Consider the following 57,481-nt stretch of genomic DNA (forward strand, 5'->3'; position numbering starts at 1 on the left):
CGAAGTGGGCGTGGCCTGCTCGATGGCGGCCGGGGGCCTGGTTGCGGCGCTGGGTGGCAACCCGAGCCAGATCGAGAACGCCGCGGAAATCGGCATGGAACACAACCTTGGCCTGACCTGCGACCCGATCGGTGGCCTGGTGCAGATCCCCTGCATCGAGCGCAACGCGATGGGCGCGGTGAAGGCGATCAATGCCTCCCGCATGGCGATGCGTGGCGACGGCAAGCACAAGGTGTCGCTGGACAAGGTCATCAAGACCATGCGCGATACCGGCCGCGACATGCAGGACAAGTACAAGGAAACCAGCCGCGGTGGCCTGGCGGTGAACGTCATCGAGTGCTGAGTTGTAGAGCCGAGCCCATGCTCGGCTGATCGGGTAGGAGCAGCCGAGCGTGGGCTCGGCTCTACATCGGACGACACCGTCACCATGTTCCGGTTAGGCTCGGGGCTCCCCTGCCCCGGATTGGCCCCATGCGCGTGATCGCTGCTGCCCTGCTTGCCTGCCTGCCGCTGTCCGCGCTTGCCGCGCCGACCTATGGTCCGCGGCTGGAAGGTTTCGACTACGGCTATCCGGTGAAGATCTTCGCGCTGGAGTCGCAGCGGCAGCCACTGGAAATGGCCTATCTGGATGTCCTGCCCAAACGCCGCGCCATCGGCGTGGTGGTGCTGCTGCACGGCAAGAATTTCTGCGCAGCCACCTGGCAGCAGACCATCGCGCCGCTGCTGAATGCCGGCTACCGGGTGGTCGCCCCGGACCAGGTGGGCTTCTGCAAATCCAGCAAGCCCGAGCGTTACCAGTACACGTTCGCGCAGCTGGCGGCCAATACCCACGCCCTGCTGCAGCAGCTGCAGCTGGAGGACATGCCGGTGCACCTGGTCGGCCACTCGATGGGCGGCATGCTGGCGGTGCGCTACGCGTTGATGTACCCGCAGGACCTGCACAGCCTGTCACTGGTCAATCCGATCGGGCTGGAGGACTGGAAGGCGCTGGGCGTGCCATGGCGCAGCGTCGATGCATGGTATGCCGGCGAACTGAAAACCAGCTATGACAGCATCCGCCGCTACCAGCTGGACGTGTACTACGACGGCACGTGGAAGCCGGCGTACGAACCATGGGCACGCATGCAATCAGGCATGTATGAAGGCCCGGGCAAGCAGGCCGTTGCGTGGAGCCAGGCACTGGCCTCGGACATGGTGTTCAACCAGCCGGTGGTCTACGAACTGAAGAACCTGCAGGTACCGACCACGCTGTTCATCGGCCAGAAGGACCGCACCGCGATCGGCCGTGACCTGGCGCCGCCGGAGGTGAAGGCGGCGCTGGGCAATTATCCGGCGCTGGGCAGAGCAGCGGCCGAGGCGATTCCCGGCGCGACGCTGGTCGAGTTCCCCGAACTGGGCCATTCACCACAGGTGCAGAACCCCAAGCAGTTCAACAGCGCATTGTTGAAGGCCTTGAAGTCCCGCTGACCGACGGCTGCTTGTGTAGAGCCGAGCCCATGCTCGGCTCATCCAGCAGGAGGCGATTCCGCCAGGAGCAGCCGAGCATGGGCTCGGCTCTACACAAGCGATGCGGTCAACCTACGATCCGCAGTACATCATCCAGCAGCGCGGCTGCGGTGACTTCCGCGCCCGCGCCCGGTCCCTGGATCAACAACGGTTGGCGGCGGTAGCGATCACTGTGGATGGCCACGCGGTTGTCGGTGCCCGCGCCCTGTGCCAGCGGATGATCGGCCGGCAGCTCGCGCAGGCCCACCTGCGCCCCTTCGCCATCAACGCGGCCGACGAAACGCAGCACACGACCGTTGTCACGCGCCTGCTGCCAACGCGCCTGCAACGGCGCATCCAGTTGCTCCAGTGCGGCCACCGCATCTTCCAGCGGCAATGCCGCCAGCGCGTCAGGCACCAGCGAATCCACCTGTACCTGCGACGCATCCAATGCCAGGCCGCTGCTGCGCGCCAGGATCAGCAGCTTGCGGCGTACATCTTCGCCGGACAGGTCCAGGCGTGGATCCGGCTCGGTGTAGCCCGCCGCCAGTGCTTCCCGCACCGCCACCGAAAACGGCGACTGGCCGTCATAGCGATGGAACAGCCATGCCAGCGAACCGGACAGCACGCCTTCGATGGCATGGATGTGATCGCCACCGGCCACCAGCGCACGCAGGCTGCTCAACAGCGGCAGGCCCGCGCCCACCGTCGCGCTGTCGCCATAGCGTGCGCCACTGTCGGCACAGCTTTCAGCAATGGCCTGCGCGCGGGCCAGCTGCGCACCACGGCCCAGCTTGTTGGCGGTCACCACGTGCACGCCGCGCGCCAGCCACTGCACGTGGCGGGCGGCCACGTCTTCGCTGGCGGTGGCGTCGACCACCACGTCACCCCGTTCCAGCCCTTCGGCGCTCGCCCACGGCGGCGAACTCTGGCCATCGCGGGGTGCACGACGTGCCAGTTCCAAGGGCAGCGCCAGGTCGCGATCAATCTCCAGCGCGGTGCGTGAATTGGCCAGCCACTGCACGCTGGGCAGTTCCAGGCCACGTGCCTGCAACGCCTGGTAGCGCTGCACGAAGGCTGAGCCGACCGTGCCAGTGCCGAGCAGCGCCAGGCGCCCCGCGCCCAGCGCAGGAATGTCAGCGGCGAGCGCGCTCATGCATCCACCACCTGTTTGCGGCGCGCAGCCGCATCGATCACGGCTTCGGCGCGCTGCAGCGCTGCGCCGAGATCAGCCAGCAGGTCACGCTCGGCCTCGATGCCGACCGACAGGCGCAGCAGGCCCTCGCTGATGCCGGCGGCCGCGCGCGCTTCGGCGGTCATCGCTGCATGGGTCATGGTGGCCGGGTGCGCGATCAGGCTTTCGACGCCACCCAGCGATTCGGCCAGGGTGAAACAGCGCAGGCCATCGACGAACGCACGCACCGCCGCATGCGGATCATCGCCGGCGCAGTGCGCCAGTTCGAATGACAGCATCGCGCCGAAGCCATTCTGCTGGCGCGCGGCGATGGCGTGGCCCGGGTGATCGGCCAGGCCCGGGTAGTACACCGCGCCGACCGCCGGATGCTGGTCCAGCAGGGCGACGATCGACGCGGTGTTTTCCTGGTGCACGCGCAGGCGCGCATCCAGCGTGCGCAGGCCGCGCAGGGTCAGGAACGCATCGAACGGCGAACCGGTCAGGCCCAGTGCGTTGCCCCACCACACCACCTGCTCGTGCAGTGCCGGATCGCGCGCGACCACCGCACCACCCACCACATCGCTGTGGCCATTGATGTACTTGGTGGTGGAATGCAGCACCAGGTCCGCACCGAACGACAGCGGCTGCTGCAGCGCCGGCGACAGGAAGGTGTTGTCGACCACCACGAGCGCACCGGCCTTGTGCGCGGCCTCGATGACGAAGCGCAGGTCGGTGATGCGCAGCAGCGGGTTGGACGGGGTTTCCACCAGCACCAGCTTCGGCTGCGTGGCCAGCGCCTGTGCCAGCGCGCGCGGATCGGTCAGGTCGGCGGTGACCAGCTCGAAGTGGCCCTTCTTCGCCAACGCGTTGAACAGGCGCCAGCTGCCGCCGTACGCATCGTGCGGAACCACCAGGGTGTCGCCCGGCTGCAGCAGCGCGTTCAACACCAGGTTGATCGCGCCCATGCCGGTGGCGGTGATGACGCCGCCGGCGCCACCTTCCAGTTCGGCCAGCGCTTCACCCAGCAGGTCGCGGGTCGGGTTGCCACTGCGCGTGTAGTCGTATTGGCGCTTGTTGCCGAAACCTTCAAAGCTGAAGTTCGACGACAGCACGATCGGCGGCGTGACCGCGCCATGTGCGGTGTCCCGATCGATGCCGGCACGGACGGCGGCAGTGGTGCGACTACAGGACGGCTCGTTGGCGTGCAGGCTCATGCGGACTCTCCAGAGGTGCGGAAGGCGGTGACGAGGATCGCGTCGATGCGATCGGTTTCTTTGAGGAAGGCATCGTGGCCATAGGGCGAGCGCAGCACGCGCAGGCTGCCGCGCGGGCCCAGCCCTTCGACCAGGCCGACCAGGTCGGCCAGCGGCACCAGGCGGTCGCCCTCCACGGCCACCACCACGGTCGGCGGCAGGATCGCGGTGGGGTCGACGCGGTGCAGGTCGATCGATTCAGACAGGCGCAGGTAAGCGGTCACCGGCGTGCGCGCGACGTACTGCGCACCGGCCGCATCGAGATAATCTTCGGCGGCCACGCGCACGCGGCCATTGATCACTTCCGGCGCGGCATCGAAGCGCTCGCCGAACTCTTCCGGGGTGCGGTAGCTGAGCATGGCGAACTGCCGGGCCAGGGCCAGGCCGTGGTCTTCGCCGCACTGCAGCTGGCCCAGCGCGACCGCGCGGCGCTGCAATGCGCGCCAGGCGGCGGCATACGGATGCGGGCGATGCGCGCCACTGGCCAGCACCAGCTGGTGCACGCGTGCACGGTGGCGGATCGCGAACTGCTGGCCGACCAGCGCCCCGTAGGAGTAGCCCACGAACGCCTTCAGCGTGCGGATGCCGAGATGGTCCAGCAGCAGCGCCAGTGCATCGGCCTGGTCGGCGGTATCGATCGGCACATCCAGTGCACCGTCGGCGCCGATGAAGTCGAAGGCCAGTACACGCAGCTGCTGCGGATCCAGCGCGCGCCCGCTGCCGACCAAGTCTTCGGCCCAGCCCTTCTCGCTGAACTGTGCATTGGACGCCACATGGCGATGGGCGGAAATGCCGCCGGCCAGCACCACCACCGGCGCATTGGCCGGGCCGACCCACTCATAGCGCAGGCGCACCGGGCTGGGGCCGGCGTGACGCATCGACAGCACCGCGGCGAACTCACCGCGCTCGGCATGCACGCGGTCTTCGACCGGCACGCTGACGGGGACAAAGGGTTCGGGGCGAAGCGCGGTACTGGCGGCGAAGCTCATGGCGGGATCCGGTTGGGGAATCGGCCATCGAGCCTTCGCGGGGCCCGCGTTCGAGATGCACGTGGGGTGCATGGTTCGAACCATCTTTCGGTGGACGCCACGGTCCCCGCAGGATTTGGCACCTACGCGGACGCTTGCGCGCCTGCGGGCTGCCCCGGCTTCAAAGGGCCTGTCCCTCTGCCGGTCTCGATGGTGGAGCCACGATGCCAGCCCTTTCCGGCACTGTCAATCCCTTCATACGGATAAAGCGATGAATATTTTCAACGCAACTATGCGAAGGCGGTCGCGGCCGTCCTGTTCAGGATCGGCTACAGTCCCGGCGGTCCCTACCCACTGGAACCACTGATGCTGCGCCTGCCCCTGACCTGCCTGCTGTTGTCCCTGCTGGCGAGCACGACGGCCAGCGCCGGTGACTGGCGCCAGGGCTGGGGACTGGTGCCCAAGGCCGCCCCGGCCGCTCCGCCCCCCCGTGGCGAGACCGCGCAGAGCGCTGCGCCGATGGCCCAGCTGCGCCTGCAGCCGCTCGGCGAGCACTGGCAGGCCCGGGTCGACAACGCACTGGCCGGTCCGCTGCAGGTCGAACTGCGCGCCGCGCCCGGACGCCCGGTCGAAGGCCTGCCGGTGCAGTCGCTGATCCAGGGCGACAGCAGCCTGGTGGTCGGCCACCTGCCCGCCCCGTCCAACGGCCGCCCCCTGGACCTGCGCCTGCAGTCGGTGCCCGGCAATCCGGCCGCACAGGCCGAGGATGTCGCCTACCGCCTGCCGTTCGATACGACCCGCCCACGCGTGGACCAGGCGCCACAGGGCCGGTTCAGCCACGATGACGAGGAAAACCGCGATGCGGTCGACTTCGCGCTGCCGGAGGGCACCCTGGTGCTGGCCGCGCGCGAGGGCACGGTGATGCAGATCCAGGATGGCTTCCGTGGCAACGGCCAGGACCGCGAACGCGATGGTGCCCGCGCCAATTTCATCCGCGTGCTGCACAGCGACGGCAGCATGGCCCTGTACGGCCACCTGCAGGCCGGCGGCATGCGCGTGCGCCGTGGCCAGGCAGTGGGCGCCGGGCAGCCGATCGGCCTGTCCGGCAACAGCGGCTACAGCAGCGCGCCGCACCTGCACTTCGTGGTGCAGGTCAACCGCGGCATGGGCCTGCGCTCGGTGCCTGCTCGCATCTTTGCCGAGCAGGGCCAGCTGCAGTTCGCCCGCGAGGGCGAGGCCGACGGCGGTACCGGGCGCTGACCGGCCCTGGCCGGTATAATCGGGCGCTTATCTCTTTGAAAAGCGCCCCGGGCGGGCGCCACTGCCATGTCCGAAGTCGCCAACGAAGCGTCGCGTCGCCGCACCTTCGCCATCATCTCCCACCCTGACGCCGGCAAGACCACGCTGACCGAAAAGCTGCTGCTGTTCGGAGGCGCGATCCAGATGGCCGGTTCGGTCAAGGGCCGCAAGGCCGCCCGCCACGCCACCTCCGACTGGATGGCGCTGGAAAAGGAACGCGGCATCTCCGTCACCTCCTCGGTGATGCAGTTCCCGTACGAAGGCAAGATCGTCAACCTGCTCGACACCCCCGGCCACGCCGACTTCGGCGAGGACACCTACCGCGTGCTGACCGCGGTGGACTCCGCGCTGATGGTGATCGACGTGGCCAAGGGCGTGGAAGAGCGCACCATCAAGCTGATGGAAGTCTGCCGCCTGCGCGACACCCCGATCATGACCTTCATCAACAAGCTCGACCGCGAGGGCAAGGACCCGATCGAGCTGCTGGATGAAGTGGAAACCGTGCTGGGCATCCAGTGCGCGCCGGTGACCTGGCCGATCGGCATGGGCCAGCGCCTGAAGGGCGTGGTCCACCTGCTGACCGGCGAAGTGCACCTGTACGAACCGGGCCGCAACTTCACCCGCCAGGACTCGACCATCTTCCCGTCCATCGATGCGCCCGGCCTGGCCGAGAAGATCGGTGCGCAGATGCTGGCCGACCTGCGCGACGAGCTGGAGCTGGTGCAGGGCGCCAGCCACCCGTTCGACCTGCAGGCCTACCGCGCCGGCAAGCAGACCCCGGTGTTCTTCGGCTCGGGCGTGAACAACTTCGGCGTGCAGCCGTTGCTGGACTTCTTCGTCGAGCATGCGCCGTCGCCGCAGGCACGCTCCACCACCGGCCGAGAGATCGCCCCGGAAGAGAACAAGCTGACCGGCTTCGTGTTCAAGATCCAGGCCAACATGGACCCGCAGCACCGTGACCGCGTGGCGTTCATGCGCGTCTGCTCGGGCCGCTTCAGCGCCGGCATGAAGACCTTCCACGTGCGCACCGGCAAGGAAATGAAGCTGGCCAACGCGCTGACCTTCATGGCCAGCGACCGCGAGATCGCCGCCGAGGCGTGGCCGGGCGATGTGATCGGCATCCACAACCACGGCACCATTTCCATCGGCGATACCTTCACCGAAGGCGAAGCGGTCACCTTCACCGGCATCCCCAACTTCGCCCCGGAACTGTTCCGCCGCGCACGCCTGCGTGATCCGCTCAAGCTCAAGCAGCTGCAGAAGGGCCTGGCCCAGCTGTCCGAGGAAGGTGCGACCCAGTTCTTCCGCCCGCTGACCAGCAACGACCTGATCCTGGGTGCGGTCGGCGTGCTGCAGTTCGACGTGGCCGCCTACCGCCTGAAGGACGAGTACGGCGTGGAAGCCACCTTCGAGCCGGTCAGCGTGACCACTGCGCGTTGGGTCCACTGCAGCAACGAGAAGAAGCTGGAAGAGTTCCGCGAGAAGAATGCGCTGAACCTGGCGCTGGATGCGGCCGGCCACCTGGTCTACCTGGCACCGACCCGGGTCAACCTGCAGCTGGCCCAGGAACGCTCGCCGGACGTGCGCTTCTCGGCTACCCGCGAAGCGGCGCATACCGTTTCGGTGGGCTGATGCCACGGGGTCGGATCCCTTTCCGGCAGGAAAGGGCTCTGACCCCGGCCGTCGCAGGCGGTTCATCCCCGCAACACAGGAATTCACCGACCATACGGTGACGGGCGTGCACACACCGCCCATCGCGGCGATGATAGGGGGGTGCGGGTCCCCCTCCCCGCGAACGATGCCTACGCCATGTCCACGACTTCCGTTGCTTCGATCCGCGAAGAAATCGCCAGCGCCCTGACCCACGGCCTCGGTGCCGTGTTTGCCCTCGGCGCCGGTGCGGTGCTGATCACCCTGGCCGCCATCTACAGCGATGGCTGGCAGCTGGCCGGCGCCATCGTGTTCGGCATCGCGCTGCTGCTGCTGTACACCGCCTCCACCCTCTACCACGCCATCCAGCACCCGGTCGCCAAGGGACGCCTCAAGGTGTTCGACCACTGCGCGATCTACGTGCTGATCGCCGGCACCTACACCCCATTCACCCTGATCGGCCTGCGCGGCCCGTGGGGCTGGGGCCTGTTCGCCGCAATCTGGACCCTGGCCCTGGCCGGCGTGGTGTTCAAGCTGTTCTACACCGGCCGCTTCAAGCGCCTCTCGACTGCCATCTACGTGGCCATGGGCTGGCTGGTAATCGTCGCGATCAAGCCAATGCTGGCCTCGATCGACGGCTGGACGCTGGGCTGGCTGCTGGCCGGTGGCCTGTCGTACACGCTGGGCACCTACTTCTATCACCGCGAATCGATCCCTTACTCGCACGCGATCTGGCACCTGTTCGTGATCGGCGGCAGCGTCTGCCACTTCGTCGCGGTCACCATGCAGGTGCTGTAGATCCCAGTCCGTGCGCGGTGCGTGCACACCGCGCACATGGACGCTTCGCGCCCCGTCCACGATGAGGGAGCAACCATGGCCGCGTGAATGCCGCCGCCTCCCCCGCCGCGCCGCGCACCTCGCGCTGGCGCCTCCGTCGACCCGGCCCACGTGGCCGACGCTGGCTGACCGCCCTGGTCTTCCTGCTGGCGGCGATCCTGGTGCTGATCGCCCTGTGGGACTGGAACTGGTTCAAGGGACCGGTCGAGCGTGCCGTGCAGGAGCGTACCGGCCGTGCGCTGCACATCGGGAACCTTGATGTCGACCTCGGCCGCACCAGTACGATCCGCGCCGATACGATCACCTTCGCCAATGCCAGCTGGGCGAAACAACCCGATATGGCCAGCGCCGACCGCGTCGAGATCGATGTGCGGGTCTGGCCCCTGCTGCGCGGCAGCGTACAGCTGCCTGAAGTACGCCTGACCCGGCCGGACGTGCTGCTGGAAACCGCGCCGCGCAAGGGTGAACCCGGCAACTGGGATTTCCTCGGTGACAGTTCCGGCGGTACAACTCTCCAGCTCAAGCGCCTGCGCATCGACGACGGCCGCCTGCAGTTCCTCGATGCGCTGGGCCGTACCGACATCCGCGTGGACGTGCGCAGCGGCCAGCCCAAGCAGGCCGACGCCGCACCACCCCTGCTGGTGCAGGGTAAAGGGCACTGGCAGGGCAATCCGTTCACCCTTCGCGGCGGCACCGAATCTCCACTGCAGCTGACCGACAGCGATCACCCGTTCCGCATCCACCTCGACGGCCGGGCCGGCGCCACCCACGCCATAGCCAGCGGTACGTTGACCAACCCCTTCCAGCTTCGCGTGTTCGACCTGCAGTTCGGGCTCAGCGGGCAGGACCTGGCCGACCTCTACCCGCTGCTTGGCATTGCCATTCCGCCCTCCCCGCCCTATGCGTTGAATGGCCGCCTCAAGCGCGACCACAACATCTGGCGCTACGACACTTTCACCGGCAAGGTCGGTGACAGCGACCTCGGCGGCAATCTGCAGTTCGAAGTGGGTGGCGCACGCCCGCAGTTGACCGCTACCCTGGAATCCAAGCGCTTGGACTTCGATGATCTGGCCGGTTTCGTCGGCGCCCCACCGAAGACCGGCGGTGGCGAAACCGCGAACGCGGAACAGAAGATCGAGGCCGCGCGCATCGCCGCGCGCACGCGGGTGCTGCCCGATACGCCCTACAACCTCGGCAAGCTGCGTGCGATGGATGCCGACGTGCACTGGAAGGCCCACCGCATCAACGCGCCATCGCTGCCGCTGGATGACATGGACGCGCACCTGTTACTGGATGACGGCGTTCTGCGGCTGGACCCGCTGAACTTCGGCGTCGCTGGCGGCGATATCCGCAGCACGATCCGCATGGACGCGCGCCAGCCGCAGATCAGTACCGCGCTGAAGGCCAGTGTGCGCGGCGTGCAGCTGGGCCAGTTGTTCCCCGACGCCAAACTGGCCGAACAGGCCAAGGGCGGCATCGGCGGCGAAGTGGACCTGAGCGGTCGCGGCAACTCGATCGCCGCAATGCTCGGCAGCAGCAGCGGCAAGGTCGGCCTGGCGATGGGTCGTGGTCACGTCGGCAACCTGGTGATGGAACTGGCAGGGCTGGATATCACCGAATCACTGAAATTCCTGGTGACCGGCGACAAGCAGATTCCCCTGCGTTGCGCCTTCGCCGACTTCGGCGTGCGCGACGGCCTGATGACCAGCCAGGCACTGGCGGTGGACACCACCGACACGATCATCATCGGCGAGGGCACGGTCAGCCTGCGCGACGAGACCCTGGACCTGCTGCTGAAGCCACGACCAAAGGACAAGAGCATCCTGGTACTGCGCTCGCCGTTGCACATCGCCGGCACCTTCAAGGACCCGTCATTCCGCCCGGACTTCAAGGCGCTGGGCATCCGCGGCGCGGTGGCCCTGGCACTGGGCAGCATTGCCCCGCCGGCGGCTTTGCTGGCGACCATCGAACTGGGGCCGGGCAAGGACGCCGACTGCGGTGGGCAGTATGCGAAGTAGGAGCGGATGTTCGCGGCGCCCCGTTTTTCCGCGCGTAGAGCCGGAGCAAGGCGACAGGCAGGACACGCCGTAAATACGTCCTTGTAGGCTCGGTCGGCGCATCCATGCGCCTCACGGTCCTGCCTGCCGCCTTGCTCCGGCTCCGGACAGTTTCCAGCGCGCGGAACGAGAGCGGAAATTCAAAGTCAAAAGAAGAAAGCAAAGTCAAAAGCTGTTGCCAACCAAGGTTGGCAGCTACCAAAGGCGAGGCACCGCGCATGTGCGCACCGCGCTCGCAGGAACGTGTCCAGAGGCGGAGGGCATGGGCGTGCAGGACCGTTGGCGCCATGGATGGCGCCATCGAGCCTACAGGGACGTACTTGCGGCGTGTCCTGCACGCCCATGCCCTCCGCCTCCCGACGTATCAGATAGGCGCTGCCTTGGCTTTGGCTTTGGCTTTGAGCTTCGAAAAGCGGGCCGGCGGGCCGCAGGCCCGCCAGCGAACAACTCACCCCGCCACGATGTACTGCTGCAGCTGATCCAGCTCGCGCCGCTGCGCATCGATCACCGACTTCACCAGGTCACCGATGGAAATCACCCCCAGCACCTGCGCGCCCTCAACCACCGGCAGGTGGCGGATGCGGTAGTCGGTCACCAGCTGCAGGCAATGCTCCACCTGCTCGCCCGGCGAGACCGTCACCACCTGCGCCGTCATGATCTCCGCCACTGCCGTATCCCGCGACGAACGATCACGCAGCACGATCTTGCGCGCGTAATCGCGCTCGGACAGGATCCCGACCAACCGCGGCCCGTCCATCACCAGCACCGCGCCAATGCCCTTTTCCGCCATCAACCGGATCGCATCGATCACCGCCGCGTCCGGCGCGACCGCGTGAACTTCAGGAGACTTGCCGTCCAACAGTTGCCGTACCGTGGTCATCTGCCTTCCCTCCGAGGGTGGGTTGCAGGGCCGAGTCTGCCACGGCGGATGCTAGCCACGCGTCAACCAGGTACAACGGCCGCTGCTTGGACTCTTCGTACAGCCGCCCCAGGTACTCGCCGATCAGGCCCAGCGCGATCAGCTGCACCCCGCCCAGGAACAGGATCACCGCCATCATCGTCGGCCAACCCGCCACCCGGTCACCGTACAGGGCCGCCTTGGCGATCACCCACACGCCGAATACGAAAGCCACCGCCGCCGTTGCCAGCCCCATGTAGGTCGCCGCCCGCAGGGGAACGGTCGAGAACCCGGTAATGCCCTCCAGCGCGAAGTTCCACAGTCGCCACAGGCTGAACTTGCTGGTGCCGGCCACGCGTGCATGGCGGTGATAGGGCACCGCAATCCGCTTGAAACCGACCCAGCTGAAGAGGCCCTTCATGAAGCGGTGGCGCTCGCGCATCTCGCGCAGCGCACTCAGTGCGCGTGCCGAAAGCAGGCGGAAATCGCCGGTATCGGCAGGGATCGGCGTGCGCGACAGGCGACCGATCACCCGGTAGAACATCGCGGCCGTGGCCCGCTTGATCCAGTTCTCGCCATCACGCACCAAGCGCGTGCCATAGACGTTGTCGTAGCCTTCGCGCCATCGCTCGACGAACTGCGGCACGAGTTCCGGTGGATCCTGCCCGTCAGCATCGAGGATCATCGCCGCTCCGTCACGCACCAGGTCCAGGCCCGCGGTCAGCGCGGCTTCCTTGCCGAAGTTGCGCGACAGCTTCAACGCCGACACGCGCGTGTCGGCTTGAGCCAATCCTGCGATCACGTCCCAGGTGCCGTCGTGGCTGCCGTCGTCCACATAGAGGATGTGGCCCTCGATATCGGGCATGCCGTCCAGCACCGCGCACAGGCGTGGATGCAGGCAGGGCAGCGCCTGGGCTTCGTTGTAGGCGGCAATGACTAAAGTGAGTCGTTCGCGGGTCATGCACGGATTGTACGTTGCCTGCCGACCCGACAACCCGCGCGCTCAATCCTCCGACAGGTACGCCGCACCGCCCAGCTGCCGGGCCTGGCGCTGGATCCATGCCGCACGCCGCTGCACATACGGCCCCGGTGCCGCCGCGTTGTAGCGCCGCGGTGCCGGCAGCACCGCCGCCAACCGCGCGCTCTCGGCCGGGCTCAACCTGGTCGCGTCCTTGCCCCAGAATTTCTGCGCCGCCGCCTGCGCGCCATAGACGCCGTCGCCGAACTCGGCGATGTTGGCGTACATCTCCAGGATGCGCTCCTTCGGCCACAGTGCTTCGATCAGCACCGTGTACCAGACCTCCAGGCCCTTGCGGATCCAGCTGCGGCCCTGCCAGAGGAACAGGTTCTTGGCCACCTGCTGGCTGATCGTGCTGGCGCCACGCAGGCGCCCACCCTTGGCGTTGTGGTCGCGGGCCTTTTCGATCGCCTGCAGATCGAAGCCGTTGTGGTCGGGGAAGCGCTGGTCCTCGGCGGCCACCAGCGAAATCGGCAGGCTCGGTGCCATCTGGTCCAGGTCGCGCCACTGGTAATGCAGACGATACGACCAGTCAGCCTCGCCCAGCGCCTCGCCATAGCGCCACAGCATGACCGTGGACAGCGGCGGGTCGATGAACCGCAGTACCAGCACCTGCAGGCAACTGAAGGCGGCCAGCAGCACCGGCAGCCACAGCAGCCGTTTCCAGCGCCAGCGCCTGCGGCGCGGGACATCCGCCCCGGCCTCTACCTTGTGCTGCTCTCCCCCTGCCCCCATTACTGGTGCATCCTTCTTCTGTCTGGTTGTCGGCGCATTATCCGGCAACCGTCCCCGTTTACGCGCGATGTGAGCCGATGACCGCCAACCCCGATTCCCTGATCCGCTTCCTGCTCCCCGACGCCGGCGTCCGAGGCGTCCATGTGCGCCTGCAGGCCACCTGGCAGGAAATCCTGTCCCACGCCGAATACCCGGATACCGCCGCCGAACTGCTCGGCGAGGCCTGCGTGGCCTCGGCGCTGTTCACCGGCCACACCAAGATCGATGGCCGCTTGTCGATCCAGCTGCGCAGCAGCACCGCCCTGCGCACCCTGTTCGCCGAGTGCACCGCCGCCGGCACCCTGCGCGGCATTGCCCAGCTCAGCGAGGGCGCCGATGCGCCGCGCGACCTGTCCAGCCTGGGTGATGACGCCCTGCTCGCGATCACCATCGAGAACCCGGGCCTGGACCCGCGCGAGCCGCAGCGCTACCAGAGCCTGGTCGGTCTGACCGCGCCGGAGCTCGACGAAGCCTTCGAGGATTATTTCCGCCAGTCCGAACAGCTGCCGACCCGTCTGCTGCTGGCCGCCGACCGCAACGGCGCCGCCGGCCTCCTGCTGCAGAAGCTGCCGGGCGACGAAGGTGACGAGGACGGCTGGGCGCGCGCCAGCGCCCTGTTCGAGACCCTGGGCAAGGCCGAGCTGCTGGCGACCCCGGCCGAGCAGCTGCTGCACCGCCTGTTCCACGAAGAGAAGCCGGAGCTGATGGGCGACAAGCCACTGTCCTTCGCCTGCTCCTGCTCCCGCGAACGGGTCGCGTCGATGCTGCAGTCGCTGGGCGAGGACGAGGCCCGCGCCGCGGCCGCAGATACCGGCGCCGTCGAGGTCCGTTGCGAATTCTGCGGGCGGGAGTATCACTTTGCTTTGACGGAGTTCGGCATACTGTTCCACGGTGCCGAGGGGACTGTACCGGCACCTGAACGGCTTCAGTAAACAGCTTGTCTTGCATCTGGGGGGATCAAGGCTTGTTAAGAATTCATAAACACCCTAGGATCAAGTTCCCGTCTCCACGGGAACTTCCGTTGTCCGTCCCTGTCTGAACTGGTCCGATGCGTACCTTCCTGCGTCTACCGCTGGCTTTGATGATCGCCCTTGGCGCGATCACGGGCGTGCATGCGCAGAGCAAGGACACCCGCACCGTGCTTCCGGTGTGGAACAAGGGCAGCGGCAAGGTCGAGGCCCTGCTGTACCTGGAGCCGACCGGCGAACAGGCAGCCGGCGCCCGCTGGCACTTCGGCCGCAATTCGCTGGATGCGGCCTTCGGCCTGTCCTCGGGCGACTCGCTGGGCCTGCTCTGCAACAGCAGCAGCGGGACCAGCATCAGCGGCCTGGCCAGCCATTGCATGCTGGCCAGCCTCGGCGACGAGGATGACCTCAACAGCCGCCGTTTCACCGGCACCGCCGCGCTGAACCGCGGCAACAGCCGTCTGGGCATCACCGCCGGTACCGGCCGCGAAACCCTGCCGGCGTGGCTGGCAGGCCCCAACAAGACCCCTTCGCTGCGCGCCGAACAGAACGATCTGACCGTGTTCGCGCAGAAGAACATCGGCCGCGAAGGCTTCGTTTCCATCGCCGGCACCTACGCCAAGGCCCGTCTGGTGCCGCTGGCCGATGCCTCGCCAGCCCTGGTCGATCGCTGGGACAGCAAGAGCCTGAGCATCGGCGCCGGCTACGGCAACTTCACCGGCAGCATCATCGGCCGCGTCGTCGACGTACCGGGCAAGCCCGGCAAGTGGGAAGGCCTCGGTATTGGCCTGACCTGGCGCACCCCGTGGTCCGGCCAGCTCACCGTAGGCGCCGAGAACGTGATCAGCCGCGGCAAGAATCCGTTCTCCCCGCGCAATGAAAGCAACGACGACGGCACCGTGCCGTACGTGCGTTACGAACAGGACCTGTAACTCCAGTTGCGGCGCAGCATGCGGCCCCGCATGGCCGCCAAGCCCAACAGCTGCAAGTCCTTGGGTCAAGGCGCTGAACGCCCGTCACACTAGGCATTGCGGCTGCGGCACGGCGCGAGTCCGAGGCCTGCCTTCATCTATTTCATACAAGTCATTAACAGCCCTTTAATTATTGGAAAAGGGCAGTTAGTATCGGCTCAGCTTCACGTGTTTTGGTGGCGCCTTTCGCCTCCCGCGTGAAGCACTCAGCAGCACCACCAAGAATCCTTGGAGAGAGAGCCAATGAACAGCAAGACCTGCAAGCTGCGCGATGCAGTTGTCCTCGCGTTGATCGCAAGTGCCGGTACGGCGGCTACCGCCAGTGCCCAGGAAGGGAAGTCGGGGCAGGCGGGTACGACCCAGCTCGACCGTATCGAAGTAACCGGTTCGCGCATCAAGCGCACGGATGTTGAAGGCCCCAGCCCGGTCAGCGTGATTTCCCGCCAGGACATCGAAACTTCCGGCGAAATCTCGGTCGCGGACTTCCTCCGCAACAACATCTACAACTCGTTCGGTTCCACCCGTGAGTCGTCGGGCTCGGCAACCGGTTCCGCAGCCACCATCAGCCTGCGCGGCCTCGGCTCTGAGTACACGCTGGTCCTGCTGGACGGCCGTCGCATGACGTCTTCGCCGACCCTCGGTGGCGGTGCGCAGAACATCAACCTGATTCCGACGGCCGCCGTCGAGCGCATTGAAATCCTGCGCGAAGGCGCAGGTGCAGTGTACGGTTCGGATGCCATCGGCGGCGTGGTCAACGTGATCCTGCGTAAGGATTATGAAGGCCTGGGCTTCAGCGTCGGCTATGAAAATCCTGAAATCGGCCCGGCCGGTCGCACCGGCAGCCTGTCCGGTGGCATCAGCTCCGACCGTGGCAACCTGACGTTCGTGATCGACCATCAGGAACGCGAGTTGATGTACAACCGTGACATCAAGAAATACGTCACTGATGCAGGGCTGACCTGGGGCCTCAGCCCGTACAACTCGAGCGCGACCTTCTCCGGCGCCCGCACCGGCAGCGCCAGCGTCGCCAACTGCGACACCTTCGAGAACAGCGTCCGCATCAGCCCGACCCGCTGCGGCTTCGACCACGGCGCGACCTCGGCCAACGAAGCCTCGATGTCGCGTGACTCGCTGCTGCTGAACGGCAACTACCAGCTGACCGACAACACCTCGTTCTTCTTCCGTGCAATTGCGTCGGATACCAAGAGCGTTGGCGTTTATGCGTCGGCCCCGGTCGACAACGCCGGCGGCGGCCGTCCGCTGACCATCGCAGCCAACAATCCATTCAATCCGTTTGGCGAGGACGGCGTCCTGTCCTACCGGTTCACCCCGCTGGGTACCCGTGATGCCGTCCGTCGCGATACCTATCGCGATTTCAACTTCGGCCTGCGCGGTACGCTGGACCTGTTCGGCGGCGCCGACTGGGAAGTCGGTGTTGGCCATGGCCGTGTCCGCCAGAGCTCGGTGAACTACAACTACGGCATCGGCAGCATCCTGCAGGACATGGTTGATTCGGGCGAGTACAACCCGTTCGATCCCACCCATCCGAGCGTGGCCGCTGCGGCTCCGAAGATCGCACACACCGTGTACGTGGAATCGGAACAGCGCACGGTCTCGGCCGACGGCAACATCTCCTTCGACCTGTTCCAGATGCCGGCCGGCGCCGTCAGCTTCGTGACCGGCTTCGAGTACCGCGATGACCGCCTGTCCATGGCCTACGACGCACAGAGCGCCGCAGGCAACGTGTTCGGCTCGGCAGGTGCAGGTACGGGTGGTGAGCGCTCCTACTACGCAGGCTACTTCGAAACCCTGATCCCGCTGTTCAGCAGCCTGACCGCCACTGTGGCGGGCCGCTATGACAGCTACAACGATCTGGGCAGCAAGTTCTCGCCGCGCGTATCGCTGGAGTTCCGTCCGATCGACTCGCTGCTGGTTCGTGGCTCTTGGGGTAAGGGCTTCCGTGCTCCGACCCTGGATGACATGTACGGCTCCAACTCCACGACCAACCTGAACAGCCCGGTCCTGAGTGCCATCGGCCACAACGGCGGCGACGAACTGGCATGCAAGGCCTTGTCCGCCGTCCGCGCTTCGACCGGCAATACCGGTTACCAGCCGTACCCGGTTGATCCCTGCAGCACCAGCAGCCAGTACCAGTGGCTGGTTTCCTCGAACCGCAATCTGAAGCCGGAGGAATCGAAGAACTGGAATGTCGGCTTCGTGTTCAGCCCGACCGAAGCACTGTCGATGGCAGTCGACTACTACGATGTGCAGATCGACAACGTGATCACTTCGGTGCCGCGTCCGCTGGCATGGCGCTACGGCGACGCAGGCCAGCCCGGCTATGGCGTTGATCGTGGTCCGGACATCACTGCACCGAATGGCGCAGTACTGCCGGGCATCCCGTTCCAGATCAAGCTGCCGATCGACAACGGTGCTTCGAAGAAGGTCCGTGGTATCGACGCCGAGTTGAACTTCCGCCAGAGCCTGGGCACCTACGGGGACCTGATGGCAAGGCTGAACTGGGCCCACCAGATCGAATTCACCGAAACCTCGATCATCAATGACAAGGTTGAACTGCTGGGCACCGGCGGCTATCCGAAGGATCGCGCGCAGTTCACCCTGGGCTGGAGCTACGGCGACGTCAGCATTGCGGCGATCACCAACTACATCGGCAAGAGCGGTTCGGAAGACACGCGCCTGCCGAGCTGGATCACCAATGATCTGCAGTTGACCTGGAATGCGCCGTGGAAGGGCAAGGTGACTCTGGGCGTCCGCAATGTCGGCAACAAGCTGCCGCCGTTCAACGATGCACTGAACTCCTTCCCGTATTACGACAACAGCCTGTACAACATCTGGGGCCGTACCCCGTACATGCGTTACGAACAGAACTTCTGATCCACGCCTGTCAGCAGTAACGCAGCGACCCGCTTGTGCGGGTCGCTGCTTTTGGGCAGTCTTGCAACTGCGTCAACTCCCCATGAGGGGCATAACCTGTGCACCGGGCCCCGCCGACAATGCATGACGGAAGCGCCACAATGAGCGCAGATCCCCACTCCCTCTCGCAGGCAGCGCACTGGACCCAGCTCTGGCGCACCGGCGTGCTTCATTCGTGCAGTCACGGCATCGAAGGAAACTACGATGGCGAGCTGCGTCTCTTCTGGGAGCGCAACGCCGCGGTTCTACCACAAGGCGCGCGGGTGCTTGACGTGGGCACCGGCAACGGCGCCATCGCCCTCTTGATCCATCGGTTCCGCCCCGATCTTCAAGTGGTGGGCACCGACCTGGCCGATGTCGACCCTCGCTCGAATGTCGCCAATGGCACGGAGATTTTCTCCGAAATCACCTTCCTGCCTCGTACGCCGATGCACGCCATTCCACTGGCAGACGGTAGCGTGGACCTTCTGGCATCTCAGTATGCATTCGAATATGCAGCGCAGGACCCAGCACTTCAGGAGTTTTCCCGGCTGATCGGGCCGGGAGGGCGAATCGCGTGGATCCTGCACAGCACGAACAGCGAAATCGCGCGCATCTCAGCGCGCCAAGCCCAGGCCATCACCGATGTACTTCGGAACGATGGCATCTTCGATCGGGCTGAACAGGTGATCAAGGAACTGTACTTGGCCAGGGCCCGCGGCCCCTCCTCCCTTTCGGGGAACGAAGCTGCGGAGCGATCCCGCCTAGCCTTCAACGAGGCAGCAGGCGCACTTGTCGAGCGTACCCTGGCGGAGCGGGATCTGCCGGTCCTGGGCAGGAGCGTGGGCATTCTGCAAGACGCGTTGGGCCCCGCCGCGCAGGATCCATCGACCGCGCTGCGGCGCCTTCAGAGTGGTCGTGCCGTGCTTGCAGAGGAAGCCGCCCGCCTGCAGGAGCTCATGCGGGCGACCCGAAGCGAGGACGAGATGAAGTGTCTGGCGGAAGCATTGCATGCCCATGGCATGCATTCAGGATTTGAACCTCTGATGTATCGCGGGGTGAACATGGGCTGGGCCCTGGAGGCAGTGCGTGAATGAGGCCGCAGAGGCGCGCCGGTATCACCATGCGGCTCGGCTGGATGACGCCCTCCCACACTACAAGCGAGCACTGCTGCTGGATCCGTCTGACGATGTTCTTCGCTACGACACAGCGCTTTGCATGATGCAACTCGGCCACGCAGAAGAGGCCACAGTACTGTTCCAGCAGATCCATCCCGCATCCATCGCCTGGCAACCGGCACGCGCCCCTCTTGCGATCTGTCTGCGCGACAGCCATCGTGCAGAAGAGGCGCTTGAACCCGCACGCCAGGCGATCACGACGGCAGAGCCACAAGCGTGGCAATGGATGCTGCTTGGTGACCTGCAGCAACGCACAGGCCAACAAATGGCTGCTGTCGGCAGCCTCCAACGCGCGCTCGCGCTGGATCCCACCCTTCTTGAGGCCCATCACCTGCTGGGTCTCGCCCTGCAGGAAGCGGGCAGGTACGAGGAGGCGATCACCAGTTATGAAGTTGTAGCCGCCCAACTTCCCATGGAGCTCATCAACATCGCTCAGTGCCTTCAGCACCTCGGCCGATGGGAATCCGCACGTGACGCACTGGCGCAGCTTCACACGCTGCAGCCAGCACGTGTGGACGTAATGTGCTGGCTCGCGCATGTCCATGCACAGCTGTGCGAATTCGATGCGATGGACCGGATCGTTGCGCGGCTCATCGCACAGTTGCGTGTGGCCGCGCCCACAGCCGACGACATACCGCAACCATTCACCTTCGCGACGCTGCCATTGAGCAACGACCTGCACCGGCAGCTGCTGGATCATGCGGCCGAATCGATCCAGGCCGGCCGGCAACCGTTGGTACGGGCGACTACCCGTCGGGGCGGCCGTCCAAGAATCGGCTACCTTTCCAATGACCTGCGCCACCACACCGTGGGCACCCTGTTGCACGGATTCTTCGCAGCCCATGATCGAAGCCGCTTCGAAGTGCATGTGTACGATTCCGGCCGCCAGCCGGCGTCCATCAACGACGCAGAACACATCGAGCACGTTGGCGCGCTGAGCGACGCTGAACTGGCGAGGCGCCTGCACGAAGCGGATCTGGATATTCTCATAGATCTCAATGGCCCAACGTACGGAAGTCGGTCCGGAGCCCTGGCGTATCGACCGGCGCGCATGCAACTGGGATGGCTGGGCTACCTCTCCGGACAACAATCGCCGTGGCTTGATGGCGTCATCCTCGACCACAGCCTGGCACCGGCGGACACCCCGTGGCCATTCTCCGACCGGGTACTTCGCCTGGCTGGCAGCGTATTTCCCGCAGCAGAGTCCCGCTCTCCGCCTGGGCGAGACCGTGCGCGCTGGAAGCTACCCCACGCATCACCGGTAGCAGCCAGCTTCAACAGCAGCCACAAACTGAGCAGGTCGCTGCTGCAATGCTGGACGCAAATCCTGCGCGAGGTACCCGATGCGCTCTTGCTGGTCTGCTTGGCACCACAGGCACACCGCGGTTTTCTGCAGTCGTGGGACCTTCTCGGGGGTGAACGCGACCGACTTCGCCTGCTATCACCCATGCCGGCCGAGCAATACCTGGAGTGTATGGCATCATGCGATCTGTTCCTTGATGCATTCAACTATCAGGCCGGTGCGACCGCGATTGATGCAGCATTGGCAGGGTTGCCACTGCTGACCTGCCCCGGGGAGCTACCGCTTGCACGGCTGGGGAGCAGTGTGAACAGGCAACTGGGAATGCCTGACCTGATCTGCAACGGACGGCATGATTATGTGAAGCGCGCCGTGACGCTGCTCCGCAACCCGGCTGTGCTCGCAGAACTCCGCCAGCGGGTCACCGTCCGAAACAAAGACAGCGCGTTGCATTCGGCAGCACGAGCGGCTACCGATCTTCAAGCGCTTTATCAAGGCCTGCTGGGGGAGTGAACACCCATGGAGACACTGGACCATATCCCTGATGTGGGACTTGAGCGCGAGATCGCCATGTTGTTTCTATCCGGCGAGAAGGACCGCGCGCTGCTCCGCCTGCAGGATGACCAGCTTGCGCAAACCCATCCCAGACTGGCATTCCAGCTGGCTCTGCTTCTGATCGAAATCGGCGACTGGAAACGAGCGAAGCAACAGCTTGATCGGGTAATCAGCCTTGAGCCGCGCTTTCTGCCAGCACTGCGACGTCGCGCAGCGCTGCTGGCCCGTGATGACGATCTCACCGCAGCAGAGGAAGACTTCCAGCGCATCGTGAAGATCGCGCCAGATGAAACGTCGGCTGTCGCCAACATCGGTGTTGTTCTGTTGCGGCGCGGCAACCACGCGGCTGCATTGCCTTGGCTGCAACGGGCTGCAACTCAGTCGCCTGCTGACACTCGCATCCAGCACAGCCTGGCCAACGCCCTCAGCGGAGCCGGTCAGCATGCCCTGGCACTGGATCTGTTCCAACGGCTTGCGCAGATTTCTCCCGGTAACATCGATCTGGCCGCAGACCAGGCCACGGCCCTGCTGCGCGGCGGTGATGCGGCGTCGGCCCACGCACGTTTTCTGACCCTTCTTTCAGAACATCCCTACGATCAGCGCTGCTGGGCCGGGCGCTATCTGTCCGCATGCGCCCTGAAGCTACCGGAAGCCCGCATGTTGATGGACTACCCGCTCCTGCTGCGGCGGATCAGGACTGATCTGGACACCGATGCGTTGATCAACGCAGTGCTGCAGTTGCCGTCATTGCGCTGGGAGCCTGCGGGCAAAACCACTCTTGGCGGCCTTCAAAGCGCGATGCTCGACCTGACACCGCCAAGTCCATTCCACGGGTTCGGCCAGCAGGTGAGCAACGCACTCCACGATCATCTGCTGCAGTTGCACGGCAGCCTGTTCGACGCCCCCACCGACGCCTGGCGACTGAGCCTGCCCTCACGATGGACGCTGCAGGCCTGGGCAACGGTGCTGCATGGCGATGGAGGACACCAGGATCCACACCTGCATCCTGCCGGACGCATCAGCGGGGTGCTTTACCTCGATGCCGGCAACTCTGCAGAGGGAGACGGCGATCTCGTGTTTGGCCACGCCCCCAGGGACATCGACACAGCAGGCGAACCGCATGCTCATCGTCATGTGGCCCGCAGCGGCGAAATGCTGATTTTTCCCTCCTGGTTCCTCCATCACACAACGCCTTACCACGGAACGCGGCCGCGCATCAGTCTGGCATTCGACCTGCTGCCAGCGTCTCCGTGAACAAATCCCCTCCATTCGCTGGAGCAATTCACATGGAACGTCGAATAGTTACGGAACGCCTCATTCTGCAGCCCCACTGCCGGGATGACCTCGATGAATGCACCAGCATGTGGTCAGACCCGGCGGTCCTGCGCATGATCCGCGACCACCCTTTCAGCCGGCACGAGACCTGGCTTCGCATACTGCGATATGCAGGCCACTGGGCAATGCTTGGATATGGCTACTGGACCATCCGTCATCGCAACGATGGAAGATTCTACGGAGAGCTCGGCTTCGCGCTTACCCTGCGTGACCTGCCTGGAGAGGCCGCCGGCCTGCCTGAGTTCGGCTGCACGTTGTCACGTCGTGGCTGGGGACGCGGCATCGCCCAGGAGGCCACTGCCGGCGTGCTGGAATGGATGGATCGCGTTGCTCGGATCGAAGCCACTTCAGCGATTACCGATCTCCGCAACCGATCGGCGCTGGCGTTGGCCAACGCCGTCGGCTACAGCATCGTCGAGGAAATGGATTTTGAAGGCAATCCATTCGCAGTGCTCACACGCACCTCCAGCCTCTCGACGCTCACTTCATGATGTAGTTCCGGCAACAGACGCCGGATGACGGGCAACGTCAGGCGTCGTGGCGACGATTGGCGCCATTGTGCCGCGAATAGAAATAGACCAGCGCATTGCGCTCGCCGGCCGTCACCCGTGCGACCTCGTGCCGCAACTTGCAGGTCGTAAGCAGCACCGTGCCGTAGGTCGCCGCATAGGCATGGCGCGCACCGGCATCGTCGTGGACGACGAAATCACCGCCTGCGAAATCGTGCCCCAACTGGATGATCATCGAGTAGTCATAGTCCGGATTGCTGGCAGCATCCAGATGCAGGCCGATGAAGGAACCCGCCGTCATGCGGTTCATCTGTGCCCGACGGATATGGAAGGCATCCTGTGACTGGAACAGTTCTGCAATCGCGTTCCGGCACTCCTCCCGGTTGAGAATGTCCAGGATCTGGTCTGCGTGCGGGCGATTGACCACCTGCGGAACCTCGCCTTGCCGATCAACCATGATGCGACGCACGTAGATGTCATGCGTGTCGCCCGCGTCGCCCTGCGTCACGGCTTCTTCAGGCAGCAATGACTGGAGCCTTTCAAGCTCCTTCAATGTCGAAGCATCAAACACAACGCCCATCGGGATCAACGTACTGCCGGTCGTTTTCAACTCATCCGCATAGCGGGAAAGTCGAGAGGCTTCCAATACCATACTCATGCAGCGTCCTCCTTTCGTTTGGGAAAGCAATCAATCAAGCCAGGGCAGAAAATTTCTCCAGGAATGCGCCGCGCTCATCGGGGTTCAGTACCGGTGCCCAGCCGATGCTGGCGCCACTGCTGGCATTGACAACCCGATTGCCAACCGCTGAGCGCACGACGCAACCGCTGGCCGCGCCCTCATGCAGGTACACGCCCACCACTGTACGGTGAGGCGCCAAGCCAAGGTCGCGATCGTCCAGATGGACCAGTTCCGGAACATCGAGCATCGGCTGCTGGACCCAGTCGCCAGCTCCAGATGTGCTCAACCGGCGCGCCAACAGGGCAGCGGCGGCGCTACCGGAGGGAACGACATCCTGCCCGCCGTAGCCGTACTTTTTCTTGAACACGATGTTGCTGTCGGATTCGTTCAATGCGGCTACATCGTCGACAGTGACGAAATGCGTGGGCACCACCCAGCGCTGTACTGCCTCCCATTCCATCGGCGTCAGTACCTGCCGGTAGCCCTCATCCCACAGCAATGCCAGCCATGCCTTGCTCATCAGCAGTTCGGCTTCAAGGCCATTGGAGAACCTCGCACCGCTGTCGAGGATGTCCAGGTACACATCGTGATCAGAAAGCACGTCGTCATAGGTAAAGCGACGATGGACCAGTGTCCTGCTCATATCCATGCCCGAGCGCCGCGCATCGCGCCAGCTACGTTCATCATGCACCGAAATGTCCAGTCCAGGCAGAGAACGCCGCAACCACTGCCGGCTGAGATCGCCACTGGGATAACCCATTGCCGAATGCGTGCTCCAGTCGAGCAGATGGAGGCTAAGGTAGCCCTCACGCACGATGCTTCGCGCGTACATGCTGGCAAGATTGTTTACCGGTACCGCCTGACTACCCTCTGCGTCCCAGCCAAGCACGTCGGCGAACGCTCGATAGTGTTCGAACAATTCGAAGCCACCCACCGCTGCGGAGAAATTGAGCTCGCATATCCGCATGCCATCTGCGCAAGGCAACAGATCGGCACGCATCACGCGATGTTGGCCGCTGCGAAGCTGCTCCCAGTCCACCAAGGGTGCCCATGCAGCGTCGACCCCCATCAGCTGCATAAGGTCACTACGCGCATGCCGACGCAATGCTTCGTCGACCACGCGCTGCAGGCCGGATGCAACCAGCTGCAAGCCGTCTACCAGTTGCTCGTAGTCGTTGCGATCAAACAACAACGGATGCGCGGAAAAGCGCATCCGAGGTGCGTTCAAGGCGATCCGGAAGGCCTCAAGGCGTCGCTGTATCTCTGCGTATGCCATGGTGCCGGGCAACGATTGGAAGGCCGGCAATGCCTGCTGATTGATTCCGTGGAACATCCCTGTCCTCGCCCGAGATCCGTGAAGGCATCCTGAACATTCAATCATCCAGCACTTGCTGTCAAGCGACGGGCAGCCGGCTATTGGCCGCAGGCTTTCAACTTCAGCCGTTCGGGATCAGCGTCTCGATCAGGTGCTCGACATAGGCTTCGAAATCCTCGCGCGCCTGCTTGGGCTGCTGCAGCTGCAGCGACAGCTGCAGGAAGCCGACATAGGCCGCGTAGGCCAGGCGCGCGCGATGCCGCGCGTCGGTCGAACTGAGCCCGGCCTGGCGGAACGAGGCGATCAGATAGTCGAGGCGGCGCTGCGATACGCGATCGATCACCGGTCGCACCATCGGGTGGTCCAGCGCCTTCAGCAGTTCGCTGTAGATGATGTGCGGCTGCACTTCATGCGCGACCATCTGGAACAGCTGGCGCAGGCGCACGCGCGGATCCGGCACGTCTTCCAGGCTGCCGAACACCTGTTCCTGTTCGAACAGTTCCCAGCGTTCCAACGCGGCCTGCAGCAGTGCGTCACGCGAGGGAAAATGCCAGTAGAAACTGCCCTTGGTCACGCCCAGCCGCCGTGCCAGCGGCTCCACCGCGACGGCGCCTACGCCTTGTTCAGCAATCAGGTCGAGGGCCGCCTGGGCCCAGTCTTCGGCACTCAGGCGGCTGTTGCGGCCGGCGCGCGGTTCGCCGGCGGAAGCGTCAGGTTGATTCATGCGCTGATTTAACCATACGCCGGGGTTCGTTGCAGTACGCGGTTGCTGTCGAAACCGTCAGAACCCGAGCCGGAAGGCCTGCCGCACCGCACCATACGATACAGTATTGACTTCCCATTCAAGCGATCCATACTAGCAAGTATGGTTACGTCCCCTACTCCCGCTGCGTTCCATGATCTGCGCCTGGATGCTGCCCATGGCGCGCGCCTGGCGGCGACCGCCAGCGACCACGGCCGGCGCGGCCGCGTCCTGTTCGCACATGGCTTCGGCCAGACCCGCCACGCTTGGATTGCCACCGCCCGCGCCCTGTCCGCAGCGGGCCTGCAGACCCTGGCTTACGACGCACGTGGCCACGGCGATTCGGACTGGAATGCCGCCGACCTGCCCTATCACGGCGAACAGTTCGCCGATGACCTGATCGTGCTGGCCGGTGAACAGCCGCGCCCGCCGGTGCTGGTCGCGGCATCGATGGGCGGCCTGTTCGGCCTGCTGGCCGAGTCGCGCTGGCCGGGCCTGTTCTCGGCGATGGTGCTGGTCGACATCACCCCGCGCTGGGATACCGCCGGTGTCGAACGCATCCTGGCCTTCATGACCGCCCACCCCGACGGCTTCGCCTCGCTGACCCAGGCCGCCGACGTGATCTCGGCCTACATGCCGCACCGCCCGCGCAAATCCGAGCAGTCGCTGCGTGCGTTGCTGCGCGAAGACGGCCACGGGCGTTGGCGCTGGCACTGGGACCCGCGCCTGGTGGCCGAGCTGGCCCGCGACAGCGAGCAGCACCAGGATGCACTGGCCGAGGCCGCACGCCAGGTCAAGTGCCCGCTGCTGCTGGTCAGCGGCGGCCGCAGTGACCTGGTCACGCCGCAGACCGTGGCCGAATTCCTGGCGTTGGCGCCGCACGCGCGCCATGTACAGCTGCCGCAGGCCACGCACATGGTCGCCGGCGATGACAACGACGCCTTTACCGCTACTGTGTTGGACTATCTGGACGTGTTGCCCGCAGCGGACGCTGCGGCTTCGTCCGCCACAAACGAGCACGTCACCGGAGCACGCTCATGAGCATCGTTCTTCCCTTCCTCGCCCTGCTGCTGGCAGGCGCGTTCGTCGCCTACCACCGCATGCGGCTGGTTACCTGGACGCTGATCAGCGTGGCCCTGCTGGCCGCCTGCTGGTTCATTCCCTACGTCAACCAGACCGCTACGATCGTCGCGGCCGCCGTGCTGGCGGTGATCGCCGTGCCGCTGCTGCTGCCGTTCATCCGCAAGCCGCTGCTGACCGGCCCGATGATGAAGGTGTTCCGCAAGGTGCTGCCGCCGCTGTCGCAGACCGAGCGCATCGCGCTGGAAACCGGCTCGGTGGGTTTCGAGGGCGAACTGTTCACTGGTGATCCGGACTGGAACATCCTGCTGAACTATCCCAAGCCGCAGCTGACCGCCGAGGAACAGGCCTTCCTGGATGGCCCGGTGGAAGAACTATGCACCATGGTCAACGACTGGGAAATCACCCACGTCCACGCCGACCTGCCGCCGGAGCTGTGGGCCTTCATCAAGAAGAACAAGTTCTTCGGCATGATCATTCCGAAGGAATACGGCGGTCTGGGCTTCTCCGCGCTGGCCCACCACAAGGTCATCCAGAAGCTGGCGTCGGTGTCGTCGGTGGTCAGCTCCACGGTCGGCGTGCCGAACTCGCTGGGCCCGGGTGAACTGCTGGTGCATTACGGCACCCAGGAACAGAAGGACCAGTACCTGCCGCGCCTGGCCGATGGCCGCGAAGTGCCCTGCTTCGGCCTGACCGGTCCGTTCGCCGGCTCCGACGCCACCTCGATTCCGGATTACGGCATCGTCTGCAAGGGCGAATGGAACGGCGAGCAGGTGCTCGGCGTCAAGCTGACCTTCGACAAGCGCTACATCACCTTGGCCCCGGTCGCTTCGCTGATCGGCCTGGCCTTCCGCATGTACGACCCGGATGGCCTGATCGGCGATACCCGCGACATCGGCATCACCCTGGGCCTGCTGCCGCGCGACACCGCCGGCGTTGAAATCGGCCGTCGCCACTTCCCGCTGAACTCGACGTTCCAGAACGGCCCGATCCGCGGCAAGGACGTGTTCATTCCGCTGACCCAGCTGATCGGTGGCGCCGCCATGGCCGGCAAGGGCTGGAACATGCTCAACGAGTGCCTGGCCGTGGGCCGCTCGATCACCCTGCCGTCCACCGCCAGCGGCGGTGCCAAGGCCGGTGCCGCGGTGACCGGCGCCTATGCGCGCATCCGCAAGCAGTTCGGCCTGTCGGTCGGCCGCTTCGAAGGCGTGGAAGAAGCGCTGGCCCGCATCGGCGGCAAGGCGTACAAGATCAGCGCACTGTCGCAGGCCACCGCCGCCGCGGTTGACCGTGGTGACGTGCCGTCGGTGCCGTCGGCGATCGCCAAGTACCACTGCACCAACATGAGCCGCGAAGTGATCTCGGACATGATGGACGTGATCGGCGGCAAGGGCATCATCCTGGGGCCGCGCAACTTCGCCGGACGCAGCTGGCAGGCCGCGCCGATCGCGATCACCGTGGAAGGCGCCAACATCATGACCCGCAGCCTGCTGATCTTCGGCCAGGGTGCGATCCTCTGCCACCCGTGGGTGCTGAAGGAGATGAAGGCCGCGCAGGATCCGGATACCCGTGCCGGCCTGCAGGAGTTCGACCGCAGCCTGTTCGGCCACATCCGCTATGGCCTCTCCAACGCCGTGCGTTCGTTCTGGTTCGGCCTGACCGGTGCGCGCTTCGGTGCTGCCCCGGGTGACGCCTACACCCGCCGCTACTTCCGCAAGCTGGATCGTTACTCGGCCAACCTGGCGCTGATGGCCGACATCTCGATGATGACCCTCGGTGGCAAGCTGAAGTTCAAGGAATCGCTGTCCGGCCGCCTGGGCGACGTGCTGAGCCACGTCTACATGACCAGCGCCATGCTCAAGCGCTACCACGACGAAGGCGCACCGCAGGCCGACCAGCCGCTGCTGGCTTGGGCCTTCCATGACAGCGTGCACAAGATCGAGGAATCGCTGTCGGCCGCGCTGCGCAACTTCCCGATCCGTCCGATCGGTTGGCTGATGTGGGCGCTGATCTTCCCGCTGGGCCGTCGCGCCGAGGCCCCGGGCGACCGCCTGAGCCGTCGCGTCGCCGCTCTGCTGATGGCGCCGAACGAAGCCCGCGACCGTCTGGCCAGTGGCGTGTTCCTGACCCCGTGCGAGAACAACCCGGGCGGCCGCATCAACAGCTACCTGAGCAAGGCGATCATGGCCGAGCCGGTGGAGCGCAAGTTCCTGAAGGCGCTGAAGAGCAAGGGCATCGAAGCACTGGATTTCAAGGCGCAGCTGGACGAAGCCGTGGCCGAAGGCGTGATCACCCAGGACGAGCGCAGCCTGCTGGAAGAACTGCGTACGCTGACCCTGGACACCATCACCGTGGACGACTTCGACACCCACGAACTGCGCGCAGCCAGCTACTACGACCGCCAGCACAAGGACCCGCATTCGCAGGCGGCCTGATCGCCCGCGACACGCGTTGCCTCGACGGCGGGCTTCGGCCCGCCGTCGCTTTGTCCGCCGACCGGAATACCCCTCATGTCCACGCCCCTGCTCTCGCTCTACCACCGCCTGCAGCGCTGGCCTGCCGGCAACTGGCTGTTCTCACGCGCGGTGTGCTTCAAGGCGCCCTACTTCGCCAGCATCGCACCGCGCATCACGCGCCTGGAACACGGCCGCTGCGAAGGCACGCTGGCCGACCGCCGCAAGGTGCGCAACCACATCGGTACGGTGCACGCGATCGCGATGTGCAACCTGGCCGAACTGACCGCCGGGCTGATGGTCGATGCATCGCTGCCGAAGGGCATGCGCTGGATTCCAAAGGGGATGCAGGTGCAGTACCTGGCCAAGGCGCGTGGCACGTTGCAGGCGGTAGCGCTTCCGGCGCAGCCGATCGTGGCCGCTGCCGAGGGCTATGCGCTGCCGGTGACGGTGAGCGTGCGCGACCGTGCGGGCACGGAGGTGTTCAGCGCGGTGATCGACATGTGGATGTCGCCGGCGAAGTAGCGTTCCCGCGAACGGCGCAGCCCCTCGTGGGGTGGACGGTTGGTCACGGAAAGCCTGGGTTTGGCTGGGGGCGGTGGGTTCGTGGGGGACGCCGTGAACCCGTCCCTGGGGGCTTGGCCGCGGCATCCATGCCGCGGACACCCCCGCGAACCCACCGCCCCCAGCCTCTGACAGATCTCTGCGGCGTCCAGCCCACGGAAGAGAAAAAAGAAGAGCAACAGCAAAAGCGGCCCACCGGCCGCTTTTTGCTGTTGCTGTTGATCTTCTTTTTCTTCTCCGTGGGCTGGCCGCGCACGGAAACTGTCAGGGGTGTGGCGGGTGGGCCGTGCAGGGGCGTTGGCGCCATGGATGGCGCCATCGAGCTTACATGGACGTACTTGCAGCGTCCCCTGCACGGCCCGCCCGCCACACCGAACACATGACCCGCTCTACGCGACCATCCCACGAGGGGCTGCGCCGTTGGCTGGAAACTACGCCACCGCGCGAAACCCCAACGCCAGGATCGCCGGCAGCGCCTGGATCATGAAAATGCGACGGCTCACGCTGTACGCGCCATAGCACCCCGCCGCCACCACGCAGGCCAGCGAGAACGTCACCAGCACCGGCTGATCGATCACCAGCCCCACCACGATGCCCGCCGCCAGGAAGCCGTTGTACAGGCCCTGGTTGGCCGCCAGCACGCGCGTGGCCTCTGCCTTCTCCGGCGTGTTGCGGAAGGTCTTCAGGCCCAGCGGGCGGGTCCACAGGAACATCTCCAGCACCAGGAAATAGACGTGCAGCAGGGCGACCAGCAGGGTCAGGGCGAGTGCGATCCAGTACATGGCGGTTCCTTGGATGGATGGGGTGATGGGGTCAGAGCCCTCTCCGTGGAAGAGGGATCCGACCCCGCGCGGCTCAGCGGTCGCGCGGAAGCTTCTTTTCTTCGCGTAGCACACCGAATGCGGCGGCGGTCATGCACGCGGCAACCACCACGCCACCGATGAACACCACGTGTGAACCGAACAGCGACAAGCCCTTGTGCACCCACGCAAAGCTCAGGTCCGCGCCGCGGTACACCACGGTATCGATGGCCGCACCGGCCTTGTAGCGCCACTGCCGGTCCACGCGGGTATAGATGGTTTCGCGTGCCGGCTTGGCCAATGCGAACTCGCTGGCGCGGGTCATCACCTGCACCACTGCGACCATCAACGGCATGGGTGAAGCGGCAAGCACCGAGAAGCCGATCAGGATCGCAAAGCCAGGGATCAACAGGGCCGGCGCGATGCCGTGACGCGACAGCAGCCAGCGGGTCAGGCCGAGCTGCATCAGCAGCGCCAGTGCGTTCACCGCCAGGTCGATACGCGAGAAGAAGGCCGTGGCAGCGCCTGCATCGTTGAACGCCGCACGCACGATGCTGGCCTGCTGGTTGTACAACAGGGTGCCCACGCCCACACCGAACACCACCATGATCGCCAGCCAGCGCAGCAACGGCTCACGCACGATCAGTTTCAAGCCGTCCAGCACGCTGCCACCCATCGGCTGCTCGCCGGATACCAACTGCTGCTCCTGCTCGCGCAGCACCGCCCAGTGCCGTAGCCGCCAGATGCTCAACAGGCAGATGGCGAGGAATCCGGCCGAAACCAGCATCAGGTTGGCGATGCCCACGCGCTGTACCAGCGCACCGGTGATGATCGGACCGAGAAAAGCACCGATGGTGCCGGCCGCGCCGATGTAACCGTAGAAAGCACGTGCCTGCGCGTTGGAAAACACATCGGCCATGAAGCTCCAGAACACCGCCACCGCGAACAGGTTGAAGACGGTGATCCAGAAAAAGAACGCCATGCCGCGGCCCGGCACACCGCTGTCGAACAGTATGTAGAAACCCAGCAAGGTGACGATGAAGAACCCATACACCGCCGGCAGGAACACCTGCCGCGGGAAGCGGCTGACCAGCCAGCCGTACACCGGCTGCAGCACCAGCATGATCACGAACACGCAGGAGAACAGGAATTGCAGCACGAAGTCCTTGAGCGCGATGCCATGGCTGGCGAACCAGGCAATGAGCATCGGCGGGAACACCGTTTCCAGGTCGGCCGAGGCGGCCATCGCCTCCCGCACCGGGCGCAGCACGTAGTAGCCGCTGAGCAGGCAGAAGAAATACAGGAACGACCACCACAACGCCGGCGACTCGCGCAGCGCCACCATCAGGCCCCGCAGCGGCCCCCTGCCCTGCACCGCACTCACGCGGCGTCCCTCGCCAGAAGACGGCGGTTGGACAGCGGCATGGCAGGCTCCGGGGGCGGTGAAGCGCGTACGTTAGCCAATGCACTGCAACATCGCCAGCAGGAGGCCGTTTGAAGGCTGCAACGCAGTGTCATGAGGAGTCCGGATGACACGTTCCGATACACGCCTTGAGAGCGTCAAAATTCCAACTTTTTCAACGAGATGCGCATTCATCTTCGCTTTGTTTGTGCACAAGGGAAAAGCGGCGCTAGAATCGCCATCAGCAGTCGCGCACGGGTCCAACCGATGAAAAAGAACAGCCTGCGTCGTCCGATCCGTTCGGCGGCCACCGGTTTGCTGGGCATGTTGATGCCCGTTGCCTTGTCCACCACCGCGCAGACACCGCCGGCATTGCCGCCGATGCCGACCAACATCGAATCCGCTACGGCTCCCACCGTCGCCCACACCCAGCCAGCCGCCTACCGCACCGGCCTGGTGCCGCAGGTGCAGGCCCCGGCGGCTGGCTTCAACGTCGCCAACATCGAATCAATGGCGCAGCAGCTCACCTATGGTGAGCGCGTGCCCGGCATGGCGGTGGCGATCGTGCAGGGCGGCCGCGTGCTCAGTGCGCGCGGCTATGGCGTCACCGACGTCAACAACCCGCTGCCGGTCGATGCCCACACCGTGTTCCGCCTGGCGTCGCTGTCCAAGGCCTTCGCCGGCACCATGGCCGGCCTGCTGGTCAACGACGGCACCCTGCGCTGGGACAGCAAGGTCACCGACTACGTGCCCGGCTTCCGCCTCAACTCGCCCGAAGCCACCGATCGCCTGACCGTGGCCGACGTGCTCAGCCATCGCGTCGGCCTGCCCTACAACGCCTACGACCGCGACATCGAAGGCAATGCCGAGTACTACTCGCTGACCCAGAAGCTGGCCAACACCAGCCTGAAGTGCCTGCCGGGCGACTGCTACGCCTACCAGAACGTGGCCTTCAGCCTGATCGGCGACGTCGTCTATGCCGCCTCCGGCAGCTTCTACGAGCAGTCGGTCGAGCGCCGCATCTTCAAGCCGCTGGGCATGAACGACGCCAGCCTCGGCCTGGCCGGCATCCAGGCCAGCTCGCGCTGGGCGCGCCCGCACGTGCGCAGCCGCAACGGCTGGGTGTCGCTGACACCGAAGCCGACCTACTACCGTGTTGCCCCGGCAGCCGGCGTCAACGCCAGCGCCAGCGACATGGCGCAGTGGCTGCTGGCCCACACCGGCCATCGCCCCGATGTGCTGCCGGCACCGTTGCTGGCCACCCTGCACTCCAGCCTGATCAACACCCCCGGCGAGATGCGTTCGGGCTGGCGCCGCGAGCGCCTGCACTCGGCCGGCTACGCCCTGGGCTGGCGCACCTTCGATTACGCCGGTCACGACGTGGTGTTCCATGCCGGTGCCGTGCAGGGCTACCGCGGCCTGGTCGCGCTGGTACCGGAACGCGATCTCGGCATCGCCATCATGTGGAACGGCGAAAGCGGCCTGCCCAGCGGCCTGCTGCCGACCGTGCTCGATTCCGCCCTGGGCCTGCCGACGCAGCGCTGGCTGGACGTGGACACCGACTTCGGCAGCGACAACCTGATGGCCGAGGGCGCGGGTCCCGCGCAGCAGGACAAGCGCAAGGGCAAGGGTGCCTCGGGCAATCGCGCGGTGGCTTCGCCGCGCTGATCTGTCGGACTCGACCGTGTGTGCGAAGGGCGGCCTGCGGGTCGCCCTTTTTGTTGGCTCTTGTAGAGTCGAGCCGTGCCCGACTGTTCGGGCAAAGCCGTCGAGCATGGCTCGCCTCTACAAACGGAAGGCTAATGCGCGAAGTAGTGCATGCCGCCATCCACCGGAATCACCGCGCCGGTAATGTAGGCGGCCAAGGGCGAGGCCAGGAAGGCCACCAGCGGCGCCACCTCCTCCGGATCACCAAAACGCCCGATCGGAATGTTGCGTTCGATGAACTCACGCCGGCTTTCCTCGGTGGGATGCAGGCGCTCCCGGATCTGTGCGCTGTTGATCCGTCCCGGCGCGATTGCATTGACCGTGATGCCCTGTGAGGCCAGCGCCGACGACAGCCCTTTGCTCCACAGATGCAACGCCGCCTTCGCCGCCGTGGCGGCATTCACCGCGCGCGGTTCCATTGAACCGCTGAGGTTGATCACCCGCCCCCAGCCCTGCGCCTGCATCGCCGGCAGCAGTGCCTGGGTCAGGCGCCGCGCCGAAGAGAAGTTCAAGGCCATGGCTTCCTCCCAGACATCGTCCCCCGCATCCACCGTGGTCGGCCGGCCTCCTCCAGCCGCATTGACGAGGATGTCGACACGCGTCAGTGCCGCCGAGGCTGCATCCGCAATGTGGCGTACCTGCTCCGCATCGGTGAGGTCGCCCAGCAGGACGATCGGTGCCGGCGCGCCTGCAGATTCGATCTCCGCCGCCAGTGCCTGCAGCGGCTCGATGCGGCGGGCGCTGATCGCGATGCGTGCGCCCTGTGCCGCCAGCAGCCTGGCCACACCGGCACCGATGCCACTGCCCGCCCCGGTGACCAGCGCGGTACGCCCTTCAAGCCCCAGATCCATGTTGTTCTCCCAATCAGCCAGCCGGCACATCCGGCGCGTGCTGTGCATGCTGTTTGATCACCCCTGATTGATAAACTCCGCGCAGGTTTCAGCATTCAACACCCGGAGTGTCAGATGAACCTGCTGGAAAGCATGCAGGTCTACGTGCTGATCGTGGACAAAGGCAGTCTCAGTGCCGCCGCTACGGCACTGGATATCTCCGCGACGATGGCCGGCAAGCACCTGCGTGCACTGGAAGCACGCCTGGGCATGCAGCTGCTGAGCCGAACCACGCGGCGCCAGCATATGACGCCCTTCGGCGAGGACTACTACGCCCGTTGCAGGGAGATCCTGCGTCTGGTGGACGAAACCGATGCCCAGGCCCAGCATCAGCAGTTGGCACCGGCAGGCACGCTGCGCATCAGCGCACCGGTGATCTTCGGCACGCATGCGCTGGTGCCAGCACTGGCCGACTACATGGCGCGCCACCCTGGCGTCCGGGTCGAAGCGACGCTGACCGACCGCGTCGTCGACCTCGCCGAAGAAGGATTCGAAGCGGCGCTGCGCATCGGCACGCTGGCCGACAGCAGCACGCTGGTCGCGCGCGCACTCGCGCCCTACCGGCTGATGATGTGCGCCTCCCCCGGGTACCTCGCCCGGCATGGCACGCCCACCAACCTGCAGGCACTTGCCCGGCACCAGTGCCTGTCCTTCGAACCGACGGCACTCGCGCAGTGGCTGCAGGCCGACGCTGGCGAACTCGTCCGTACGCCCGACGGCCGGCTGCAGGTCAACAATGGTGAGGCGCTGCGCTTGGCCGCATTGCATGGCATGGGCATCGTCCTGCAATCGGCATTGCTGCTGTCCGCGGATGTCGAGGCAGGTCGGCTGGTGCCGCTGTTCCCCGAACATGGCCAGGCCGGTCGACCGATGCACCTGGTCTACGCCCACGACCGCTACCGCTCGACCCGCCTGCGCAGCTTCATCGACTTCCTGGTGGAACGTTTCCCACCAGCGCCGCAGCGCTAGCGTCGACCGCCAGAAAAGCAGTCGAGCATGGCTCGACCCTACAAACGGCCCCATAAAAAAACCCCCTCCCCGCTGGGCAGCCGGGGAAGGGGGTTTCAGGATGCGGCTATCGGGAAGTACTTAGATCAGCGGCGCCGGGGTGGCCGGCAGAGCGACCGGAGCGGCCTTCTTCTTGCGGGCGGCCGGCTTGCGCTTGGCAACCTTCTTCGCTGCCTTCTTCGGGGCAGCCTTCTTGGTGGCCTTCTTCGCGGTCTTCTTCACTGCCTTCTTGGCGGTCTTCTTGACGGCCTTCTTGGCAGTGGCCTTCTTCGCGACCTTCTTGGCCGGCTTGCGGGCCGTTGCCTTCTTGGCAGTCTTCTTGGCAGTCTTCTTGGCTACCTTCTTGACGGCCTTCTTCGCGGTCTTCTTGACGGCCTTCTTGGCGGTGGACTTCTTGGCTACCTTCTTCGCCGCCTTCTTCACTGCCTTCTTCGCAGTGGTCTTCTTGGCGACCTTCTTCGCAGCCTTCTTCACTGCCTTCTTGGCGGTCGCCTTCTTCGCGACCTTCTTCACTGCCTTCTTGGCAGCGGCCTTCTTCGCGACCTTCTTCACCGCTTTCTTGGCGGCGGGCTTCTTCTTCGCAGCTTTCTTGGTTGCCATGGGATGGCTCCTCGTCAGTGATAGGGAGTTGAAACGCCCAGGTGGATCAAACCCGCGGATGCTGCGTGCGGGGACCGCCGGCGCGTCAGGCGCGCCGTTACGGATGCGGCAATGCCCGCCTCGATCGGCGGAGCGGGCATCGGAACGGGAGTTGCCTTGCATTTCTCCGGGGGAAGCGGGGCCATGTCCACCGTCATCTGGGTCGCGGTGGTCTTGAAGGGGCTGCTTCGCATCGGACGATTGATTCTGCGCACTCGGTTGGGCAGGCAAGGTCTGCTGAGGCGAAACCTAATCACGGTTTTTTTTACTGTCAACAACCCCCGCGAAAAATTTTCACATCCGCGCCATCCACGGTGCCGCCTGCACGGTCACCACACCGCGCCTGCAACGACCATCAACGCGCCACGCACGCACGTTGACCGCAACCACAGCAACGCAGAAGTTGAACAAAAAGCACTTGAAATAAGCACTCCGCGCAGACGCACACGCGCTGGGCACCGTTGCACGCATGCAGCGCCGGCAGCCGTCGCCGCCAGCACCAACGCCAGCACAACGGCACCGCAACGGGGGGCGAAAAGTTTTCACATCCGGACGCGTCGGCGCGGGGTGGAAACGCGGATTTGCGCAAAACTGCGCGCACCCCTCGGTGCCGTTCGCGGGTCTGCTGATGCCGCATCGAGGGTGCGGAGCGAACCCCGCGTCATGAGTCCGATGCACTCGCCAAAACAAAAACGGCCACCCGAAGGTGGCCGTGTCCGAACCAGGAAGCGGCGACTCAGTGGTCGTCGTTCTCCAGGGCTTCGGCGTACGCGTCCGGGTCCAGCAGTTCGTTGACCTCTTCGGCGTTGGTCAGTTCAACCACGAACATCCAGCCTTCGCCGTAGGCATCTTCGTTGATGGTTTCTGGCTTGTCGGACAGGGCCGAGTTGACCTCGACCACCTTGCCGCTGATCGGGCTGTAGACGTCCGAGGCGGCCTTCACCGACTCGACGACGGCGATCTGTTCGCCGGCCTTGGCGTCGGCGCCGACTTCCGGCAGTTCGACGTAGACCAGGTCACCCAGCAGGCCCTGGGCGTGGTCGGAAATACCGACGGTGACGCGGCCATTGCCTTCGACACGGGCCCACTCATGGGACTTGAGGAACTTGAGGTCGCCGGGGATCTCGCTCATGGGACTGCTCCAGAGATATGCAGGGGGTGGAAAAAACGGGGCTAGTGTAACCAACCGGCCGCCACTGCTGTCAGTGACGACCGGCATGTTCGGATCAGGCGTCGGCCAACACGCCGGGCTGGGCCTGGCCTTCGCGCACGAACGGGAACTTGACCACGCGCACCGGCACCTGCCGGCCGCGGATGTCGACGGTGACCTCGCCAAGCTCACCGGCCGGCACGCGGGCGAAGGCGATGCCCTTGGCCAGGGTCGGCGAGAAGGTGCCGGACAGGATCTCGCCCTGGCCGCTCGCGGTGGTCACCGCCTGGCCGTGGCGCAGCACGCCCTTCTCGTCCATCACCAGGCCGATCATCTGGCGTGCGGTGCCAGCGGCCTTCTGCGCTTCCAGCACGTCGCGGCCGATGAAGTCGCGGCCTTCGTCCAGCGACACGGTCCAGGCCAGTGCCGCTTCGTACGGGCTGATCTCTTCGTCCATGTCCTGGCCGTACAGGTTCATGCCAGCTTCGAGGCGCAAGGTGTCGCGCGCGCCGAGGCCGGCCGGCTTCACGCCTGCCGCCAGCAGGCGGTTCCAGAACGCGACCACGGCATCCTGCGGCAGCAGGATCTCGAAACCGTCCTCACCGGTGTACCCGGTGCGAGCGACAAACAGCTCGACAGCGTCGTCCGACTGCACCTGCAGGGCGGCGAAACGGCCCAGCTTGGCCAGCGTTGCGCGATCGCTTTCGCGGGCCAGGCCGATGACGATGTCGCGTGCCTGCGGGCCCTGCACGGCGAGGATGGCCAGGTCCGGGCGCTGTTCGACCGAAACGCCGAACGGCGCAGCCTGCTCACGCAGCCAGGCCAGGTCCTTCTCGCGGGTGGAGGCATTGACCACCATGCGGAAGAAATCGTCGCCCAGGTAGTAGACGATCAGGTCATCGATGACGCCGCCGCGCGGATTCAGCATGCACGAATACAGTGCCTTGCCGGTCACCTTCAGCTTGTCGACCGAGTTGGCCAGCAGGTGGCGCAGGAACGGCTTGACCTGGTCACCGTGCAGGTCGACCACGGTCATGTGGCTGACGTCGAATACACCGGACTCGCGACGCACCAGGTGGTGCTCGTCGAGCTGCGAGCCGTAGTGGATGGGCATGTCCCAACCCCCGAAATCGACCATCTTGGCGCCAAGGGCGCGGTGGGTATCGTTGAGCAGCGTCTTCTGGGTCATGACCGGGTCCGGCAGCAGAGGAAACAAGAATCCCCATTATCCCAGATCGGTCGCCCGCAGGCGTGCCGCCGCGCAGCGGGCGAGCTGTAGAGCCGAGCCCACGCTCGGCTGCTCTTCGTGCAGGAGCCGAGCGTGGGCTCGGCTCTACAGGGGACGGTCTGCAGCCTCGACCCGTAGCGTGCTGCCCTGCACCGCCACCACCCGTACCAGGCTGCCGGCCTGCAGATCCGGTCCACTCACCTGCCAGGACGCATCATCGATGCTGACCCGTCCCTGGCCGCCGACGATGGCCTGCTGCAGTGCGACCTCCCGGCCGATCAACTGCTCCGTGCGGCGGTTGAGCAGCGGCGCATCGCTGGGCCGTGCCCGCGGTCGCCCCCAGCGACGGTAGCACTGGATCGAGACCACGCTCAGCAGGACGAAAGCAATCACCTGCCACAACAGCGGAATGTCACTGAACACCGCAACCAGTACGAACACCGCTGCCGCACCAATGCCGATCCACAGCATGAATGCACCCGGCGCCAGCGCTTCGGCCGCGAACAGCAGCAGCGCCAACGCACCCCAACCGACGACTTCCCAGCGCATGTCAGCCTCCGAGCGGCGGCGGCCGCTTGTCGGCGGCCTTGTTGTCCTGGCTGGCCAGCGCCTGTTTTGCCAGTTCGGCCACGCCTGCGATCGAGCCGATCACGCCACTGGCCTCCATCGGCATCAGCACCAGCTTCTGGTTCGGTGAACTGGCCAGTTCCTTGAACGCTTCCACGTACTTCTGCGCGACAAAGTAGTTGATCGCCTGCACGTCACCCTCGGCGATCGCTGCCGACACCACCTTGGTCGCCATCGCTTCGGCCTCGGCCAGGCGTTCGCGCGCCTCGGCATCGCGGAACGCGGCTTCGCGGCGGCCTTCAGCCTCCAGCACGGTGGCCTGCTTCTCGCCATCGGCGCGCAGGATCTCCGACTGCCGTGAACCTTCCGCTTCGAGGATCTGCGCACGCTTCTCGCGCTCGGCCTTCATCTGCCGCGCCATCGCATCCAGCAGATCGCGTGGCGGCTGGATGTCGCGGATCTCGATACGGTTGACCTTCACGCCCCAGGGATTGGTGGCATGGTCGACCACGCTCAGCAGCTGGGCATTGATCACCTCGCGCTGGCTGAGCGATTCATCCAGGTCCATCGAACCGATCACGGTACGGATGTTGGTCTGCACCAGGGCGATCATGGCCACTTCCAGGTTGGCCACCTCGTAGGCGGCCTTGGCCGCATCCAGGACCTGGAAGAACACCACGCCGTCCACGCGCACGGCCGCGTTGTCCTTGGTGATCACTTCCTGGCTGGGCACATCCAGCACCTGTTCCATCATGTTCACCTTGCGCCCGACCCCGTAGACGATTGGGATCAGGAAGTGCAGGCCCGGCGTCATGGTGTGGGTGTAGCGGCCGAAGCGCTCAACGGTCCATTCATACCCCTGCGGCACCATCCGCACCGCCTTGAACAGGATCACCACGGCCACGAAGGCCAGTACGACGGTAAAGAACATGGTCGGGAACATCGCGCTTTCCTTATCTATGTCGCCCAGGCCCCAGCATAGCGCGTGAGGACGGCGGGCACAGCGAGGCTACCAGGGCACCCGCCCACGCAGGATGTCGGCGAACATCACCCAGTCGCCCATGAATGAATACAGCGGGTGCTGAAAGGTAGCCGGGCGGTTCTTCTCGAAGAAGAAATGGCCGACCCAGGCGAATCCGTAACCGCAGAACAGAGCACCGAGCAGAAACATCGGCTGGCCGCGCAGCACGGCAACCGCGACCAGCAGCAGCACGCCGCAGCTGCCGATGAAATGCAGGCGCCGCGAGACCGGGTGGCGGTGCTCGTCCAGATAGAACGGGTAGAACTCACGGAAGCTGGCGAAGCGGGACATGTGCGTGCTCCGGGCCATCACTGCCTACATCATGCACCTTCGGAGGCGGCAGCGCTGCGCGAGCATCCTTGCCCTTGGAGAGCCGAGCCATGCTCGGCTGCCTCGGCTCGACGGATACTGGCAGAAGCAGTCGAGCATGGCTCGACGCTACACCGGGGGCGTGCGCGGCCCGAACATGATCACCGCCATGCCGGCCAGGCACAGGGCTGCACCGAGCAGGTCCCAGCGGCTGGGGCGGATGCCGTCGACCAGCCACAGCCAGAACAGCGCGGTACCGATATAGACGCCACCGTAGGCGGCATAGACGCGGCCACTGGCGGTCGGATGCAGGGTCAGCAGCCACGCGAACAGGGCAAGGCTGGCCGCCGCCGGCAGCAGCAGCCAGATGCTGCCACCCTTGCGCAGCCACAACCACGGCAGGTAGCAGCCGACGATTTCGGCCAGCGCGGTCAGCAGGAACAGCGCAAGCGTCTTCACGCCTTCTCCGCCGCCTTGGCGTGCTGCCACAGCGCTTCCTGCGCATCCAGGTCCATCGACGCCAGCGCCCCACCCTGGGCGTCGGCCTGCGCTTCCATCGCACGGAAGCGGCGTTCGAACTTGTGGTTGGCCCCGCGCAGCGCCGCGCCCAGATCGATATCGGCGTGGCGGGCCAGGTTGGCGCAGACGAACAGCAGGTCGCCCAGCTCTTCCTGCAGGCGCGCCTTGTTGCCGGCGATGTCGCCGCGCTCGAACTCCTCGCGCAGCTCCTGCAGTTCCTCGGCGGCCTTGTCCAGCACCGGCAACGGGCCCGGCCAGTCGAAGCCGACCCTGGCCGCGCGCGACTGCAGCTTCACCGCCCGCTGCCATTCCGGCAGCCCGCGCGAGATGCCGGCCAGCGCGGAGGTATCCTGCTCGCCCTTGGCCGCGCGCTCGGCGCGCTTGATCGCCTCCCAGTTACGCGTCACGCCGTCGGCATCGTCAACGCTGACGTCGGCGAACACGTGCGGATGGCGGCGCTGCATCTTGTCGCTGATCGCGCGTGCGACTTCGGCGAAGGCAAAGGCGCCCTGCTCCTCGGCCATGCGCGCATGGAACACCACCTGCAGCAGCAGGTCGCCCAGCTCGTCACAGAGATCGTCGAGATCGCCACGGTCGATCGCATCGGCCACCTCGTAGGCTTCCTCGATGGTGTACGGCGCGATGGTCGCGAAGTTCTGCTCCAGGTCCCAGGGGCAGCCGCCCTGCGGATCGCGCAGGCGCGCCATGATCGCCAGCAGGCGTTCCAGTTCATGGGCGGCGGCGCTGCCGCTGGTGGGGGTGTCATGCGCGCTCATGCGGCCTCCAGGGTCAATCGGACAACCAGTCGCGCCACGGCAGGCTGGTATCACCAAGGGCAATGAAATCGCCGTTCAACAGGGTCTCGCGGCGGTTGTAGCGGAACGGCTTGCCGGTCGCTGCCGACAGTACCGCACCGCCGGCGGCGTGCAGTACGCACTGGCCGGCGGCGGTATCCCATTCAGAGGTCGGGCCCAGCCGCGGATAGACATCCAGGCCACCTTCGGCGATCCGGCAGAATTTCAGCGACGAGCCCTGCGCGATGGTCTCGATGCGGCCCATGCGCGCCAGCAGCGCTTCGGTTTCCGGCGACCGGTGCGAGCGGCTGGCGGCAACCCGCAACGGTGCGGTGGCCGGTGTGCGGGTACGCAGCACAGTGTCGTGCAGGCCCTGGCGCCGATACGCCAGCTCGCCGCGCATGGCATGCCAGACGATGCCGGTCACCGGGGCCAGCACCACGCCGAAGGCCGGCGCGCCCTGGTAGATCAGCGCGATATTGACGCTGAACTCGCCGTTGCGCTTGACGAACTCACGGGTGCCATCGAGCGGATCGACCAGCCAGTAGGCGCCCCAGTGGCGGCGCTGTTCCCAGGGGACCTGCGCCGATTCCTCGGACAGGATCGGCAGATCCGGGGTCAGCTGCTGCAGGCCCTGCTCGATCACCTGGTTGGCGGCCAGGTCGGCTGCGGTGACCGGGCTGTTGTCATCCTTGATCTGCACATCGAAGCCATCGGCATAGACCTGCATGATGGCCTGTCCGGCTTCCTGGGCAATGGCGATGGCGGTCTCGCGCAGGTCCGTGGTCAGTTTGATCATCGCGTTCCCTGCAGCCACTGGCGGGCGATGAACAGCGCTGCCAGCGAGCGTCCCTCGGAGAAGTCTTCGCGCAGCATCAGCTGGTCCAGCTCGGCCAGCCTCCACGGTACGACTTCCAGTTCTTCCGGCTCGTCGCCGGCCAGCTTTTCCGGGTACAGGTCGCGCGCCACCACCAACCACGACTGGTGGCTCATGTAGGTCGGGGCCAGGGTCATCGCGCGCAGCACGTCCACCCGGCGCGCGCCGTAACCGGCCTCTTCCTTCAGTTCGCGGTCGGCCGCCTGCTCCGGCGTCTCGCCGGCATCGATCCGGCCCTTGACCAGGCCCAGCTCGTAGCGGTGCATGCCGGCCGCGTATTCACGTACCAGCAGTACGGTCTCGTCATCGAGCATCGGCACCACCACCACCGCACCATGCCCCCTGCTGACCAGGCGCTCGAAGCGGCGGCGTTCGCCGTTGGAGAACTCCAGGTCCAGGTGCTGGCGCTGGAAGGGACCGTTCTCCTCATCGGTGATCCGATGGATGATCGGCAAGCGACGGCCGGCACGGTCATCGTTCATGCGGAATCTCCGCGGCGGCCGGCGCCTGCGCCGGGGCCGATAGAATGTGCAGGCAGCAACATGTTCATGAGCCCGAAATGCTAGCAGACCCAACCCCTTCCCCGCTGGCCCAGCACTGGCGGCAGCGCGACCTGCAGGTGCTGTGGCACCCGTGCACGCAGATGCGTGAACACCCGGACACCCTGCCGCTGGTACCGATCGCCCGCGGCGAAGGTGCCTGGCTGATCGACCACGACGGCAACCGCTATCTGGATGCGGTCAGCAGCTGGTGGACCAACCTGTTCGGCCATGCCGAACCGCGCATCGGTGGCGCCATCGCCGCCCAGGCCACGCAGCTGGAACAGGTGATGCTGGCCGGCTTCGGCCATGAGCCGGCCATCACCCTGGCCGAACGCCTGCTGGCGCTGGCCCCGCGCCAGCCTGGCCGCGAACCGCTGGCCAAGGTGTTCTACGCCGACAACGGTTCCGCCGGCGTGGAAGTGGCGCTGAAGATGGCCTTCCAGTATTTCCAGAACCGTGGCGAGCCGCGGCGCACGCGCTTCATCGCACTCGAAAACGGCTACCACGGCGAAACCCTGGGCGCGCTCGCGCTGGGTGACATCCCGCTGTATCGCCGCGTCTACGCGCCGCTGCTGGCCGAAGGACTGTTCGCGCCCTCGCCCGACGCTTACCTGGCCGAGCCCGGCCAAAGCGCAGCCGATCGCGCGCGGCAGGCGGCGGATGGACTGGCCACGCTGTTCGACCAGCATCCGGGCGAGATCTGCGCGGTAATCCTGGAACCTCGCCTGCAGTGCGCGGGCGGCATGCGCATGCATGACCCGGTGTACCTGCAGCGCGTGCGCGAACTGTGCGATGCCCACGGCGCGTTCATGATCGCCGACGAGATCGCCACCGGCTTCGGCCGCACCGGCACCCTGTTCGCCTGCGAGCAGGCCGGGGTGATGCCGGACCTGATGTGCCTGTCCAAGGGCCTGACCGGCGGCTTCCTGCCACTGGCCGCCGTGCTGGCGACGCAGGCACTGTACGACGCCTTCCTCGACGACTCGCGCGAGCGCGCGTTCCTGCACTCGCACAGCTACACCGGCAACCCGCTGGCCTGCGCGGCCGCGCTGGCGACGCTGGACATCTTCCGCGACGACGATGTGATCGCCCGCAACCGCGGCATCGCCTCGGTGATGGGCACGCTGGCTGCACCGTTCAGCGACCATCCGCACGTGGCCGACGTGCGCCAGGCGGGCATGGTGGTGGCGTTCGAGCTGTCGCGCGACGGCAACAAGCGCACCCCGTTCGACCCGGCGCTGCGGCTGGGCCTGCACGCCTACAAGGCCGCGCTGAAGCGCGGTGTGGTGCTGCGACCACTGGGCGACGTGCTGTACTGGATGCCACCCTACTGCGTGGATGACGAACAACTGGAGCTGCTGGCACATACCACGCTGGCAGCGATTGACGAGGCGATTGCATGCGCGTGACCCGCTGTCCCATCGACCTGGCGCTGCACAGCGGCCAGACCGTGACCCTGCCGGAAGAGACGGCCAACCACCTGGTGCGGGTGATGCGCCTGCGCGAGGGCGATACCTGCGTACTGTTCAACGGTGACGGCCACGACTACAGCGCCACCCTGACCGTGGCCGGCAAGCGCGAGGTACAGGTCCGCATCGACGCCGTGCAGGCCATCGACACTGAATCGCCGCTGGCGATCACTCTGCTGCAGGGTATCGCCCGCGGCGAGAAGATGGACCTGATCCTGCAGAAGGCCACCGAACTGGGCGTGGCGGCGATCATTCCGGTCAACGCCGAGCGTACCGAGGTGAAGCTCGATGCAGCACGGGCGGAGAAGCGCGTGGCGCACTGGAACAACGTGGTGACCTCAGCCTGTGGCCAGTCCGGGCGCGCGCGCATTCCGCAGGTGGGCCCGCCGCTGTCGCTTGCGCAGGCGGCAGCGGCGCTGCCGGTGGATACGCTTCGGTTGACCCTGGACCCGCAAGGCGCGCACCGGCTGTCGACGCTGGACGCCGCACCCGTCGGGGGCATCGTGATCGCGATCGGTCCGGAAGGCGGCTGGTCGCCGCGCGACCGGGATCAACTGGCGGCGGCGGGGTTCCAGGGCCTGCAGCTGGGCCCGCGCATTCTGCGCACCGAAACCGCCGGCCTGGCCGCGATTGCAGCACTGCAGGCGCGGTTGGGCGATCTGGGCTGAGGCTGATTCGTGGTAGTGCCGGCCGCAGGCTGGCATCCACGGGATCATGAGGCTGCCGGCCAGCAGCCGGCACTACCGGGAATCCGACCGGCGGATGTCCGATCAGGCCGCCAGCGAATCCAGCGCGGCTTCCAGCGCATCCAGGTTCGGCAGCAGCGCACTCTTTTCGCCCAGCAGCACGCGCATGTGAACGATCTGCGGCAGGGTTTCCTCGGAGGCGTCGGCCAGCAGGCCGTCGCGCGGCACCGAGATCAACTGCGGGAAATTCTGCGTCAGCAGCGCATAGTAGGGGCGCTGCGCGTTGCCGCTCAGGGCCTTCAGCACCACTACCTTGTTGTGGCCGCTCACGGCTTCTTCGCCCAGACCGGACAGCCGTGCGAACGACACCAACGGCACCTGCCAGCCATGCCAGCCGATCTCGCCGACCAACCAGCGCGGGGCATCGGAGACTGGCTGCACCGGCACGCGCGACATCATTTCGGCCACCGTGGCATTGGGCAGCAGCACGCGCTCATTGCCGGCCTGGATCAGGACGCCGCGGATCTCATCATTGCTGGCGTAGCTCATGGTGCCTCTCCGTTGTCGTCTTCCACGCCCCAGCGCGCGGCAATGGCCTGCGCCAGTTCCTGCGGTTCTCCGGCGACCCTGCCGGCCGCAACCACGGCCGTGGCCGCAGCCGGGTCATAGCAGCCCTCACCCACCTGCCCGGCCACCCAGGCACCGGCGGCCGCCAGGTCCAACGCCGGTCCGACGTGGGCCAGATCGGCACCACTGAGCAGTACCAGCGCGGTGTGGTCAGCCGGCAGCGCGGCAATCGCGATCCCCTGCGCGTCGCTGATGAAATGCAGGCCATCACTGGCCGCACGTACGCCGATATCATCGGCCAGCACGTGCACTTCACCGGGTGTGGCGCGCTGGCCGGCTTCGGCCAGTTGCACCGGCAGCGGCGATACGCGTGCCATCTGCTTGACGAGATTGCCGTAACGACCGCCATCCAGGCGCATGTGCACCAGGACCGGCACGCTCAGCGAAGACGGCAACGCGCCGAGCAGGCGACGCAGCGCATCCGGGCCACCGATGCCGGCCAGCACCAGCAGCGATCCGGCACGTGCACCCACAGGCGCAGCAGCGTCCAGATCGACCAGGCTGAGGTGGTCGGTATCGAAAGAAGGCATCGGCGCGTCGTCGGCAATGTTGCTGACGGTGGCCGGCGCGTCCACCGCGTCCTCGACCAGCGACCACGCGGTGTGGTCGAAGGAGATCGGCGGCACGGCCGGTGCTGCAGCAACGGGCTCAGCCAGCGACGGCGGTACCGGTGCCTCCAGCGGTTCCGACACGACCGGCTGCAGCGCGGCCAGTGCCTGCTCCAGTGCGATCGGCTCGTGCAGTTGTGCAGGGGGGGAATACAGGCTGTCGGCCGGCACCTCGTCGGCCCAGCTCAGCGCCTGGTCCAGATGCGGTTGCAGCGCCTCTTCCTGCGGTGCCGGCGCCGGTGCCGGGTGGCCCGGTTCCAGCTGCAGGCTGGGCTCGTCCTCGGCCCCTGGCGGCAGTACCTGCTGGTGGCCGTGCAGCTTGGCGGCCAAGTGGCGGCCCCAGCGCTGGGCTTCCCAGCCATCGCGGCGCGCGGCCAGCTCGGCCTCGTCGAAGACCAGGGTCAGGCCCGGGGCGGACAGCACGCTTTCCAGGCGCTCAAGTGCATCCTCGATGGCCGCCTCGAGGGCGACCACCACGATCTGCGGACGGGCGTCCTGCAGCAGCTGCGGCTCCAGGCTGTTCGGATCGTCTTCCAGCACCAGCTGCACATCCGCATGCGACAGCGCCTCGCGCAGGCGCTCACGCGCCGCACCGGGGCGGGCCAGCAGGGCCACGGCCGGAGCCGCTTGGGTTTCACTCACGGACACGGGCGATCCCCAGCAGGTCGTACACGTTACGCATCAGGTCCAGTTCCTGGTACGGCTTGCCCAGGTAACGCTGGACGCCGATCTCGAAGGCGCGCTGGCGGTGTTTGTCGCCGCTGCGCGAAGTGATCATCACGATCGGCACATCCTTGTAGCGCGGGTCGGCACGCATCGCGGTGGCGAGCTCGTAGCCATCCATGCGCGGCATCTCGATATCCAGCAGCATCAGGTCGGGCACGCGCTCTTCCAGGCGTTCCAGCGCTTCCACGCCATCGCGGGCGACGCTGACCTCGAAGTTGTGGCGTTCGAGGATGCGGCCGGTGACCTTGCGCATGGTCAGCGAGTCGTCGACCACCATCACCAGCGGCACCTGGCGCTCCTGGCGAGGCGCATTGGCCAGCACGGGCAAGGTCGGGTTGGCGAGGAAGCGGCGCACCAGCGGCGCCACGTCCAGGATCACCACCACGCGACCATCGCCGGTGATGGTGGCGCCGTAGATGCCCGGCACCGATGCGATCTGCAGGCCGACCGGCTTGACCACGATTTCGCGGTTGCCCAGCACCTGGTCGATCGCCACGGCGGCACGCAGATCACCGGCGCGGACCAGCAGCAGCGGCACCTGGTCCTGGCCATCGGCACGCGCCGGGGCCTGACCTACCAGACTGCCGAGGTCGTACAGCGGATAGTCCTCGCCGCTGTAGCGGTAGCTGCTGTCGGCGGCTTCGAAACGCTCGCGCGACAGACGGCCGATACCACTGACCGAGGCGACCGGCACTGCAAAGGTGGTCTCGCCGATCTGTACGAACACCGCCTGGGTGACCGCCAACGTCTGCGGCAGGCGCAGGGTGAAGCGCACGCCCTGGCCCCGCACCGACTGGATGTCGACCGAGCCACCGAGCTGGCGCACTTCGTTGCGCACCACGTCCATGCCCACGCCACGGCCGGCCAGCTGGCTGACCTGGTCGGCGGTCGTGAAGCCGGAAGCGAAGATCAGGTTGTCCAGCTCCTGCTCGTTCGGTTGTGCGTCGGCCGCCAGCAGGCCCCGGTCGATGGCACGGCGGCGGATCGCTTCGCGATCCAGGCCAGCGCCGTCATCGGCAACTTCCAGCACGATTTCCGAGCCTTCGCGGTGCAGGCGGATGGCGATCTCGCCTTCCTCCGGCTTGCCGGCGGCGCGACGCTGTTCCGGCGCTTCCAGGCCATGGGCCACGGAGTTGCGCAGCATGTGTTCCAGCGGCGCGACCATGCGGTCGAGGACGTTGCGGTCCAGTTCGCCGTGGGTGCCTTCCAGGGTCAGGTGGACCTGCTTGCCGGTATCCATGCCGGACTGGCGGACCACGCGGCGCAGGCGCGGCACCAGACCATCGAACGGCACCATGCGCGCACGCATCAGGCCATCCTGCAGCTCGGAGCTGACGCGCGACTGCTGCTGCAGCAGCGAATCGTACTGGCGCGACAGATCGTCCAGCACGCCCTGCAGGCCCCCCAGGTCGGCCGCCGACTCGTTCAGCGCACGGCTGAGCTGCTGCAGGGTGGAGAAGCGGTCCAGTTCCAGCGGATCGAACTTCTGGTCGGCCTGGTCCTGTTCGCGCTGGTAGCGGGCGACGATCTGCGCCTCGGTTTCCAGGTCGAGGCGGCGCAGCTGGTCGCGCAGTCGCGCATTGGTGCGTTCCAGTTCGCCCATGGCGCCACGGAAGGCACCCAGCTGCTGTTCCAGGCGCGAGCGGTAGATCGCCACTTCACCGGCATGGTTGACCAGGCGGTCGAGCAGATCGGCGCGCACGCGCACCTGCTCCTGCTGCGGACGCGCCAGCGGATCTTCATCGACCACGCCCTCGGCCGGCAGCGGTGCCGACAGCGGGATATCGACCAGGGCAGTCGATGGGCTGACGGTCTGCGCCGGAGCCGCCTCGACCACACTGGCCCCGTGCGCGGCCGCCACGGCCGCCGCGATATCGGTGGTGGTGCGGACTTCAAAGGCTTCGACCAGATCCTGCGCCGGCTCCACCACGCGGTGCGCGCCGGTGCGGGTGAGCAGCTGGTGCAGGCGATCGAACCCACGCTCCAGCAACTGCACGTCGCGGCGCTCGATCTCGGTACGGCCCGCGGCCACGGCCTCCAGCAGCGATTCGATGCTGTGGCCAAGGTCGCCGATGGCGTTGATGCCAGCCATGCGTGCGCCACCCTTCAGGGTGTGCAGATCACGCTGCAGGCCGGCCAGTACCTCGCGGTCCTGCGGCGCATCGCGCAGTTCGCTGATCAGGCCATCGCAATGATCCAGCAGGTCCTTGCCTTCCTCGACGAAGATATCGACCAGTTCGCGGTCGTACACGCTGAAATCGAGCGCATCAACGCCATCCGCGCTGTCTTCCAGAGCGGCGGCTCCATCGTGGGCCGGCAGGTTGGCGGCGGCTTCGGACTCGACAGGCTCGGCATCGGCATGGACCGTGCCCTGCCCCGGTGCGTCTTCGAGTTCGAAGAAGCGCACCGGCCCGCCGGAGGCCTGCAGTGCGTCCGCTGCGACCTCCTCATTCACCGTCGCCGGGGACGGCTGATCGGCGCTCTCTCCTTCACCGATCGCCGCCTCCCCGCCGACGTCCGCATCCTCGGCAAAGGCTTCCGCCTCGCCCGGCGCGAGTTCGCTGGCCTGGAGGCCGAGCACGGGCCATTGCCCGTCGTCGTCCAGGGTCTGCTCTTCGTCGATCACGTGCAGGCCGGCCTCGAGCGCGGCTGCCAGCGTGACCGGTTCTGCAAAACCCGGCGCAGCCATTTCATCCTGCAGGCTCGACAGCTCGCTGTCGAGTGGCAGTGCAGCAGTGTCGTCGAAGTCGTTGCCATCGACATCGCCCAGGCCTGCGGACTGCTGCGTATTCAGGTCGATCGCGTCAGTTTCCGCAGGCGCAGCCAACTCATCCGTGTCGCGGTCGTCCACCGGCAATGCGCTGGCGTCGAGGTACGGCGACAGATCGTCCGCGGCAGTCAGTTCGGCTTCGGCGGCCGGCGTCGGTGCAGCCTCCACTTCGGCCGGCGCAACAACCGGCTCACTTTCAACCGGCTGGATCGATTCAGGCGATCCGGCATCCACGGTGACGGCTTCGCCCTCGCCCGGCACCGACGGCCATCCGGCATCGAAGTAGCGCGAAAGATCATCGCTGCCGGTCAGTTCACCGACGTCGAGACCGGTGTCGATCACGTCCGTGGTTTCCGGCACCTGCGCGCCGGCTGCAATCGGTTCCAGCACCGGCTCGGCAGGCTCGATCCCAGACCCGATCGGCTCGAACGCGGAGGCATCCGGCGTGTCGACAGCGGCATCGAACTCCGGATCGGTCTCCAGCGCCAGCTCGTCGTCCTCGTCCTCCAGCCCGACCATCGGCCAGCGCGCTTCCGGCAGTTCGCCGGCCAGCGCCTGCAGGCGCTGCACCAGCGCTTCCTGCGGAACAATGCGCGGCTGCTCGGCCTGCAGCGCTTCCATGGTCGCGGTGATCGCCTGCGCGGTCGCCCCCAGTGCGGCAACGCCTTCGTCACCAGGTACCACGTCCGCAGCCAGTGCGCGCTTGATGTAGGACTCGGCACCGCCAGTGACGGCAGTGATTTCCGGCACTTCGGTCATCGCGAAGGCGCCGTTCATGGTGTGCACCGCGCGCAGCAGCGCGTCGCTGACCGGCTGCGGTGCCTGCTGCGCCGAACGCAGCCAGTCCTGCAGGGTGGCCTGGTGGACTTCCACTTCGGCTTCGAGGATCTCGCGCAGCACGCTGTCGATATTGGCTGGCGTGCCCACGGCCTCGGGCACCGGCTCGGCTTCGGCCTGCACCGACGCGATGGCTTCGGCCTCGAGGATGCGGCTGATGTCGTCCTCGCCTTCGCTCCCGGCCTGCACCACCGGTGTCGCAGGTGCGACCGCAACCGGCAACGGTACGTAGTAGGTTTCCTCACCAGCGCCGACACGGTCGGCGATGGCCTGCATCGCCTGCAGGTCCACGCTGATGCGCTGGCCGTGGCGAAGTGCTGCGTTCAGCTGCGGCAACGCCGCGTGCGCGTTGCCGACCATGGCCAGCACGGCCGGCGAGGCCGGACGGCTACCGTCCAGCACGCGATTGAGCATGCCCTCGATCTTCCACGCGAACTCACCCAGGGTGCGGGCACCGACCAGGCGGCCACTGCCCTTGAGGGTGTGGAAGATGCGGCGGATCGGCCGCAGCCGGTCCATGTTGTCCGGCTGCATGCGCCATGCCGGCAGCAAGGTACCGAGGTTGGCCAGTTCGTCATCGAACTCTTCCAGGAACACCTCACGGATGTCCTCGTCGATGTTCTCAGCGTCATCATCGAAGCCCGCTTCAAAGCCCACCTCGGCATCCACCGCGACTGGCGCTTCGACGACGGTCGGTGCGGCCGTTGCCTGCGGATTGAAGTCCGCAGCAGCCGCGCTCAGCTCGGCAAAGAACTGCGCATCGGCTTCGCTGAAGTCGATCGGCGCGATGGTGTCGATGTCGATCACCGACACCGCAGGTGCATCCGCCACAGGCGTCGGCGCATCGGCACCGAGTGCCGGCGTGTCAACCGGTGCATCCGCAGGAGCGGTGCCCATTTCGACGGCAACAGGATTCTCGTCCTCCATCGTTGGCGCGCCGGCATCGACGATCTCCAGCGACGGATGCAGCACGGCATCGTCGTCCAGCGTCAGCGTCTCCATCGCATGCAGCGACAGCACATCGTCAGCGTTGTCCAGCGCGTCGGCGTCGAAGCGGAACACCACGTCGTCACTCGCCGGAGCAGCCTCGTGCTCGGCGGCCACCGGATCAAACACCGGCGCGGCATACGCATCGGCGTCGATGCTTGTCGTCGCAACTGCGCCTTCGTCGGCGTCCAGCGCGACTTCATCCGCCGGTGCCGGAGGCGTTGCTTCCGACAGCGTCCAGTGTGTTGCAGCGCCCTGCCCCGCGTCGGCCTGTTCGAAACTGACCGGATCGAAGCTGGCAAAGGTCGGGCTGCGCTCGTCGGCAGGCGCGAGCGGATCAGCTTCCGGATGGAACGGCGCGAGATCCCACTGCGGCACCTCGGGCGCAGGCGCGCTCGAAGCCGCAAACACCAGCGGTGCATCCGCGTCGTCATGCAGCGACAGCGGTGCGGACGCACCAGTCCCCAGCGCACCAAACATCAGGCTGTTGTCCACCACGTCCGGTGCAGGCGTGGCCGGTGGCGGGTCGAAGGTAAAGTCCGGCAGCGGTACCGGCACCGTGCCCGCGGCAGGCGCGGCCGGCTGCACCGGAATCTCGATGTGCTCCGGCTGCAGCGGCTCGGCCTGCAGCGTGACCGGCTCGCGCTCGATCAGCAGCGACGCAAACGCAATCGGCGCGGCTGCAACAGGTTCCGCCGCGTTGCGCTCCGGCAACGGCCAATAGCGCAGCGCTTCAAGGCTGCTGCGGGTGATGTCGAGGATGTCCTCGCGCCCCGGCCGACGGTCGCGCAGGGCTTCGAGGTAATACTCCAGACTGGCCATGGCGTCGGCCAGGGTGTCCAGCTGGCGGCCACTGGGCACGCGCTGGCGACCGATCAGCTCGGCTTCGATGTACTGCTGCACACCGCGCAGGTAATCGGCAGCCATGCCCAGATCCAGCATGCGCAGCGCGCCGGAAACATCGCCCAGCAGGCGCGGCACGTCCTGCAGCTCGGCATGGTTCCAGCTGGTTTCAATGAAAGCGACAAAATGCTCACGGGCGGCGGCGAAGTTGGCGATGGCCTCATGTGCCAGCACCTCCACCGTGCGCCGGTTCTCGACCGCGCTCGGATCATCTTCGCCACTGCCACCGGCACCCAGATGAGCGACCTGGTCGTCCAGCGACGCGTCCACGTAGAGCAATGCGCCGGCGATATCCAGCAGCAGGTTCTCGTCGATCTGCTGGCGGCCTTCGACCACGCCACGCAGCGCATCGCGCTGCTGCACGACCACGCCACGGGCCACGCCCAGGCCCATCATGCCCAGCGTATCGGCCACGGCGCCAAGTTCGTTGGCCTGGGTCTGCAGCTGTTCGGGCGCACCGCCAGTACGCAGGTGCAGGTCCAGCGCATCCTTGATGCGCAGCAGTTCTTCCTTCACCGCGCTGCCCACGGTATCCAGCAGCTCGCGGTTGCGCCCGCTCAGGCTGCCACGGGCATGGTCCAGCTCGGCCTCGGTGGCGCTGACGCTGTCCGGCGCGAACGCCAGCAGCACGCTGTCATGCACCCCTTCTTCGCCCCGCGCGGCACGGATTTCGTTGAGCAGCGGCATCAGCACGATCGGAATGTCGCGGTGACCGTTCTGCAGGCGCTCCAGGTAATCGGGCAGCAGCACGCTGCCGCGCATCAGGGTCGCGCAGGCTTCATCGCGATCGGCCACGCCACCGGCACCGATGGCATTGGCCAGCTGCTCCAGCTCCTCGGCCACCATCGCCGGGGCGTACAGCTCGACCATGCGCAGGGTGCCCTGCACCTGGTGCAGGAAGCCGGCGCAGATGCGCATGCGGCTGGCATCGGTCGGGTCTTCCGCGTAGTACTCGACCTCGTTGCGCACCTGGCGCAGGGTCTCGTCCAGCTCGGGCTTGACCCAGCCCAGCGCTGCGTGGCTCATCGCATCGCGCAGACTGCTCATGGACGCGCTCCGTTCGCCGCCGCGCGGAGGCCGCGCGAGTTCTGGCGTGGGGAATGGAAATGCTTCATCGACTGGTTCCTTGCTCGCCGCCCTGCCCGCGTCACGCCGGCAGCTTGAAGTCGGCGACCGAACGACGCAGGTCGGCCGCCAGCTGCGCGAGGTGGCCGATCGATTCGGCGGTCTGCCCGGCACCCTGCGAGGTCTGGCCGGTGATCTGCCGGATCACGCCCATGGTGCGGGTGATGTCCGAGGCCGCAGCCGACTGCTGCTGGGCGGCGATGGAGATGTTCTTGATGAGGGTGTTCAGGGCGTTGGAGACGCGCTCGATTTCGGTCAGCGCGGTGCCGGCGTCCTCGGCCAGGCGTGCACCGGACACCACTTCGGCGGTGGTCTGTTCCATCGAGGTGACCGCTTCGTTGGTATCGGCCTGGATCGCCTGCACCAGGTTCTCGATGCGTCGGGTCGCGCCCGAGGTGCGTTCTGCCAGGCGCTGCACTTCGTCGGCCACGACCGCGAAACCGCGGCCTGCTTCACCGGCCGAGGCCGCCTGCACCGCTGCGTTCAACGCCAGGATGTTGGTCTGCTCGGAAATGTCGTTGATCAGTTCCACGATCGAACCGATTTCCTGCGAGGACTCACCCAGGCGCTTGATGCGCTTGGAGGTTTCCTGGATCTGGTCACGGATCTGGTCCATGCCCTGGATGGTCTCGCGCACCACGCCGGCACCCTCGGCGGCGATCACCACCGAGCGCTGTGCCACGTCGGCCGACTCGGCCGAGTTGCGCGACACCTGTTCGATGCTCGCCGCGATTTCGCCGATGCGGTCCGAAGCCGAGGTGATCTGGTTGGCCTGGTGGCCCGCCGCTTCTGCCAGCTGCATGGCGGTGGCCTGGGTTTCCTGGGTGGACAGCGCGACCTTGGCCGAGGTGTCGTTGATGGTGGTCACCAGGTGGCGCAGCTCGTCGACGGCGTAGTTGATCGCGTCGGCGATGGCGCCGGTCATGTCCTCGGTCACCGAGGCCTTCACTGTCAGGTCGCCCTCACCCAGCGAAGAGATTTCGTCCAGCAGCCGCATGATCGCCTGCTGGTTGCGGCTGTTGAACTCCACCTGGGTCTGGTAGCGCAGTTCCTGCTCGCGCGAGCGGCTGCGCACGTTGGTGGAGACGAAGCCGATGATCGCGATCAGCGACAGCGCACCGGACACCACGCCGATCCAGAAGTTCGGGAACAGGCGGGTATCGGACACCGAGCCGAACGAGGAGAACGCCTCGAACAGCTTGCGGCTGTCGTCCAGCATGTGTGCCGACCCCTGGCCCAGCGCAGTGGCCGCCGACTGTGCGGCGAACAGCTGGCGCGAGCTGGCCAGGATCGCGTCGGCGTCCTGCTTCATCGCTTCCCACTTCTGCTGCGACTGCTCCAGCGCGGCCACGGCGGCAGCACCACGCACGGCGGTGATGCCCAGTTCCTCGTTGCCGTTGCGCAGGCCGTCGAGCACCTGCGAGAACACGGTGATGTCGCGTGCCAGTGCATCGCCGGACGTCGCCGCAGCGCTGCCACCGGCGCGCATTTCGGTCACGCGACGGGCCATGGAGCCGGCCACCACCACCTGCTGCAGGGCGCTGTACACCTGCGACGACGGCGCGCCGGAGGCGGACATCGCACGCACCAGCTCGTTCAGCTGGGCCTGCAGGCCCGGCACCGCGCCGGTGAAGTTGTTGGCATTGCCGGCCAGCGCCAGCACCGCCGGTTCACTGGCGACCAGCTGCCCGGCCTGCTTGCCCAACGGCGCCCAGGTTTCGGCCAGGGTGGCGATCGCACCCGACACGCCCGGCTCCTTGCCGTAGCGCCCCTGCAGGGTCGACACGTTCTGTTCGATCGCGTTGCGGGTCGCCTTGAAGGCGGTGAACGCCTGCGCGTTGCCGCCCACCGCGTCACGGCCCTGGTTGGCCAGCTGCTGCGACAGCACCTGCAGGTCGGCTGCCTTGGAACCGGCATCGGCCAGGCGACTGCCCTGCCAGGTGGCGACGCCGGTGTTGACGCCGAACAGGATCATCGATGCCAGCAGCAGGAACAGCCAGAGGTTGCTGCCGCCCAGCCGCAGCTTGCCGGTCTTGGTGGCGTCCGAAGCAGTACTCATCGTTCAACCTCGATCTTCAATGCAGGGGGCGATGCCCGGCCTCAGGCCGCGGCTTGCCGGAATTCAGGGGTACGCGACAGCAGCGAGAGCGAGAACACGCCCCAGTCATGGCCGTCGGCATGGAAGGCGCGATCGACGAAGTGGCCGTAGCGCCCTTCGGCCAGCGTGCCGGCCGCGATCTGCTGGTCCAGTTCGAAGCTGCGCTGGCCGAACAGTTCATCGATGGTCAGCGCGACGTCGCCGCCGGCCTGGCGCATGATCAGCACGCGCTGGCCTTCCTGCTGCACGGTACGCGTGCCTTCCAGGAAGTACTTCAGGTCGACCACCGGGAACAGGTTGCCGCGCAGGTTGCCCACGCCCAGCAGCCACGGCTGCGCGCACGGTACCGGGGTCACCGGCGGCATCGGCACGATTTCCACCACTTCGCGGAAATCGGACACCAGCCGGCGCTGGCCGACGCGGTAACCCACGCCACGCCAGAGGTCCTGGGCGAACTGCCGTTCGGGCAGCTGCACCGCGTGGGCCAGGCTGCGCCGTTCGTAGGCTTCGAGAATGTCGAAGGGCGAGCGCATCAGGCCACCAGTTCGTTGATCCGCGCGATCAGTTCATCCTCGCGCGGCGGCTTGACGATGTAATCGGCCGCGCCCTGGCGCAGTCCCCATGCCTTGTCGGTTTCCATCGCCTTGGTGCTGACGATGATCACCGGAATGTGTTTGATCGCCGCATCACGGGCCATCGCACGGGTGGCCTGGAAGCCGCTCATGCCGGGCAGGACCACGTCCATCAGCACCAGCTGCGGCACCTGGTCGCGGACCAGCTGCAGTCCATCCTCGGCGTTGTCCGCTTCCAGCACCTCGTGGCCGGCACGGCGCAGCCACTGGGTGAACACCGCTCGGTCGGTCGGTGAATCCTCGATCAGAACGATACGAGCCATTGTGCCTTTCCCCCCTGGTCAGGCGTTGACGTATGTGCGGATGGCACCCAGCAGTTCTTCACGCGTGAAAGGCTTCGTCAGGTACTGCTCCGAGCCGACGATGCGTCCCCGCGCCTTGTCGAACAGGCCATCCTTGGACGACAGCATGATGACCGGGGTCGCCTTGAACAGCTGGTTGCCCTTGATCAGCGCACAGGTCTGGTACCCGTCCAGGCGCGGCATCATGATGTCGACGAAGATGATCTGCGGTTGCTGGTCTGCGATCTTGGCAAGCGCTTCGAAGCCGTCGGTGGCGGTGACCACCTCGCAGCCTTCGCGCTTGAGC

The 57,481-nt window shown here is 66.2% G+C and carries 49 protein-coding genes and 1 riboswitch (2 of these 50 only partly in view); of the genes, 20 read left to right on the top strand and 29 right to left on the bottom strand.

From position 1 onward, the window contains the following. Together N5D91_RS07485 and N5D91_RS07490 are read left to right on the top strand one after the other, a co-directional pair. Positions 1-343: the final stretch of an L-serine ammonia-lyase gene (locus N5D91_RS07485; protein ID WP_049456519.1), read on the top strand. It extends 1,040 nt beyond the left edge of the window; only the last 343 of its 1,383 coding nucleotides appear in the window; its start codon lies off the left edge, out of view; its stop codon occupies positions 341-343. Between the two features lie 128 nt (positions 344-471). Continuing rightward, the gene (locus N5D91_RS07490; protein WP_279908440.1) at positions 472-1,467 is read left to right on the top strand and encodes an alpha/beta hydrolase; all 996 of its coding nucleotides are present in this window, start codon (positions 472-474) and stop codon (positions 1,465-1,467) included. 106 nt (positions 1,468-1,573) lie between these two features. Here N5D91_RS07490 and N5D91_RS07495 read toward each other — a convergent pair whose 3' ends face one another. From N5D91_RS07495 to N5D91_RS07505, 3 genes are read right to left on the bottom strand one after another with little or no spacing between them, the layout of a single operon-like run. Then, on the bottom strand, positions 1,574-2,641 hold the full coding sequence (locus N5D91_RS07495; RefSeq protein WP_110713203.1) for a homoserine dehydrogenase: 1,068 nt from the start codon (positions 2,639-2,641) through the stop codon (positions 1,574-1,576). Continuing rightward, on the bottom strand, positions 2,638-3,873 hold the full coding sequence (locus N5D91_RS07500; protein WP_180855002.1) for an O-succinylhomoserine (thiol)-lyase: 1,236 nt from the start codon (positions 3,871-3,873) through the stop codon (positions 2,638-2,640). The genes N5D91_RS07495 and N5D91_RS07500 overlap by 4 nt, the downstream gene beginning before the upstream one ends. Then, on the bottom strand, positions 3,870-4,901 hold the full coding sequence (locus N5D91_RS07505; RefSeq protein WP_153855741.1) for a homoserine O-succinyltransferase: 1,032 nt from the start codon (positions 4,899-4,901) through the stop codon (positions 3,870-3,872). The genes N5D91_RS07500 and N5D91_RS07505 overlap by 4 nt, the downstream gene beginning before the upstream one ends. 77 nt (positions 4,902-4,978) lie before the next feature. Beyond that, a riboswitch (SAM riboswitch) is annotated at positions 4,979-5,097 on the bottom strand. A 149-nt stretch (positions 5,098-5,246) separates the two neighbouring features. Here N5D91_RS07505 and N5D91_RS07510 point away from each other — a divergent pair. The 4 genes from N5D91_RS07510 to N5D91_RS07525 all read left to right on the top strand — a co-directional run bounded on the left by N5D91_RS07510 (position 5,247) and on the right by N5D91_RS07525 (position 10,684). Beyond that, positions 5,247-6,140, top strand: coding sequence for a M23 family metallopeptidase (locus tag N5D91_RS07510; RefSeq protein WP_180855003.1), 894 nt, complete (start codon positions 5,247-5,249; stop codon positions 6,138-6,140). A gap of 66 nt (positions 6,141-6,206) precedes the next feature. Continuing rightward, positions 6,207-7,811: a peptide chain release factor 3 gene (locus N5D91_RS07515; protein WP_049401409.1), complete on the top strand. Its 1,605-nt coding sequence runs from the start codon at positions 6,207-6,209 to the stop codon at positions 7,809-7,811. A gap of 177 nt (positions 7,812-7,988) precedes the next feature. Then, positions 7,989-8,627, top strand: a complete 639-nt coding sequence (locus N5D91_RS07520; RefSeq protein ID WP_110713209.1) for a hemolysin III family protein — start codon at positions 7,989-7,991, stop codon at positions 8,625-8,627. Between the two features lie 83 nt (positions 8,628-8,710). Beyond that, positions 8,711-10,684, top strand: coding sequence for an AsmA family protein (locus N5D91_RS07525; protein ID WP_180847636.1), 1,974 nt, complete (start codon positions 8,711-8,713; stop codon positions 10,682-10,684). 487 nt (positions 10,685-11,171) lie between these two features. Here N5D91_RS07525 and N5D91_RS07530 read toward each other — a convergent pair whose 3' ends face one another. Genes N5D91_RS07530 through mtgA form a run of 3 tightly spaced genes read right to left on the bottom strand, consistent with a single transcriptional unit; the run spans position 11,172 to position 13,374 of the window. Further along, complete coding sequence (locus N5D91_RS07530) at positions 11,172-11,603, bottom strand: CBS domain-containing protein (protein WP_012511858.1); 432 nt, start codon at positions 11,601-11,603, stop codon at positions 11,172-11,174. Continuing rightward, a complete protein-coding gene (locus tag N5D91_RS07535) occupies positions 11,563-12,582 on the bottom strand; it encodes a glycosyltransferase family 2 protein (RefSeq protein ID WP_110713212.1) in 1,020 nt (339 codons plus the stop codon). Before N5D91_RS07535 ends, N5D91_RS07530 begins: the two co-directional genes overlap by 41 nt. Positions 12,583-12,624: 42 nt before the next feature. Next, positions 12,625-13,374, bottom strand: coding sequence for a monofunctional biosynthetic peptidoglycan transglycosylase (gene mtgA, locus N5D91_RS07540; protein WP_164162337.1), 750 nt, complete (start codon positions 13,372-13,374; stop codon positions 12,625-12,627). A 77-nt stretch (positions 13,375-13,451) separates the two neighbouring features. Between mtgA and N5D91_RS07545 the strand changes: the two genes are divergently transcribed. The 7 genes from N5D91_RS07545 (at position 13,452) to N5D91_RS07575 (ending at position 23,121) form a co-directional block, all read left to right on the top strand. Next, entirely contained in the window at positions 13,452-14,345 is an 894-nt protein-coding gene (locus tag N5D91_RS07545; protein ID WP_153855737.1) for an Hsp33 family molecular chaperone HslO, read from the top strand. A 149-nt stretch (positions 14,346-14,494) separates the two neighbouring features. Beyond that, positions 14,495-15,310 carry a hypothetical protein gene (locus tag N5D91_RS07550; protein ID WP_180847648.1) on the top strand — a complete coding sequence of 272 codons (816 nt, stop codon included), beginning with the start codon at positions 14,495-14,497 and terminating at the stop codon, positions 15,308-15,310. A gap of 282 nt (positions 15,311-15,592) precedes the next feature. Beyond that, positions 15,593-18,244 (top strand): TonB-dependent receptor, encoded by a 2,652-nt coding sequence (locus N5D91_RS07555; RefSeq protein ID WP_110713219.1) that lies wholly within the window; start codon positions 15,593-15,595, stop codon positions 18,242-18,244. A gap of 140 nt (positions 18,245-18,384) precedes the next feature. Beyond that, the gene (locus tag N5D91_RS07560; RefSeq protein ID WP_162622085.1) at positions 18,385-19,359 is read left to right on the top strand and encodes a class I SAM-dependent methyltransferase; all 975 of its coding nucleotides are present in this window, start codon (positions 18,385-18,387) and stop codon (positions 19,357-19,359) included. Then, a complete protein-coding gene (locus N5D91_RS07565; protein WP_180847637.1) occupies positions 19,352-21,253 on the top strand; it encodes a glycosyltransferase family 41 protein in 1,902 nt (633 codons plus the stop codon). Before N5D91_RS07560 ends, N5D91_RS07565 begins: the two co-directional genes overlap by 8 nt. A 6-nt stretch (positions 21,254-21,259) precedes the next feature. Next, entirely contained in the window at positions 21,260-22,549 is a 1,290-nt protein-coding gene (locus N5D91_RS07570; protein ID WP_180855004.1) for a putative 2OG-Fe(II) oxygenase, read from the top strand. Positions 22,550-22,581: 32 nt separating this feature from the next. Continuing rightward, positions 22,582-23,121, top strand: coding sequence for a GNAT family N-acetyltransferase (locus N5D91_RS07575; RefSeq protein WP_110713226.1), 540 nt, complete (start codon positions 22,582-22,584; stop codon positions 23,119-23,121). Positions 23,122-23,158: 37 nt separating this feature from the next. On the opposite strand, the gene N5D91_RS07580 is transcribed toward N5D91_RS07575, so the two are convergent. The 3 genes from N5D91_RS07580 to N5D91_RS07590 all read right to left on the bottom strand — a co-directional run bounded on the left by N5D91_RS07580 (position 23,159) and on the right by N5D91_RS07590 (position 25,857). Continuing rightward, entirely contained in the window at positions 23,159-23,797 is a 639-nt protein-coding gene (locus N5D91_RS07580; RefSeq protein ID WP_279908430.1) for a 2OG-Fe(II) oxygenase, read from the bottom strand. 34 nt (positions 23,798-23,831) lie between these two features. Next, positions 23,832-25,151 (bottom strand): hypothetical protein, encoded by a 1,320-nt coding sequence (locus tag N5D91_RS07585; protein WP_110713229.1) that lies wholly within the window; start codon positions 25,149-25,151, stop codon positions 23,832-23,834. Between the two features lie 103 nt (positions 25,152-25,254). Continuing rightward, on the bottom strand, positions 25,255-25,857 hold the full coding sequence (locus N5D91_RS07590; protein ID WP_006464233.1) for a TetR/AcrR family transcriptional regulator: 603 nt from the start codon (positions 25,855-25,857) through the stop codon (positions 25,255-25,257). Positions 25,858-25,998: 141 nt separating this feature from the next. Here N5D91_RS07590 and N5D91_RS07595 point away from each other — a divergent pair, with 141 nt between their 5' ends. The 3 genes from N5D91_RS07595 to N5D91_RS07605 all read left to right on the top strand — a co-directional run bounded on the left by N5D91_RS07595 (position 25,999) and on the right by N5D91_RS07605 (position 29,933). After that, positions 25,999-26,916, top strand: a complete 918-nt coding sequence (locus N5D91_RS07595) for an alpha/beta hydrolase (protein WP_088026830.1) — start codon at positions 25,999-26,001, stop codon at positions 26,914-26,916. Then, on the top strand, positions 26,913-29,390 hold the full coding sequence (locus tag N5D91_RS07600; RefSeq protein ID WP_180847638.1) for an acyl-CoA dehydrogenase: 2,478 nt from the start codon (positions 26,913-26,915) through the stop codon (positions 29,388-29,390). Before N5D91_RS07595 ends, N5D91_RS07600 begins: the two co-directional genes overlap by 4 nt. 75 nt (positions 29,391-29,465) lie before the next feature. Then, entirely contained in the window at positions 29,466-29,933 is a 468-nt protein-coding gene (locus N5D91_RS07605; protein WP_110713234.1) for a hotdog fold domain-containing protein, read from the top strand. A gap of 470 nt (positions 29,934-30,403) precedes the next feature. Here the strand turns inward: N5D91_RS07605 and N5D91_RS07610 are convergent, their stop codons facing one another. Then, positions 30,404-30,754 (bottom strand): DUF1304 domain-containing protein, encoded by a 351-nt coding sequence (locus N5D91_RS07610; protein ID WP_180855005.1) that lies wholly within the window; start codon positions 30,752-30,754, stop codon positions 30,404-30,406. 73 nt (positions 30,755-30,827) lie between these two features. Then, positions 30,828-32,117, bottom strand: a complete 1,290-nt coding sequence (locus tag N5D91_RS07615) for an MFS transporter (protein WP_180855010.1) — start codon at positions 32,115-32,117, stop codon at positions 30,828-30,830. 324 nt (positions 32,118-32,441) lie between these two features. Here N5D91_RS07615 and N5D91_RS07620 point away from each other — a divergent pair, with 324 nt between their 5' ends. Then, entirely contained in the window at positions 32,442-33,842 is a 1,401-nt protein-coding gene (locus N5D91_RS07620; RefSeq protein WP_153855734.1) for a serine hydrolase domain-containing protein, read from the top strand. 131 nt (positions 33,843-33,973) lie between these two features. Here the strand turns inward: N5D91_RS07620 and N5D91_RS07625 are convergent, their stop codons facing one another. After that, positions 33,974-34,732, bottom strand: coding sequence for an SDR family oxidoreductase (locus tag N5D91_RS07625; RefSeq protein ID WP_110714366.1), 759 nt, complete (start codon positions 34,730-34,732; stop codon positions 33,974-33,976). A gap of 114 nt (positions 34,733-34,846) precedes the next feature. Between N5D91_RS07625 and N5D91_RS07630 the strand changes: the two genes are divergently transcribed. Then, a complete protein-coding gene (locus N5D91_RS07630; protein ID WP_110713241.1) occupies positions 34,847-35,740 on the top strand; it encodes a LysR family transcriptional regulator in 894 nt (297 codons plus the stop codon). A gap of 120 nt (positions 35,741-35,860) precedes the next feature. Here the strand turns inward: N5D91_RS07630 and N5D91_RS07635 are convergent, their stop codons facing one another. The 10 genes from N5D91_RS07635 to nudE form a co-directional block, all read right to left on the bottom strand. Further along, positions 35,861-36,379, bottom strand: a complete 519-nt coding sequence (locus N5D91_RS07635; protein WP_279908807.1) for a hypothetical protein — start codon at positions 36,377-36,379, stop codon at positions 35,861-35,863. Positions 36,380-37,154: 775 nt separating this feature from the next. After that, positions 37,155-37,550 carry a glycine cleavage system protein GcvH gene (gene gcvH / locus N5D91_RS07640; protein ID WP_005410701.1) on the bottom strand — a complete coding sequence of 132 codons (396 nt, stop codon included), beginning with the start codon at positions 37,548-37,550 and terminating at the stop codon, positions 37,155-37,157. 94 nt (positions 37,551-37,644) lie between these two features. Then, positions 37,645-38,757, bottom strand: a complete 1,113-nt coding sequence (gcvT, locus tag N5D91_RS07645) for a glycine cleavage system aminomethyltransferase GcvT (protein WP_180855006.1) — start codon at positions 38,755-38,757, stop codon at positions 37,645-37,647. A 144-nt stretch (positions 38,758-38,901) separates the two neighbouring features. Next, positions 38,902-39,345, bottom strand: a complete 444-nt coding sequence (locus N5D91_RS07650; RefSeq protein ID WP_110713244.1) for an NfeD family protein — start codon at positions 39,343-39,345, stop codon at positions 38,902-38,904. 1 nt (position 39,346) lies between these two features. Then, positions 39,347-40,306: an SPFH domain-containing protein gene (locus N5D91_RS07655; RefSeq protein WP_110713245.1), complete on the bottom strand. Its 960-nt coding sequence runs from the start codon at positions 40,304-40,306 to the stop codon at positions 39,347-39,349. A gap of 66 nt (positions 40,307-40,372) precedes the next feature. After that, positions 40,373-40,675: a DUF962 domain-containing protein gene (locus N5D91_RS07660; protein WP_197611683.1), complete on the bottom strand. Its 303-nt coding sequence runs from the start codon at positions 40,673-40,675 to the stop codon at positions 40,373-40,375. Positions 40,676-40,822: 147 nt separating this feature from the next. Further along, the gene (locus N5D91_RS07665) at positions 40,823-41,152 is read right to left on the bottom strand and encodes a YnfA family protein (protein WP_180855007.1); all 330 of its coding nucleotides are present in this window, start codon (positions 41,150-41,152) and stop codon (positions 40,823-40,825) included. Next, entirely contained in the window at positions 41,149-41,988 is an 840-nt protein-coding gene (gene mazG / locus N5D91_RS07670; RefSeq protein WP_180847644.1) for a nucleoside triphosphate pyrophosphohydrolase, read from the bottom strand. The genes N5D91_RS07665 and mazG overlap by 4 nt, the downstream gene beginning before the upstream one ends. A gap of 13 nt (positions 41,989-42,001) precedes the next feature. After that, positions 42,002-42,805, bottom strand: a complete 804-nt coding sequence (gene cysQ / locus N5D91_RS07675; RefSeq protein WP_032130106.1) for a 3'(2'),5'-bisphosphate nucleotidase CysQ — start codon at positions 42,803-42,805, stop codon at positions 42,002-42,004. Further along, complete coding sequence (gene nudE, locus N5D91_RS07680) at positions 42,802-43,365, bottom strand: ADP compounds hydrolase NudE (protein ID WP_110713251.1); 564 nt, start codon at positions 43,363-43,365, stop codon at positions 42,802-42,804. Before nudE ends, cysQ begins: the two co-directional genes overlap by 4 nt. A gap of 77 nt (positions 43,366-43,442) precedes the next feature. Here nudE and bioA point away from each other — a divergent pair, with 77 nt between their 5' ends. Together bioA and N5D91_RS07690 are read left to right on the top strand one after the other, a co-directional pair. Then, a complete protein-coding gene (gene bioA / locus N5D91_RS07685) occupies positions 43,443-44,834 on the top strand; it encodes an adenosylmethionine--8-amino-7-oxononanoate transaminase (protein WP_219629556.1) in 1,392 nt (463 codons plus the stop codon). Further along, entirely contained in the window at positions 44,825-45,562 is a 738-nt protein-coding gene (locus N5D91_RS07690; protein WP_110713254.1) for a 16S rRNA (uracil(1498)-N(3))-methyltransferase, read from the top strand. Before bioA ends, N5D91_RS07690 begins: the two co-directional genes overlap by 10 nt. Before the next feature lie 102 nt (positions 45,563-45,664). On the opposite strand, the gene N5D91_RS07695 is transcribed toward N5D91_RS07690, so the two are convergent. The 7 genes from N5D91_RS07695 to pilG all read right to left on the bottom strand — a co-directional run. Beyond that, a complete protein-coding gene (locus tag N5D91_RS07695) occupies positions 45,665-46,129 on the bottom strand; it encodes a chemotaxis protein CheW (protein ID WP_180847646.1) in 465 nt (154 codons plus the stop codon). Beyond that, positions 46,126-47,463, bottom strand: a complete 1,338-nt coding sequence (locus N5D91_RS07700; protein WP_164162556.1) for a chemotaxis protein CheB — start codon at positions 47,461-47,463, stop codon at positions 46,126-46,128. Before N5D91_RS07700 ends, N5D91_RS07695 begins: the two co-directional genes overlap by 4 nt. Continuing rightward, complete coding sequence (locus N5D91_RS07705; RefSeq protein WP_180855008.1) at positions 47,450-54,085, bottom strand: Hpt domain-containing protein; 6,636 nt, start codon at positions 54,083-54,085, stop codon at positions 47,450-47,452. The genes N5D91_RS07700 and N5D91_RS07705 overlap by 14 nt, the downstream gene beginning before the upstream one ends. A gap of 100 nt (positions 54,086-54,185) precedes the next feature. After that, the gene (locus N5D91_RS07710; RefSeq protein WP_032130100.1) at positions 54,186-56,222 is read right to left on the bottom strand and encodes a methyl-accepting chemotaxis protein; all 2,037 of its coding nucleotides are present in this window, start codon (positions 56,220-56,222) and stop codon (positions 54,186-54,188) included. Positions 56,223-56,263: 41 nt separating this feature from the next. Then, a complete protein-coding gene (locus N5D91_RS07715; RefSeq protein ID WP_005410716.1) occupies positions 56,264-56,794 on the bottom strand; it encodes a chemotaxis protein CheW in 531 nt (176 codons plus the stop codon). Then, on the bottom strand, positions 56,794-57,156 hold the full coding sequence (locus tag N5D91_RS07720) for a response regulator (RefSeq protein WP_005410717.1): 363 nt from the start codon (positions 57,154-57,156) through the stop codon (positions 56,794-56,796). The genes N5D91_RS07715 and N5D91_RS07720 overlap by 1 nt, the downstream gene beginning before the upstream one ends. 18 nt (positions 57,157-57,174) lie before the next feature. After that, on the bottom strand, positions 57,175-57,481 hold the 3' portion of the coding sequence (pilG, locus tag N5D91_RS07725) for a twitching motility response regulator PilG (protein WP_005418455.1). It continues 95 nt past the right edge of the window; only the last 307 of its 402 coding nucleotides appear in the window; its start codon lies beyond the right edge, outside the window; it ends in the stop codon at positions 57,175-57,177.

The sequence above is a fragment of the Stenotrophomonas sp. GD03794 genome (assembly GCF_029842145.1).
GTDB lineage: Bacteria > Pseudomonadota > Gammaproteobacteria > Xanthomonadales > Xanthomonadaceae > Stenotrophomonas > Stenotrophomonas riyadhensis.

Excerpts from the sequence above, each read along its gene's own strand:
- N5D91_RS07660 (WP_197611683.1), bottom strand. The coding sequence starts at position 40,675 with ATGTCCCGCTTCGCCAGCTTCCGTGAGTTCTACCCGTTCTATCTGGAC.
- mtgA (WP_164162337.1), bottom strand. The coding sequence starts at position 13,374 with ATGGGGGCAGGGGGAGAGCAGCACAAGGTAGAGGCCGGGGCGGATGTC.
- N5D91_RS07530 (WP_012511858.1), bottom strand. The coding sequence starts at position 11,603 with ATGACCACGGTACGGCAACTGTTGGACGGCAAGTCTCCTGAAGTTCAC.
- N5D91_RS07630 (WP_110713241.1), top strand. The coding sequence starts at position 34,847 with ATGAACCTGCTGGAAAGCATGCAGGTCTACGTGCTGATCGTGGACAAA.
- N5D91_RS07515 (WP_049401409.1), top strand. The coding sequence starts at position 6,207 with ATGTCCGAAGTCGCCAACGAAGCGTCGCGTCGCCGCACCTTCGCCATC.
- N5D91_RS07505 (WP_153855741.1), bottom strand. The coding sequence starts at position 4,901 with ATGAGCTTCGCCGCCAGTACCGCGCTTCGCCCCGAACCCTTTGTCCCC.
- N5D91_RS07615 (WP_180855010.1), bottom strand. The coding sequence starts at position 32,117 with ATGGTGGCGCTGCGCGAGTCGCCGGCGTTGTGGTGGTCGTTCCTGTAT.
- N5D91_RS07610 (WP_180855005.1), bottom strand. The coding sequence starts at position 30,754 with ATGTACTGGATCGCACTCGCCCTGACCCTGCTGGTCGCCCTGCTGCAC.
- N5D91_RS07690 (WP_110713254.1), top strand. The coding sequence starts at position 44,825 with ATGCGCGTGACCCGCTGTCCCATCGACCTGGCGCTGCACAGCGGCCAG.
- N5D91_RS07575 (WP_110713226.1), top strand. The coding sequence starts at position 22,582 with ATGGAACGTCGAATAGTTACGGAACGCCTCATTCTGCAGCCCCACTGC.
- N5D91_RS07555 (WP_110713219.1), top strand. The coding sequence starts at position 15,593 with ATGAACAGCAAGACCTGCAAGCTGCGCGATGCAGTTGTCCTCGCGTTG.
- N5D91_RS07720 (WP_005410717.1), bottom strand. The coding sequence starts at position 57,156 with ATGGCTCGTATCGTTCTGATCGAGGATTCACCGACCGACCGAGCGGTG.
- N5D91_RS07545 (WP_153855737.1), top strand. The coding sequence starts at position 13,452 with ATGACCGCCAACCCCGATTCCCTGATCCGCTTCCTGCTCCCCGACGCC.
- N5D91_RS07490 (WP_279908440.1), top strand. The coding sequence starts at position 472 with ATGCGCGTGATCGCTGCTGCCCTGCTTGCCTGCCTGCCGCTGTCCGCG.
- N5D91_RS07550 (WP_180847648.1), top strand. The coding sequence starts at position 14,495 with ATGATCGCCCTTGGCGCGATCACGGGCGTGCATGCGCAGAGCAAGGAC.
- N5D91_RS07495 (WP_110713203.1), bottom strand. The coding sequence starts at position 2,641 with ATGAGCGCGCTCGCCGCTGACATTCCTGCGCTGGGCGCGGGGCGCCTG.
- gcvT (WP_180855006.1), bottom strand. The coding sequence starts at position 38,757 with ATGACCCAGAAGACGCTGCTCAACGATACCCACCGCGCCCTTGGCGCC.
- cysQ (WP_032130106.1), bottom strand. The coding sequence starts at position 42,805 with ATGATCAAACTGACCACGGACCTGCGCGAGACCGCCATCGCCATTGCC.
- gcvH (WP_005410701.1), bottom strand. The coding sequence starts at position 37,550 with ATGAGCGAGATCCCCGGCGACCTCAAGTTCCTCAAGTCCCATGAGTGG.
- N5D91_RS07715 (WP_005410716.1), bottom strand. The coding sequence starts at position 56,794 with ATGCGCTCGCCCTTCGACATTCTCGAAGCCTACGAACGGCGCAGCCTG.
- N5D91_RS07500 (WP_180855002.1), bottom strand. The coding sequence starts at position 3,873 with ATGAGCCTGCACGCCAACGAGCCGTCCTGTAGTCGCACCACTGCCGCC.
- N5D91_RS07535 (WP_110713212.1), bottom strand. The coding sequence starts at position 12,582 with ATGACCCGCGAACGACTCACTTTAGTCATTGCCGCCTACAACGAAGCC.
- N5D91_RS07520 (WP_110713209.1), top strand. The coding sequence starts at position 7,989 with ATGTCCACGACTTCCGTTGCTTCGATCCGCGAAGAAATCGCCAGCGCC.
- N5D91_RS07620 (WP_153855734.1), top strand. The coding sequence starts at position 32,442 with ATGAAAAAGAACAGCCTGCGTCGTCCGATCCGTTCGGCGGCCACCGGT.
- N5D91_RS07580 (WP_279908430.1), bottom strand. The coding sequence starts at position 23,797 with ATGAGTATGGTATTGGAAGCCTCTCGACTTTCCCGCTATGCGGATGAG.
- N5D91_RS07605 (WP_110713234.1), top strand. The coding sequence starts at position 29,466 with ATGTCCACGCCCCTGCTCTCGCTCTACCACCGCCTGCAGCGCTGGCCT.
- N5D91_RS07570 (WP_180855004.1), top strand. The coding sequence starts at position 21,260 with ATGGAGACACTGGACCATATCCCTGATGTGGGACTTGAGCGCGAGATC.
- N5D91_RS07650 (WP_110713244.1), bottom strand. The coding sequence starts at position 39,345 with ATGCGCTGGGAAGTCGTCGGTTGGGGTGCGTTGGCGCTGCTGCTGTTC.
- N5D91_RS07590 (WP_006464233.1), bottom strand. The coding sequence starts at position 25,857 with ATGAATCAACCTGACGCTTCCGCCGGCGAACCGCGCGCCGGCCGCAAC.
- N5D91_RS07655 (WP_110713245.1), bottom strand. The coding sequence starts at position 40,306 with ATGTTCCCGACCATGTTCTTTACCGTCGTACTGGCCTTCGTGGCCGTG.
- N5D91_RS07705 (WP_180855008.1), bottom strand. The coding sequence starts at position 54,085 with ATGAGCAGTCTGCGCGATGCGATGAGCCACGCAGCGCTGGGCTGGGTC.
- nudE (WP_110713251.1), bottom strand. The coding sequence starts at position 43,365 with ATGAACGATGACCGTGCCGGCCGTCGCTTGCCGATCATCCATCGGATC.
- N5D91_RS07635 (WP_279908807.1), bottom strand. The coding sequence starts at position 36,379 with ATGGCAACCAAGAAAGCTGCGAAGAAGAAGCCCGCCGCCAAGAAAGCG.
- N5D91_RS07560 (WP_162622085.1), top strand. The coding sequence starts at position 18,385 with ATGAGCGCAGATCCCCACTCCCTCTCGCAGGCAGCGCACTGGACCCAG.
- N5D91_RS07595 (WP_088026830.1), top strand. The coding sequence starts at position 25,999 with ATGGTTACGTCCCCTACTCCCGCTGCGTTCCATGATCTGCGCCTGGAT.
- mazG (WP_180847644.1), bottom strand. The coding sequence starts at position 41,988 with ATGAGCGCGCATGACACCCCCACCAGCGGCAGCGCCGCCGCCCATGAA.
- N5D91_RS07510 (WP_180855003.1), top strand. The coding sequence starts at position 5,247 with ATGCTGCGCCTGCCCCTGACCTGCCTGCTGTTGTCCCTGCTGGCGAGC.
- N5D91_RS07625 (WP_110714366.1), bottom strand. The coding sequence starts at position 34,732 with ATGGATCTGGGGCTTGAAGGGCGTACCGCGCTGGTCACCGGGGCGGGC.
- N5D91_RS07585 (WP_110713229.1), bottom strand. The coding sequence starts at position 25,151 with ATGTTCCACGGAATCAATCAGCAGGCATTGCCGGCCTTCCAATCGTTG.
- N5D91_RS07695 (WP_180847646.1), bottom strand. The coding sequence starts at position 46,129 with ATGAGCTACGCCAGCAATGATGAGATCCGCGGCGTCCTGATCCAGGCC.
- bioA (WP_219629556.1), top strand. The coding sequence starts at position 43,443 with ATGCTAGCAGACCCAACCCCTTCCCCGCTGGCCCAGCACTGGCGGCAG.
- N5D91_RS07710 (WP_032130100.1), bottom strand. The coding sequence starts at position 56,222 with ATGAGTACTGCTTCGGACGCCACCAAGACCGGCAAGCTGCGGCTGGGC.
- N5D91_RS07600 (WP_180847638.1), top strand. The coding sequence starts at position 26,913 with ATGAGCATCGTTCTTCCCTTCCTCGCCCTGCTGCTGGCAGGCGCGTTC.